The sequence below is a fragment of the Streptomyces hiroshimensis genome, from assembly GCF_014650335.1.
GTDB lineage: Bacteria > Actinomycetota > Actinomycetes > Streptomycetales > Streptomycetaceae > Streptomyces > Streptomyces hiroshimensis.
In genome coordinates this window covers 1-57,671 of record NZ_BMUT01000005.1, presented here as the reverse complement: position 1 = coordinate 57,671, position 57,671 = coordinate 1, and the positions used below count along the sequence as shown (strand labels likewise).

Annotated in this window: 42 protein-coding genes and 1 rRNA gene; 33 read left to right on the top strand and 10 right to left on the bottom strand. The window is 72.2% G+C overall.

The annotated features are described in order from the left end of the window. The first annotated feature begins 298 nt into the window (after positions 1 to 298). The 9 genes from IE241_RS13215 to IE241_RS13175 all read left to right on the top strand — a co-directional run bounded on the left by IE241_RS13215 (position 299) and on the right by IE241_RS13175 (position 12,254). On the top strand, positions 299 to 1,558 hold the full coding sequence (locus IE241_RS13215) for a sensor histidine kinase (RefSeq protein ID WP_190021913.1): 1,260 nt from the start codon (positions 299 to 301) through the stop codon (positions 1,556 to 1,558). Further along, positions 1,524 to 2,249, top strand: coding sequence for a response regulator (locus tag IE241_RS13210; protein ID WP_190021912.1), 726 nt, complete (start codon positions 1,524 to 1,526; stop codon positions 2,247 to 2,249). Before IE241_RS13215 ends, IE241_RS13210 begins: the two co-directional genes overlap by 35 nt. A 300-nt stretch (positions 2,250 to 2,549) precedes the next feature. Beyond that, positions 2,550 to 4,484, top strand: a complete 1,935-nt coding sequence (locus IE241_RS13205; RefSeq protein WP_190021911.1) for an acyl-CoA dehydrogenase family protein — start codon at positions 2,550 to 2,552, stop codon at positions 4,482 to 4,484. Between the two features lie 400 nt (positions 4,485 to 4,884). Continuing rightward, entirely contained in the window at positions 4,885 to 6,165 is a 1,281-nt protein-coding gene (gene dxr / locus IE241_RS13200; protein ID WP_190021910.1) for a 1-deoxy-D-xylulose-5-phosphate reductoisomerase, read from the top strand. Next, the gene (locus tag IE241_RS13195) at positions 6,162 to 7,463 is read left to right on the top strand and encodes a M50 family metallopeptidase (protein ID WP_190021909.1); all 1,302 of its coding nucleotides are present in this window, start codon (positions 6,162 to 6,164) and stop codon (positions 7,461 to 7,463) included. The genes dxr and IE241_RS13195 overlap by 4 nt, the downstream gene beginning before the upstream one ends. A 174-nt stretch (positions 7,464 to 7,637) precedes the next feature. Further along, positions 7,638 to 8,795, top strand: a complete 1,158-nt coding sequence (ispG, locus tag IE241_RS13190) for a flavodoxin-dependent (E)-4-hydroxy-3-methylbut-2-enyl-diphosphate synthase (RefSeq protein ID WP_058046521.1) — start codon at positions 7,638 to 7,640, stop codon at positions 8,793 to 8,795. Positions 8,796 to 8,981: 186 nt separating this feature from the next. Next, positions 8,982 to 9,827, top strand: a complete 846-nt coding sequence (locus IE241_RS13185; RefSeq protein WP_190021908.1) for a GNAT family N-acetyltransferase — start codon at positions 8,982 to 8,984, stop codon at positions 9,825 to 9,827. A gap of 63 nt (positions 9,828 to 9,890) precedes the next feature. Next, the gene (locus IE241_RS13180) at positions 9,891 to 10,424 is read left to right on the top strand and encodes a GNAT family N-acetyltransferase (RefSeq protein ID WP_190021907.1); all 534 of its coding nucleotides are present in this window, start codon (positions 9,891 to 9,893) and stop codon (positions 10,422 to 10,424) included. 132 nt (positions 10,425 to 10,556) lie between these two features. Continuing rightward, positions 10,557 to 12,254, top strand: coding sequence for a proline--tRNA ligase (locus tag IE241_RS13175; protein ID WP_190021906.1), 1,698 nt, complete (start codon positions 10,557 to 10,559; stop codon positions 12,252 to 12,254). Between the two features lie 194 nt (positions 12,255 to 12,448). Here IE241_RS13175 and IE241_RS13170 read toward each other — a convergent pair whose 3' ends face one another. The 3 genes from IE241_RS13170 to IE241_RS13160 are packed head-to-tail and all read right to left on the bottom strand — an operon-like array spanning position 12,449 to position 14,605. After that, entirely contained in the window at positions 12,449 to 13,384 is a 936-nt protein-coding gene (locus IE241_RS13170) for an aminoglycoside phosphotransferase family protein (RefSeq protein ID WP_190021905.1), read from the bottom strand. Positions 13,385 to 13,415: 31 nt separating this feature from the next. Then, complete coding sequence (locus IE241_RS13165) at positions 13,416 to 13,916, bottom strand: ferritin-like domain-containing protein (RefSeq protein WP_190021904.1); 501 nt, start codon at positions 13,914 to 13,916, stop codon at positions 13,416 to 13,418. Then, complete coding sequence (locus IE241_RS13160; RefSeq protein WP_190021903.1) at positions 13,913 to 14,605, bottom strand: hypothetical protein; 693 nt, start codon at positions 14,603 to 14,605, stop codon at positions 13,913 to 13,915. Before IE241_RS13160 ends, IE241_RS13165 begins: the two co-directional genes overlap by 4 nt. A gap of 169 nt (positions 14,606 to 14,774) precedes the next feature. On the opposite strand from IE241_RS13160, the gene rimP reads away from it, so the two are divergent. The 9 genes from rimP (at position 14,775) to IE241_RS13115 (ending at position 27,552) form a co-directional block, all read left to right on the top strand. Then, complete coding sequence (rimP, locus tag IE241_RS13155; RefSeq protein ID WP_190021902.1) at positions 14,775 to 15,320, top strand: ribosome maturation factor RimP; 546 nt, start codon at positions 14,775 to 14,777, stop codon at positions 15,318 to 15,320. Between the two features lie 2 nt (positions 15,321 to 15,322). Beyond that, positions 15,323 to 16,324 (top strand): transcription termination factor NusA, encoded by a 1,002-nt coding sequence (nusA, locus tag IE241_RS13150; RefSeq protein ID WP_190021901.1) that lies wholly within the window; start codon positions 15,323 to 15,325, stop codon positions 16,322 to 16,324. A 115-nt stretch (positions 16,325 to 16,439) separates the two neighbouring features. Then, positions 16,440 to 16,721, top strand: a complete 282-nt coding sequence (locus IE241_RS13145; RefSeq protein WP_190021900.1) for a YlxR family protein — start codon at positions 16,440 to 16,442, stop codon at positions 16,719 to 16,721. A 183-nt stretch (positions 16,722 to 16,904) separates the two neighbouring features. Continuing rightward, on the top strand, positions 16,905 to 19,973 hold the full coding sequence (gene infB, locus IE241_RS13140) for a translation initiation factor IF-2 (protein ID WP_190021899.1): 3,069 nt from the start codon (positions 16,905 to 16,907) through the stop codon (positions 19,971 to 19,973). Positions 19,974 to 20,159: 186 nt separating this feature from the next. Then, positions 20,160 to 20,456, top strand: a complete 297-nt coding sequence (locus IE241_RS13135) for a DUF503 domain-containing protein (RefSeq protein ID WP_058046532.1) — start codon at positions 20,160 to 20,162, stop codon at positions 20,454 to 20,456. Between the two features lie 51 nt (positions 20,457 to 20,507). Next, a complete protein-coding gene (gene rbfA, locus IE241_RS13130; RefSeq protein WP_190021898.1) occupies positions 20,508 to 20,963 on the top strand; it encodes a 30S ribosome-binding factor RbfA in 456 nt (151 codons plus the stop codon). Then, entirely contained in the window at positions 20,960 to 21,862 is a 903-nt protein-coding gene (gene truB / locus IE241_RS13125) for a tRNA pseudouridine(55) synthase TruB (protein ID WP_190021897.1), read from the top strand. Before rbfA ends, truB begins: the two co-directional genes overlap by 4 nt. A gap of 473 nt (positions 21,863 to 22,335) precedes the next feature. Beyond that, complete coding sequence (locus IE241_RS13120; RefSeq protein ID WP_190021896.1) at positions 22,336 to 26,541, top strand: S1 family serine peptidase; 4,206 nt, start codon at positions 22,336 to 22,338, stop codon at positions 26,539 to 26,541. 51 nt (positions 26,542 to 26,592) lie between these two features. Further along, positions 26,593 to 27,552, top strand: coding sequence for a bifunctional riboflavin kinase/FAD synthetase (locus IE241_RS13115; RefSeq protein WP_190021895.1), 960 nt, complete (start codon positions 26,593 to 26,595; stop codon positions 27,550 to 27,552). A 109-nt stretch (positions 27,553 to 27,661) separates the two neighbouring features. Here the strand turns inward: IE241_RS13115 and IE241_RS13110 are convergent, their stop codons facing one another. Then, positions 27,662 to 30,904 (bottom strand): SCO5717 family growth-regulating ATPase, encoded by a 3,243-nt coding sequence (locus tag IE241_RS13110; RefSeq protein ID WP_229899203.1) that lies wholly within the window; start codon positions 30,902 to 30,904, stop codon positions 27,662 to 27,664. A 575-nt stretch (positions 30,905 to 31,479) separates the two neighbouring features. On the opposite strand from IE241_RS13110, the gene IE241_RS13105 reads away from it, so the two are divergent. Beyond that, positions 31,480 to 33,111 (top strand): outer membrane protein assembly factor BamB family protein, encoded by a 1,632-nt coding sequence (locus IE241_RS13105; RefSeq protein WP_190021894.1) that lies wholly within the window; start codon positions 31,480 to 31,482, stop codon positions 33,109 to 33,111. 133 nt (positions 33,112 to 33,244) lie between these two features. Here the strand turns inward: IE241_RS13105 and IE241_RS13100 are convergent, their stop codons facing one another. Together IE241_RS13100 and eccE are read right to left on the bottom strand one after the other, a co-directional pair. Continuing rightward, positions 33,245 to 33,991: a hypothetical protein gene (locus tag IE241_RS13100; protein WP_190021893.1), complete on the bottom strand. Its 747-nt coding sequence runs from the start codon at positions 33,989 to 33,991 to the stop codon at positions 33,245 to 33,247. Between the two features lie 47 nt (positions 33,992 to 34,038). Further along, the gene (eccE, locus tag IE241_RS13095) at positions 34,039 to 35,319 is read right to left on the bottom strand and encodes a type VII secretion protein EccE (protein WP_190021892.1); all 1,281 of its coding nucleotides are present in this window, start codon (positions 35,317 to 35,319) and stop codon (positions 34,039 to 34,041) included. A gap of 182 nt (positions 35,320 to 35,501) precedes the next feature. Between eccE and eccB the strand changes: the two genes are divergently transcribed. The 4 genes from eccB (at position 35,502) to IE241_RS13075 (ending at position 39,834) form a co-directional block, all read left to right on the top strand. Further along, a complete protein-coding gene (eccB, locus tag IE241_RS13090) occupies positions 35,502 to 37,112 on the top strand; it encodes a type VII secretion protein EccB (protein WP_190021891.1) in 1,611 nt (536 codons plus the stop codon). Between the two features lie 8 nt (positions 37,113 to 37,120). After that, the gene (mycP, locus tag IE241_RS13085; RefSeq protein ID WP_308433675.1) at positions 37,121 to 38,857 is read left to right on the top strand and encodes a type VII secretion-associated serine protease mycosin; all 1,737 of its coding nucleotides are present in this window, start codon (positions 37,121 to 37,123) and stop codon (positions 38,855 to 38,857) included. A gap of 118 nt (positions 38,858 to 38,975) precedes the next feature. Then, the gene (locus tag IE241_RS13080; RefSeq protein WP_190021890.1) at positions 38,976 to 39,368 is read left to right on the top strand and encodes a WXG100 family type VII secretion target; all 393 of its coding nucleotides are present in this window, start codon (positions 38,976 to 38,978) and stop codon (positions 39,366 to 39,368) included. Positions 39,369 to 39,525: 157 nt separating this feature from the next. Then, the gene (locus IE241_RS13075) at positions 39,526 to 39,834 is read left to right on the top strand and encodes a WXG100 family type VII secretion target (protein ID WP_190021889.1); all 309 of its coding nucleotides are present in this window, start codon (positions 39,526 to 39,528) and stop codon (positions 39,832 to 39,834) included. Positions 39,835 to 39,933: 99 nt separating this feature from the next. Here the strand turns inward: IE241_RS13075 and IE241_RS13070 are convergent, their stop codons facing one another. Both IE241_RS13070 and eccCa read right to left on the bottom strand, forming a co-directional pair. Then, positions 39,934 to 40,164 (bottom strand): DUF397 domain-containing protein, encoded by a 231-nt coding sequence (locus tag IE241_RS13070; RefSeq protein ID WP_190021888.1) that lies wholly within the window; start codon positions 40,162 to 40,164, stop codon positions 39,934 to 39,936. 260 nt (positions 40,165 to 40,424) lie between these two features. Next, a complete protein-coding gene (eccCa, locus tag IE241_RS13065) occupies positions 40,425 to 44,393 on the bottom strand; it encodes a type VII secretion protein EccCa (protein ID WP_190021887.1) in 3,969 nt (1,322 codons plus the stop codon). 223 nt (positions 44,394 to 44,616) lie between these two features. Between eccCa and eccD the strand changes: the two genes are divergently transcribed. From eccD to IE241_RS13035, 6 genes are all read left to right on the top strand, one after another. Further along, a complete protein-coding gene (eccD, locus tag IE241_RS13060; RefSeq protein ID WP_190021886.1) occupies positions 44,617 to 46,068 on the top strand; it encodes a type VII secretion integral membrane protein EccD in 1,452 nt (483 codons plus the stop codon). A gap of 313 nt (positions 46,069 to 46,381) precedes the next feature. Then, the gene (gene rpsO / locus IE241_RS13055; RefSeq protein ID WP_168094146.1) at positions 46,382 to 46,669 is read left to right on the top strand and encodes a 30S ribosomal protein S15; all 288 of its coding nucleotides are present in this window, start codon (positions 46,382 to 46,384) and stop codon (positions 46,667 to 46,669) included. Between the two features lie 264 nt (positions 46,670 to 46,933). Then, positions 46,934 to 49,159, top strand: coding sequence for a polyribonucleotide nucleotidyltransferase (locus IE241_RS13050; RefSeq protein WP_190021885.1), 2,226 nt, complete (start codon positions 46,934 to 46,936; stop codon positions 49,157 to 49,159). Then, positions 49,156 to 50,535: a M16 family metallopeptidase gene (locus IE241_RS13045; protein ID WP_190021884.1), complete on the top strand. Its 1,380-nt coding sequence runs from the start codon at positions 49,156 to 49,158 to the stop codon at positions 50,533 to 50,535. The genes IE241_RS13050 and IE241_RS13045 overlap by 4 nt, the downstream gene beginning before the upstream one ends. Before the next feature lie 57 nt (positions 50,536 to 50,592). Then, positions 50,593 to 51,345, top strand: a complete 753-nt coding sequence (gene dapB / locus IE241_RS13040; RefSeq protein WP_190021883.1) for a 4-hydroxy-tetrahydrodipicolinate reductase — start codon at positions 50,593 to 50,595, stop codon at positions 51,343 to 51,345. A gap of 5 nt (positions 51,346 to 51,350) precedes the next feature. Beyond that, a complete protein-coding gene (locus IE241_RS13035) occupies positions 51,351 to 51,812 on the top strand; it encodes a hypothetical protein (RefSeq protein WP_190021882.1) in 462 nt (153 codons plus the stop codon). A 146-nt stretch (positions 51,813 to 51,958) separates the two neighbouring features. On the opposite strand, the gene IE241_RS13030 is transcribed toward IE241_RS13035, so the two are convergent. Continuing rightward, positions 51,959 to 52,522, bottom strand: coding sequence for an SCO5741 family PH domain-containing membrane protein (locus IE241_RS13030; protein WP_190021881.1), 564 nt, complete (start codon positions 52,520 to 52,522; stop codon positions 51,959 to 51,961). A gap of 125 nt (positions 52,523 to 52,647) precedes the next feature. Then, on the bottom strand, positions 52,648 to 52,890 hold the full coding sequence (locus IE241_RS13025; protein ID WP_190021880.1) for a hypothetical protein: 243 nt from the start codon (positions 52,888 to 52,890) through the stop codon (positions 52,648 to 52,650). A 211-nt stretch (positions 52,891 to 53,101) separates the two neighbouring features. Between IE241_RS13025 and thyX the strand changes: the two genes are divergently transcribed. The 4 genes from thyX to IE241_RS13005 all read left to right on the top strand — a co-directional run. Further along, positions 53,102 to 53,851 (top strand): FAD-dependent thymidylate synthase, encoded by a 750-nt coding sequence (gene thyX / locus IE241_RS13020; RefSeq protein ID WP_190021879.1) that lies wholly within the window; start codon positions 53,102 to 53,104, stop codon positions 53,849 to 53,851. A 216-nt stretch (positions 53,852 to 54,067) separates the two neighbouring features. Then, on the top strand, positions 54,068 to 54,970 hold the full coding sequence (dapA, locus tag IE241_RS13015) for a 4-hydroxy-tetrahydrodipicolinate synthase (protein WP_190021878.1): 903 nt from the start codon (positions 54,068 to 54,070) through the stop codon (positions 54,968 to 54,970). Positions 54,971 to 55,159: 189 nt separating this feature from the next. After that, the gene (locus IE241_RS13010) at positions 55,160 to 56,845 is read left to right on the top strand and encodes a ribonuclease J (protein ID WP_190021877.1); all 1,686 of its coding nucleotides are present in this window, start codon (positions 55,160 to 55,162) and stop codon (positions 56,843 to 56,845) included. Positions 56,846 to 57,433: 588 nt separating this feature from the next. Further along, a 16S ribosomal RNA gene (locus IE241_RS13005) occupies positions 57,434 to 57,671 on the top strand; the annotation flags it as partial.

Sequence of the window (57,671 nt, the reverse complement as noted above, 5' to 3'; positions counted from 1 at the left end):
CCCACGCCACGTGTGCGGCTGCCGCAAGCCCGGCCTCATGCCCGCACAGTGCGCCCCGTGCCCAGCCCAGAGCGCGGAGCGCACTGCGTTCCCCCGTACCGTCGGCCTGTCCCCCGTACCAACCCGGGCCGACCTCACCGACGGTACGGAGCGGCTGCGCGCCGGTCGTCCCGTAACGGGTGGAATTCCTCCCTCAACCCACGCAGTAGCCGGAAGGTCTTCTCCAACCGGCGCGGTAGGCGGCACAGCCTCCGCCTGACCGATGCCCAACCGCTGCCACGGCGGCTACCCTGCGGCGATGCGGACGGTTCGGGCGCTGGAACGGCATGTCGCGGGCTGGCCGAGGGCGGCCCTGGACGTGCCGTTGGCGGTGGGCTTCACCGTCGTGGCACTGCTGCTCGCCAGTGAACGCCCGCCCGAAGGCTGGTACTGGGACCGGCCGGATGCCCTGGGCTACGGGCTGATCTGCGTCATCAACCTCTCCCTCGCAGCCCGCCGCCGCGCGCCCGTCACGGTCTTCGCCGGCGCCACCGCCTTGTGGCTGTGGTACATCGCGGCCGGGTTCTGGCCGGTCGTCAACAGTGCAGCCCTGATGCTGGCGCTGTACACGGTCGCCTCCGTACGCCGCACGGCCCACGCCGCGGTCTGCGGCGCCGTGCTCGCCGCGGTCTGGGTGACTGGCGGGCTGCTCTCCCGGAACAACGACATCACGACGGCTTTAGCCCAGTCCCTGGTCGTGCCCTGCATCCTGTGGAAGTTCGGCGACAACGCGCGCAAGTTGGCCGCCCGCAACCGCACCCTGTCCGAGCTGACCGAGCAGCTCCGCCGCGAGCGCGAGGAGAACGCCCGCCGCGCCGTCGCCGAGGAGCGCGTCCGCATCGCCCGCGAGCTGCACGACGTGGTCGCCCACCACATGTCGGTGATATCCGTCCAGGCGGGCCTCGCCCACTACGTCTTCACAGCCGACCCCGGCACCGCGCGCAACGCACTCGGCACCATCTCGGCCACCAGCGGCGAGGCTCTGGAGGAACTGCGCCGGCTCCTGGCCGTCCTGCGCGTCGGCCCGGAGGGCGTTGGCGAGAACGCTGGCGAGGGCCCGTACCAGCCGACGCCCGGCTTGGACCGGCTCGAGGAGACGGCCGACCGGGTGCGGGCGGCAGGCGTTGAAGTGGAACTGCGGATCGAGGGGGAGTGGCGGCCCCTCGCGCCGGGCCCCGACCTGTGCGCGTACCGCGTCGTCCAGGAGGCGCTGACGAACGTCATCAAGCACGCCCGCCCCGCGCGGGCCACCGTCCACGTCGCGTTCAGCTCGCACCGGCTGTCCGTACGGGTCACCGACACCGGGCAGGGAAACGTTCCGGCCATCCCGGACCCGACAGGCGGGCACGGGTTGATCGGCATGCGCGAGCGCGCCAGGATCTACGGGGGAACCCTGGCCGCCGGCCCGCGCGACGAGGGCGGGTTCGAGGTCCGGCTCACCCTCCCGTTGCAGCCGGCGTCGCACGGGAGAGGGACGGCGGGGGATGACTGGGAAGGCCGGAGAGACCAAGGCCCCTGATACGGGCCCCACGGGGGACATCCGTGTCCTCGTCGTCGACGACCAGGTACTCATCCGCGCCGGCGTCGCCGCCCTGCTGCGCGCCGCGCCCGGCATGGAGGTCGTCGCCGAGGCGTCCGGCGGCCAGGAGGCCATAGCGCTCGCCGCGAAGCACCGGCCCGACGTGATCCTCATGGACATCCGGATGCCCGACCTCAGCGGCATCACGGCCACCGAGCGCATCCTGCGGGACGCGCCGCCCCCTCCGCCCCGTGTCCTGGTGCTGACCACCTTCGACCTCGACGAGTACGTGTATGCGGCCTTGCGCGCCGGCGCGGCCGGTTTCCTCCTCAAGGACGCGGGCCCGCAGCGGCTCCTGGCGGCCGTCACGGCCGTGGCAGGGGGCGACACACTCTTCGCGCCCAGCGTCACCCGCCGCCTCGTCGAGGCGTTCACCCAGCGCGCCGGCGTCGGCGCCGCTGCGCCGCCCGGCGCCGCCCTTGAGGCGCTGACCGGCCGGGAGCTGGAGGTACTGCGCGCCACCGCACGGGGCCTGTCCAACGCCGAGATCGCCGCCGAGCTCGTCATCAGCGAGGCCACCGTCAAGACCCACCTCAACCGTGCGATGGCCAAGCTCGGCCTCTGCAGCCGTGCACAGGCGGTCGTCGTCGCCTACGAGAGCGGTCTGGTCACCCCGGGCATGGGGCGCTGACCGGCCGCCCCATGCCCCATGCCTCGTCCCATGGCCCCATGCCCTGCATGAGGCGGCAACTGCTCCCCGCCCCATGCCCCGCACGGGGCGCCAACTACTCCCCGCCCTGAGCCCCGCATGGGGCATCGTCCCGCGCCCCGCACGAGGCGCCGTCCCCGCTCCGCGCGGCCCTCTCGCTGCTCCCCGGGCCGGAACGTTGCGCGAGGTCTGGTAGATGCCGGGAGGATCGGGTACATACGGTCCAGTAGTACCGGTCGGTAGCCGACCGGGACGGCCCCGACTGAAGCGGCGAGGTGCCTCATGACCGCACCATCCGTACGACCGGTCTCCGAGCGCGAAGCACGCCAGGTCGCCGAAGCGGCCCGGGAGCAGGACTGGAAGAAGCCGAGCTTCGCCAAGGAGCTCTTCCTCGGCCGGTTCCGCCTCGACCTGATCCACCCGCACCCGACCCCCGCGCTGGAGGATGTACGGCGCGGCGAGGAGTTCCTCGCGAAGCTGCGCGACTTCTGCGAGAACCGTATCGACCCCGCCCGGATCGAGCGCGAGGCGAGGATCCCGGACGAGACGGTGAACGGGCTCAAGGAGCTCGGCGCCCTCGGTATGAAGATCGACACCAAGTACGGGGGCCTCGGGCTCACGTCGGTCTACTACAACAAGGCCCTCGCCGTCGTGGGCTCCGTCAGCCCGGCCGTCGGCGCGCTGCTCTCCGCCCACCAGTCGATCGGGGTGCCCCAGCCGCTCAAACTTTTCGGTACTCAGCAGCAGAAGGAAACCTTCCTCCCGCGGTGCGCACACACCGACATTTCGGCGTTCCTGCTCACCGAGCCGGACGTCGGTTCCGACCCCGCGCGCCTCGCCACTTCCGCGGTCCCCGACGGCGACGACTACATCCTCGACGGGGTCAAGCTCTGGACGACCAACGGCGTCGTCGCGGACCTGCTGGTCGTCATGGCACGGGTCCCCAGGAGCGAGGGCCATAAGGGAGGTATCACGGCCTTCGTCGTCGAGGCCGCGGCGGACGGCGTCACCGTCGAGCGCCGCAACGCCTTCATGGGCCTGCGCGGCCTCGAGAACGGCGTCACCCGCTTCCACCAGGTGCGCGTCCCCGCCGCCAACCGCATCGGCCCCGAGGGCTCCGGACTCAAGATCGCCCTGACGACGCTCAACACCGGCCGGCTCTCCATCCCCGCCATGTGCGTCGCCGGCGGCAAGTGGGCGCTGAAGATCGCCCGCGAGTGGTCCACGGCGCGTGAGCAGTGGGGCAAGCCCATCGCCAAGCACGAGGCGGTGGGATCGAAGATCTCCTTCATCGCCGCGACCACCTTCGCCCTGGAGGCAGTCCTCGACCTCTCGGGCCAGATGGCCGACGAGAACCGTAACGACATCCGTATCGAGGCCGCCCTCGCCAAGCTGTACGCCAGCGAGATGGCCTGGCTGATGACCGACGAACTCGTGCAGATCCGCGGCGGACGGGGCTACGAGAGCGCCGCCTCGCTCGCCGCACGGGGCGAGCGCGCCGTCCCCGCCGAGCAGATGCTGCGCGACGCGCGCATCAACCGCATCTTCGAGGGCTCCACGGAGATCATGCACCTGCTGATCGCTCGCGAGGCCGTGGACGCCCACCTCTCCGTCGCAGGCGACCTGATCGACCCGGACAAGTCCTTGGGCGACAAGGCCCGCGCAGGAGCCCGCGCAGGGGGCTTCTACGCCCGCTGGCTGCCCAAACTGGTCACCGGCCCCGGGCAGCTCCCGCGCACCTACGCGGAATTCCGTCCCGCGGGCCACCGCGACCTCGCCACCCACCTCCGCTACGTCGAGCGTTCCTCGCGCAAACTCGCCCGCTCCACCTTCTACGCCATGTCGCGCTGGCAGGGCCGCATGGAGACCAAGCAGGGCTTCCTCGGGCGCATCGTCGACATCGGCGCGGAGCTCTTCGCGATGAGCGCGGCCTGCGTCCGTGCGGAGCGGCTGCGTGCCGAGGGTGAGCACGGCGTGGAAGCGTACGAGCTCGCCGACGCCTTCTGCCGGCAGGCCAGGATCCGCACGGAGGAGCTCTTCGGGCGGCTATGGACGAACACCGACGACCTCGACCGCAAGGTCGTCTCCGGAGTGATGTCCGGGGCGTACGAGTGGCTCGAGGCCGGCATCCTCGACCCCAGCGGTGACGGCCCCTGGATCGCGGACGCCACACCCGGCCCGGCCAAGACGGACAACGTCCACCGCCCCATCCGCTGAGCCCGCAGTCCCGCGCGAGGTGGCCTCCGCCTCATGCGGGGGTGCGGGTGCCCCCGCATGAGGCGGAGACCTTGCGCCCCGTGCGCAGCGTTCCCCGCCCCATGCACAGGGTCTCCCCGCCCCACGCAGCCCCGCCCCGCCCCACGCGGGGCGGTCTGCCGCGCCCCATGCGGCGGGGTGGTCTGCCTCGCCCCATGCGGGCGTGGCCTCGGCCCGTGCGCAGCCGGCATTCCGCCCCATGCGTGCCTGCCCTCGCCCCATGCGGGCGCCCCCGCCCCGCGCTCACCCCCGGCTCCTCGCTACCGGTAAGCCCGCCCCCGCCCCACGCCGACACCGCTCCCCAGAGGCCGTACGGGGGCTCCCTGTCCGCTCTCCGGGCGGAAGACGCAACAATGAGTCCATGACGGACTCCCTCGCTGACCCGCATCTGCGCTACTCCGCCCCCACCGCCGCGGGCGGACCCCGCGAGATCGTGATCCTCGGTTCGACCGGCTCGGTCGGGACCCAGGCCATCGATCTCGTGCTCCGCAACCCCGACCGGTTCCGGGTGACCGGCCTGTCGGCCGCCGGCGGCCGCGTGGGGCTCCTCGCCGAGCAGGCGCGGCAGCTGCGGGTGCGCACCGTCGCCGTCGCCCGTGCCGAGACCGTGCCCGCGCTGCGCGAGGCGCTGGCGGTGCAGTACGGGGCGGGGGAGCCGCTCCCCGAGATCCTGGCGGGGCCCGAGGCGGCCACCGAGCTGGCGCGCAGCGAGTGCCACACCGTCCTCAACGGGATCACCGGCTCGATCGGCCTGGCGCCGACCCTGGCCGCCCTGGAGGCCGGCCGGACGCTCGCGCTGGCCAACAAGGAGTCGCTGATCGTCGGCGGCCCGCTGGTCAAGGCGCTCGCCAAGCCCGGCCAGATCATCCCCGTGGACTCCGAGCACGCCGCGCTCTTCCAGGCGCTGCTGGGCGGCACGCGCGCCGAGGTCCGCAAGCTGGTCGTCACGGCCTCGGGCGGGCCCTTCCGGGGCCGTACGAAGGCCGAGCTGGCCTCCGTCACCCGTGAGGACGCCCTCGCGCACCCGACCTGGTCCATGGGGCCGGTGATCACGATCAACTCCGCGACCCTGGTCAACAAGGGACTGGAGGTCATCGAGGCGCACCTGCTGTACGACATCCCGTTCGACCGCATCGAGGTCGTCGTCCACCCGCAGTCCTACGTCCACTCGATGGTGGAGTTCGTGGACGGCTCCACGCTGGCCCAGGCCACCCCGCCGGACATGCGCGGCCCCATCGCCATCGGCCTGGGCTGGCCGGAGCGGATCCCGGACGCGGCCCCCGCCTTCGACTGGTCCACGGCCTCCACCTGGGAGTTCTTCCCGCTCGACGAGGAGGCCTTCCCGTCGGTCGCCCTGGCCCGGCACGTGGGCGAGCTCGGGGGCACGGCGCCCGCCGTCTTCAACGCGGCCAACGAGGAGTGCGTCGACGCCTTCCTCGCGGGCGGGCTGCCGTTCAACGGGATTGTCGATACGGTCGCGGAGGTGGTGGCGGAACACGGCACGCCCACCACGGGAACCCGCCTCACCGTCGCGGACGTCTTGGAAGCGGAGGCCTGGGCACGCGCCCGGGCCCGTGAACTGGCAGCGCGGACGGCTCCGGCATCCCGTACCGCGAAGGCGACCTCGGAGGCCCGCGCATGACGACACTGATGACGGTCCTCGGGATAGTCGTCTTCGTGGTGGGCCTGCTCTTCTCGATCGCCTGGCACGAGCTCGGCCACCTGTCGACCGCGAAGCTCTTCGGCATCCGCGTGCCGCAGTACATGGTCGGCTTCGGGCCGACGATCTTCTCGCGCAAGAAGGGCGAGACCGAGTACGGGGTCAAGGCCATCCCGCTCGGCGGCTACATCCGCATGATCGGGATGTTCCCGCCCGGCGCGGACGGCCGGATCGCCGCCCGCTCCACCTCGCCGTGGCGCGGCATGATCGAGGACGCCCGCTCGGCCGCCTTCGAGGAGCTGCAGCCCGGTGACGAGTCCCGGCTGTTCTACACGCGCAAGCCGTGGAAGCGCGTGATCGTGATGTTCGCCGGGCCGTTCATGAACCTCGTCCTGGCCGTCGTGATCTTCCTCGGCGTGATGATGTCCTTCGGGATCAACACGCAGACGACGACCGTCTCCACCGTCTCCGACTGCGTCGTCGCAGCGAGCGCCCAGACCGACAAGTGCGGCAAGGGGAACCCGGACTCCCCGGCCAAGGCCGCCGGCCTCAAGCCGCGCGACAAGATCGTGGCGTTCAACGGGCACCGTACGGACGACTGGGCCACGCTCCAGAAGGAGATCCGCAAGACCACCGGCCCCGCCACCGTCACCGTCGAGCGGGACGGCGTCCGTAAGACCCTGAGCGCGAACCTCATCTCCAACCAGGTCCAGAAGTACGACAGCAAGGGCGCGCCCATCAAGGGGCAGTACGTGACGGCCGGCTTCCTCGGCTTCGCGCCCGCCACGGGCGTCGTGCCGCAGAGCTTCGGCCAGTCCGTCGACCGTATGGGCGACATGGTGCAGTCCGGCGTCGAGTCACTGATCGCCCTTCCCAGCAAGATCCCCGACCTGTGGAACGCTGCCTTCGACGGCGGCGAGCGCAAGGCGGACTCCCCGATGGGCGTCGTCGGCGCGGCACGGGTCGGCGGTGAGGTCTTCAACCTCGACATCCCGCCGTCGCAGCAGATCGCCACCATGCTGTTCCTGGTCGCGGGCTTCAACCTCTCGCTGTTCCTGTTCAACATGCTGCCCCTGCTGCCGCTGGACGGCGGGCACATCGCCGGGGCCCTGTGGGAGTCCGTGCGGCGCGCCTTCGCGAAGGTGTTCCGCCGCCCCGACCCGGGGCCGTTCGACGTCGCGAAGCTGATGCCGGTCGCCTATGTGGTGGCGGGAATCTTCATCTGCTTCACTCTTCTCGTCCTCATCGCGGACGTGGTGAATCCTGTGCGGCTCACCTAGCGCGAAGCGGGGACAAACGCCCGTTTGTGGCGACCGGCTGCAGTCTGTGGCCGGTCGTCTACGTTTGGGGGGCCTCCGCGGTGGGATGTGCTTCGAACGGACCGGGTGCCGTAATCTCGAAGCGGAGCCCGCCGATCTCGGGACCTTGATTCACACCTTGGGGTTGCTCGCCACATGACTGCGATTTCGCTTGGAATGCCTTCCGTTCCGATCAAGCTCGCCGACCGCAGGGTCAGCCGCAAGATCCAGGTCGGCTCCGTGGCCGTCGGAGGCGACGCACCCGTCTCGGTGCAGTCGATGACGACGACCAGGACGTCGGACATCGGTGCCACGCTTCAGCAGATCGCGGAGCTGACGGCGTCGGGCTGCCAGATCGTGCGGGTGGCCTGTCCCACGCAGGATGACGCGGACGCGCTTCCGGTGATCGCGAAGAAGTCGCAGATTCCGGTGATCGCGGACATCCACTTCCAGCCGAAGTACGTTTTCGCGGCGATCGATGCGGGGTGCGCGGCGGTCCGTGTGAACCCGGGCAACATCAAGCAGTTCGACGACAAGGTCAAGGAGATCGCGAAGGCGGCCTCGGATGCGGGTACGCCGATCCGTATCGGTGTGAACGCGGGGTCGCTGGACCGGCGGCTGCTGCAGAAGTACGGCAAGGCGACGCCTGAGGCGCTGGTGGAGTCGGCGCTGTGGGAGGCGTCGCTCTTCGAGGAGCACGGCTTCCGCGACATCAAGATCTCGGTCAAGCACAACGACCCGGTCGTCATGGTCAACGCGTACCGTCAGCTGGCGGCGCAGTGTGATTACCCGCTGCACCTGGGTGTGACGGAGGCGGGGCCGGCGTTCCAGGGCACGATCAAGTCCGCGGTGGCGTTCGGTGCGCTGCTGTCGGAGGGCATCGGTGACACGATCCGTGTCTCGCTGTCGGCGCCGCCGGCGGAGGAGATCAAGGTCGGCATGCAGATCCTGGAGTCCCTGGGCCTGCGCCAGCGCCGTTTGGAGATCGTCTCCTGCCCGTCCTGCGGTCGTGCGCAGGTGGATGTGTACAAGCTCGCGGATCAGGTCAGTGCCGGTCTGGAGGGCATGGAGGTGCCGCTGCGCGTCGCGGTGATGGGCTGCGTCGTGAACGGTCCGGGTGAGGCCCGTGAGGCCGATCTGGGTGTCGCTTCGGGTAACGGCAAGGGGCAGATCTTCGTCAAGGGCGAGGTCATCAAGACCGTGCCGGAGTCGAAGATCGTGGAGACCCTCATCGAGGAAGCCCTGAAGATCGCCGAGCAGATGGAGAAGGACGGCGTCGCCTCCGGCGAGCCCAAGATCAGCGTCGCCGGCTGACCCCTCACGGGCGCCTCGTGCGCCCACGCACACCGCTGTGCCCCGCCTCCCGTCCAGCACGGGGCGGGGCACCGGCGGTTCCCGCCCCATGCGGCCACAAGGGGGGTGCGCCAGGAGGCTGAGAGGTACAGTTCCAAGACCTGTTCCCATGGCCTCGGGCCCCGCGACGGTGAGGCAAATCCACACGTGCTGACGACGACCACCACCAAGGTCCTGGAGCCCGGCGACATCGAGGCCGCCCTCGACGTCCTCGACCGCGACCCCGTCGCCAACGCCTTCGTCGCCGCCCGCGTCCAGGTCGCGGGCCTCGATCCCTGGCGGCTCGGCGGCGAGATGTGGGGCTGGTACTCCGGCGGCCGCCTCGAGTCCCTCTGCTACGCAGGCGCCAACCTCGTCCCCATCTGCGCGGGGCCCGAGGCCGTACGGGCCTTCGCCGACCGTGCACGCCGCGCGGGGCGCCGCTGCTCCTCCATCGTGGGCCCCGCGGAGGCCACGTCCGCGCTCTGGTCGCTCCTCGAGCCCCACTGGGGCCCCGCGCGCGAGGTCCGCGCCCACCAGCCCCTCATGGTCACCCGCTCCATGCCCGCCGACATCGAGGCCGATCCCCTCGTCCGCCGCATCCGCAAGGACGAGATGGAAGTGATCATGCCGGCCTGCGTGGCCATGTTCACCGAGGAGGTCGGCGTCTCCCCGCTCGCCGGGGACGGCGGGCTCCTCTACCAGGCCCGCGTCGCCGAGCTCGTGGGCTCCGGCCGCTCCTTCGCCCGCATCGAGGACGGCCGTGTCGTCTTCAAGGCCGAGATCGGCGCCGCGACGCCCCGCGCCTGCCAGATCCAGGGCGTCTGGGTCGCCCCCGAGCACCGCGGCCGCGGCCTGTCCGTGACCGGCATGGCGGCCGTCCTGCGCTACGCCCTCGCCGAGGTCTCGCCCGTCGTCAGCCTCTACGTCAACGACTACAACACCGCGGCACGGGCCGCCTACCGGCGCGTGGGCTTCGAGGAGACCGGCGCGTTCATGAGCGTGCTGTTCTGAGCCGGCGTGCTGTTCCGACCCGCCGGGCCCCGCGCGCAGGGAACCTGCGGGTAGCCTCCCCGCATGGATGACATCGTGGTCGGGCCGCTCGACCTCGCCGCGCGGGTCGACGACGCGCTGGCCGTGCAGGCACAGGCCTTCGGGCTCACCGCGGAAGAGGTCGCCGTACGGCGGCACATCGTGCTGCGCCACCTCGCCTCCCGCGGTGCCCGCGCCCTCGGGGCAACCGCCCGGGGCGGGCGGCTCGTCGGCTTCGTCTACGGGATGCCCAACGACCGCACCCACTGGTGGTCGGGCGTCGTCGAGCCCTACCTGCGCGCCACGGGCACCGAAGGGTGGCTCGACGATTCCTTCGTCATCACGGAGCTGCACGTCCACCCCGACTTCCAGAAACGGGGCATCGGCCGGGCCCTCATCACCATGATCACCGACAGCGCCGCCGAGCCGCGCTCGATCCTCTCCGCCGTCGACACCGAGTCCCCGGCCCGTGCCCTCTACCGCAGGCTCGGCTACCGCGACCTGGCGCGCCCCGTGCACTTCCCCAGCGCCCAGAGCCCGTACGTGGTGATGGGGGCCCCGCTGCCGCTGCTGGGGTGAGGCACGGGGCCGGAGGGTGGGGCCGCGTGGGCCGCCGGACGTGATCCCGCCCGGCGTGAGAACTCGTTTCAGCGGAGCCCCGGCTGCCGCTAGTCTCCTGACCATTCCCTACGCCTTGCCAGGAGACCCACGATGGCCCATGTCCAGCGCATGTCCACCACGCTGCTGAAGACACTGCGCGACGACCCGGCCGACGCGGAGACCGCCAGCCACAAGCTGCTGGTCCGCGCCGGCTACGTCCGACGCTCGTCCGCCGGTGTCTGGACCTGGCTGCCGCTCGGCAAGAAGGTGCTGGACAACGTCTCCCGGGTGGTGCGGGAGGAGATGGACGCCATCGGGGGCCAGGAGGTCCTGCTGCCCGCCCTGCTGCCCAAGGAGCCCTACGAGGCCAGCGGGCGCTGGGAGGAGTACGGCGACCTCCTCTTCCGCCTCAAGGACCGCAAGGGCGCCGACTACCTGCTCGGCCCCACGCACGAGGAGATCTTCACCCTCACGGTCAAGGACCAGTGCACGTCCTACAAGGACCTGCCCGTGATCCTCTACCAGATCCAGACCAAGTACCGTGACGAGGCCCGGCCCCGCTCCGGCGTGCTGCGCGGGCGCGAGTTCCAGATGAAGGACTCCTACTCCTTCGACACCACGGACGAAGGGCTCGCCGAGTCCTACCGTCTGCACCGCGAGGCGTACACCCGCATCTTCGAGCGCCTCGGCCTCGACTACCGCGTCGTCTCCGCCGTCTCGGGCGCCATGGGCGGCTCCGCGTCCGAGGAGTTCCTCGCCCCGGCCGCAGCCGGCGAGGACACCTTCGTGGACTGCCCGCAGTGCGACTACGCCGCCAACACCGAAGCCGTCACCGTGGCCGTGAGCCCCTCCGACCCCGCCGGCCACGGGGCCGTCGAGGAGCTGGACACGCCCGACACGCCCACCATCGAGACCCTCGCGGCCCACCTCGGCGTGCCGGCCTCCGCGACGCTGAAGAACCTCCTCGTCAAGGTCGACGGCGAGATCACCGCCGTCGGCGTGCCGGGCGACCGCGAGGTCGACCTCGGCAAGCTGGGGGAGCACCTGGCACCCGCCGTCGTCGAGCTGGTCACCGCCGAGGACTTCGCGGACCGGCCCGACCTCGTACGGGGCTACGTCGGCCCGCAGGGCCTCAAGCTGCGCTACATCGCCGACCCGCGCGTGGCGCCCGGCACCGCCTGGATCACCGGTGCCAACAAGCCCGGTACGCACGCCCGTAACGTGGTGTGCGGACGGGACTTCGAGGTCGACCAGTACCTCGATGTCGTCGTGGTCGAGCCGGGCGACCCCTGCCCCCGCTGCGGGGCGGGACTGGAGATCGGCCGGGCGATCGAGATCGGCCACATCTTCCAGCTGGGCCGCAAGTACGCCGACGCCTTCGGGCTCGACGTCCTCGGGCAGAACGGCAAGCCGGTCCGCGTCACCATGGGTTCGTACGGCATCGGCGTCTCCCGCGCCGTGGCGGCTCTCGCCGAGCAGACGCACGACGAGTCCGGCCTGTGCTGGCCCCGCGAGGTCGCCCCGGCGGACGTGCACATCGTCGCGGCGGGCAAGGCCGTACAGACCGAACTCGCCCTGGAGCTCGCCGACAAGCTGGGTTCGGCAGGCGTCCGGGTCCTCGTCGACGACCGCACCGGCGTCTCCCCGGGCGTGAAGTTCACCGACGCCGAGCTGATCGGCATCCCGGAGATCCTGGTGGTCGGCCGCGGGGCGCCCCAGGGGCTCGTCGAGCTGAAGGACCGGCGCACGGGTGCCCGTGAGGAGCTCCCGGTCGCCGAGGCGATCGAGCGCCTCAGCGCGCGCCGCTGACGGTTCGTCGAAGACGGCCGGGGCCCCGTGCCCCGGCCGCATGGGGCGGAGCCTGAACTCGCATGGGGCGGGATTCCGGCATGGCATGGGGCGGAGACGGGGTCCGCATGGGGCGCGGGTGCTCGCGCCGCATGGGGCGGAGAAGGGCCCGCATGGGGCGGAGGCTCCCGCACCGCATGGGGCGGGACACCCCGTCAGAGCATCCCCGCGAACTCCAGCAGGAGTTCGCCCCGTGCGCGCGCCCCTGAGGCGAGTTCGCGCATGCCCGCCTCCGCCGTACGGAAGAGGGTCCAGCCGCGCAGCCGGTCGCGGTCGACGTCCAGGGCGTCGGCGAGCTTGGCCACACGCCGCCGGGCGATGGCTGCGGCCCCGGGCGAGGCCATCAGGGTGTCGACCCGGTCACGGGCGAGCCACGCCAGGTCGTAGGCCCGCTCACCCACCAGCGGCCTGGGGCCGACGGCCAGCCAAGGGGCCCGCTCGCCCGCCAGCACCTTGCCCTGCTCGTAGTCACCGTGCAGCAGCGACGCCGGCTCTGCGGCGTCGGCGTCGGCCGTCAGCGCGTCCCGTAGCTCCAGGGCCTCGTCGACGACGGCTCGGGCGTCGGCCGCCCACGGCTGCTCGCGCTGCTTCCGCAGGTCGCCTGCGAGGCGCGTCGTGTGGTCGGCCACCGAAAGGAACGGGTGGTCATCTGCCGGACGCACCCACAGGCGTTGCAGCGTCGCCGTCGCTTCCAGGACCGCCTTCGCCTCGGCCAGGGACCGCAGGCTCACACCGGCACGCAGCCGCTCCAGGAGGAGTGCGCCCGCCTCGGGCTCCGCCTGGAGCACCCGGACCGCCCCCAGGCCGTTCCAGTACGCCAGCGCCGCATGCTCCAAGGCGGCAGCCTCGCCCGGCACTTCCAGCTTCAGCACGGCGCCCGTGCCGTCGGCGCGGCGCGCGAGGACGACGACGCTGCTCCGCCCGCCCGGCTCGTGCACCCGCTCCGGGGTCAGCTCCCAGCGCTCCGCGAACTCGCGCACCCGCTCCGGCAGCGAAGCGAGCCACTGGCGCCCCGCCCCGTCCGCCGGCTCGGAGCCCAGGGTCCGCACCAGCCGCTCCGGAGGTGCGAAGCGGTCGTCGGCGTTGCTCATATCCCTGTGCTGTCCTTTTCGTCCTTGCCGGTCAGGGGCGGTCGGGTGAACCGCTTGGCGCGCCCGGAGCAGTCCGCTCCGTGAGCCCAGGGAAGGCTACGCCGCCGCCACCGCGCCAGCGCACGGCGCGCACTGCCGCCTCACGCAGCCCGCCGGCCGCCTCGATCCGCAGGTCACCACGGGCGGCTGCCACAAGATCGGCGTATACGGCCGCGACGCGCGCCTCAAGCTCCGCCGCCAGCCGCACGGCGGCGTCCGCATCCGGGACGGGGAACGGCAGCGCGTACCCGGCCGCCGCAGCCTCGGGCACGCCGCCCAGGTCCCGTACGGCCCGGCTCATCGCGTCGCGCCGCGCACGGTGCGCGTCGTAGGCCTCGCGCGCCTCCGCCGACCGTTCCTGCGCCACGCGCGCGCCGACGACTCCGTAGCCGTACACGGCGGCGTGCTCGGCCCCGAGCGCGGCCTGGGCCGCCCGCAGCGCCTCCCGCACGGCGGGGTCCTTGGGCGCCCTGGGGCTCGCCGTCTCCGTCATGCGTCACTCCCCAGCAGGTAGGCGTGGGCCGCGCCCGCGGCGGCCACCGAGGCGAGCAGCCGGGCCAGTTCGGGCGGGGCGGAGCCGAGAGCCTTGGCGCGGTTGTCCGCCGTGCGCCGCTCGGCGTCGGCCAGCGCGGCCAGGGCCGCTTTCTCATCGCCCGGTACGTCGTCTGTACGCGCGGAAGCGGAAGCGCCTGGGGCGAGGGAGCCCGTAGAAGGCGACGACGACTCAGAAGGGCCCGGGGAGCCGGACGGCGCCGGGGTCGTCGCCCCGTGCGATTCCTCCGCACCCTCGTCCGCTGCCTCATGCGGGGCCCCATGCGAGCCCCCCTCCGCCGCCCCATGCACCGCCTCATGCGAACCCCGCGGCACGCCCGACGCCCCCCGCCGCGCGCCGAAAGCCTCCGCATGGCGCGCCACTTCCTCCCGCAGCGGCCGCAGCCGCTCCGCGAGCCCCCCGTGCGCCGCGATCGTGGCGTCGTAGCGCGCCAGCAGCTGCGTGGAGTCGTGCCCCGCCGCGGTGCGCAGCCGCTCCGCGGCGGAAGGGCCTGCGGGTGCCCCTGAGGCGCCCGAACAGCCGGTGAGCAGCCCCCCGGCGCCGGCGCTCAGCAGAACCGCGGCGCCCCCTGCCAGTACCCTGCGTCGGTGCGGGCCGGCCGGGCCCCGCGTCGTCGTCGTGAACGCCACGATCCTCTTTCCGCCGGTCCGGTCATGATCACCGCACGTGAGCGTACCGGCGCGCCGGCCGATGGCCGTGGACGAGGCACCGAATCGTCAGTCGGCTGCCGGAACAGATAGGCTTTGACCTGACACGCGACTTTCCCACAACAGCACACGCGGCCGAGGAGTCACCCGGATGAGCACCACCCAGAGCGAGCGGCTGCGCGAGCTGCTGGCCCCTCTCGTGAGCGCGCGGGAGCTGGATCTGGAAGAGATCGAGGTGACCACGGCGGGCAAGCGGCGTGTGCTGCGCATCGTGGTGGACTCCGATGCGGGCGTCGAGCTGGACGAGTGTGCGGAAGTCAGCCGCGCCGTCTCCGAGAAGCTCGACGAGACGGATGCCATGGGCGGCGCCCCGTACGTCCTGGAAGTCAGCTCCCCCGGCGCCGACCGCCCTTTGACCGAGCACCGGCACTACGTGCGTGCCACCGGCCGTCTGATCAAGGTGCAGCTCGCCGAGGGCGGCGAGCTCGTGGCGCGCATCGTCGCGGTGGACGACGAGGGGCTGGACATGGAGGTCCCGGGAGTCAAGGGCCGCAAGCCCACCTCCCGGCGCCTGGCCTTCGGCGAGATCGCGAAGGCCCGCGTGGAGATCGAGTTCAACCGCAAGGCCGCGGAGAAGACCGCAGACACGGCGGCAGAGGCCGCCGATGAAACCGACGAGAGCCAAGAGGAGGCGTAGCCGTGGACATCGACATGAGTGCCCTGCGGGGTCTGGTGCGAGAGAAGGAGATCTCCTTCGACCTGCTGGTCGAGGCGATCGAGTCGGCCCTCCTCATCGCCTACCACCGCACCGAGGGGAGCCGTCGCCGCGCCCGCGTGGAGCTGGACCGCTCCACCGGTCACGTGACGGTGTGGGCCAAGGAGGACCCGCAGGACCTGGAGGAGGGCGAGGAGCCCCGCGAGTTCGACGACACGCCGTCCGGCTTCGGCCGGATCGCCGCGACCACCGCCAAGCAGGTCATCCTCCAGCGTCTGCGCGACGCCGAGGACGAGATCACTTTCGGTGAGTTCGCGGGCCGTGAGGGCGACGTCGTCGCGGGCATCGTCCAGCAGGGCAAGGACCCGAAGAACGTCCTCGTGGACATCGGCAAGCTGGAGGCCATCCTGCCGGTGCAGGAGCAGGTCCCCGGCGAGGAGTACAAGCACGGCACGCGCCTGCGCACGTACGTCGTACGGGTGGCGAAGGGCGTGCGCGGTCCGTCCGTCACGCTCTCGCGCACCCACCCGAATCTGGTCAAGAAGCTCTTCGCTCTCGAGGTGCCGGAGATCGCGGACGGCTCGGTGGAGATCGCCGCCATCGCCCGTGAGGCCGGTCACCGCACCAAGATCGCGGTCCGCTCCACGCGCTCCGGCCTCAACGCCAAGGGCGCCTGCATCGGCCCCATGGGCGGCCGGGTGCGCAACGTGATGGCCGAGCTGCACGGCGAGAAGATCGACATCGTCGACTGGTCGGACGACCCCGCCGAGCTGGTGGCGCACGCGCTGTCCCCCGCGCGGGTGAGCAAGGTCGAGGTCGTGGACCTCGCCGCGCGCTCCGCCCGGGTGACCGTGCCCGACTACCAGCTCTCGCTGGCCATCGGCAAGGAGGGGCAGAACGCCCGCCTGGCCGCGCGCCTCACCGGGTGGCGCATCGACATCCGCCCGGACACCGAGCAGCCCGACCGGGAATCCGGCCGAGCCTGATCACGTTCATGACACCGGGGTCCGCGAGTGCGGGCCCCGGCATCGTGGCCGAAACGCATACGTGCCCGATCATGCCCCCCAGGGGCGGGGTGGGCGCGGGGAGGTAGACTGAACAGTGTCTGGCCGGACGCATGCCCGCGCATGCCCTGAGCGAACCTGTGTGGGATGCCGGGAGCGAGCGGCCAAGGGCGATCTGCTGCGGATCGTGATGATCGAGGGCGCCTGCGTCCCCGATCCTCGCGGTACGCTGCCCGGCCGGGGTGCCTCCGTGCACCCCACACTGGTCTGTCTCGACCTGGCGGTCCGCCGCCGGGCGTTTCCCAGGGCCTTCAAAAGCCCGGGGCCGCTCGATACGGCGGAGCTCCGCCGGTGCATCGAACAGATCGAACAGCAGTAGATCGGCCCCGCATGCGCGGGGTATGGCCCCACTGTAAGAAGCACGGCACGGGTAACCGTGCGGTCAGGTACCTCGCGAGTTGGAAGTAGGTCGAGATTGCGATGAGCACTCGATGAGTACGCGATGAGTACGCCCATGAAGTAGCGACGGTCCGGTGGACACCCCGGACCTAGAAGGAGCGAAGTGGCTAAGGTCCGGGTATACGAACTCGCCAAGGAGTTCGGAGTGGAGAGCAAGGTCGTCATGGCCAAGCTCCAAGAACTTGGTGAATTCGTCCGTTCGGCGTCCTCGACGATCGAGGCGCCGGTTGTCCGCAAGTTGACAGACGCACTGCAGGGTCCCGGCGGCGCCGGCAAGCCCGGTGCGAAGCCCGCGGCGCCGCGTAAGGCCGCGGCCCCCAAGCCGGGTGCCCCCACTCCGGGTGCGCCCCGTCCCGCCGCCCCCAAGCCGGCGGCGGAGGCAGCTGCCCCCAAGCCGTCCCCGGCCGCGCCGGCTCCCGGCCCGCGTCCGGGTCCCAAGCCTGCCCCGGCGGCTCCGGCCAAGCCGGCCCCGGTCACCCCGGTGCCCGTCGCGGAGTTCTCCGCGCCGGCCACGGAGCGTCCGGCTGCCGAGCGTCCGGCCGCGGAGCGTCCCGCCGCGCCGCGCCCCGGTGCGACGCCCGGTCCGCGTCCCGGTGGCGCCCGCCCCGGTCCCGCCGGCCAGCGTGACGGCGGCCGCCCCGAGCGCGCCCCGCGTCCCGGTGGTGCGGGCGAGCGTGCCCCGCGTCCCGGTGGCGCCCGTCCGGCCGGTCCCCGTCCGGGCAACAACCCCTTCACCTCCGGTGGCTCCACGGGCATGGCCCGTCCGCAGGCCCCCCGTCCCGGTGGCGCGCCGCGCCCCGGCGGCCAGGGTGCTCCGGGCGCTCCGCGTCCGCAGGGCGGTCCCGGCGGTGCTCCCCGTCCGCAGGGTCCGGGCGGCGCCCGTCCGACCCCGGGCGGCATGCCCCGTCCGCAGGGTGCCCCCGGTGGCGCCCCGCGTCCCGGTGGCGCTCCCTCCGGTAACCGCCCGAACCCGGGCATGATGCCGCAGCGTCCGGCTGCCGGCCCGCGTCCGGGCCCCGGTGGCGGCGGTCGCGGTCCCGGCGGCGGTGCCGGTCGTCCCGGCGGCGGTGCCGGTCGTCCCGGCTTCGCCGGTCGTCCGGCCGGTCCCGGCGGCGGCGGTCGTCCCGGTGGCGGCGGCGGCTTCGCCGGTCGTCCCGGTGGCGGTGCCCCCGGTGGCGGCGGAGGCTTCGGCGGCGGTCGTCCGGGCTTCGGCGGTCGTCCCGGCGGCCCGGGTGCCCGTGGCGGCACGCAGGGTGCCTTCGGCCGTCCCGGCGGTCCGGCCCGTCGTGGCCGCAAGTCCAAGCGCCAGAGGCGCCAGGAGTACGAGGCCATGCAGGCCCCGTCCGTCGGCGGCGTGATGCTGCCCCGCGGCGGCGGCGAGACCATTCGCCTGTCGCGCGGTGCCTCCCTCACCGACTTCGCGGAGAAGATCGGCGCCAACCCGGCGTCGCTCGTCGCCGTGATGATGAACCTCGGCGAGATGGTCACGGCCACGCAGTCCGTCTCGGACGAGACGCTGCAGCTCCTCGGCGGCGAGATGAACTACACGGTTCAGATCGTCAGCCCCGAGGAGGAGGACCGCGAGCTGCTCGAGTCGTTCGACATCGAGTTCGGTGAGAACGAGGGCGGCGAGGAGATGCTCGTCGCGCGTCCGCCGGTCGTGACCGTCATGGGTCACGTCGACCACGGTAAGACGCGACTCCTCGACGCGATCCGCAAGACCAACGTGGTCGCGGGCGAGGCCGGTGGCATCACCCAGCACATCGGTGCCTACCAGGTCTCCACCGACGTCAACGACGAAGAGCGCAAGATCACCTTCATCGACACCCCGGGTCACGAGGCGTTCACCGCCATGCGTGCCCGTGGTGCCAAGTCGACCGACATCGCGATCCTCGTGGTGGCGGCCAACGACGGTGTCATGCCGCAGACGATCGAGGCCCTGAACCACGCCAAGGCGGCCGACGTGCCGATCGTGGTCGCGGTCAACAAGATCGACGTCGAGGGCGCCGACCCGACCAAGGTGCGCGGTCAGCTCACCGAGTTCGGTCTGGTGGCCGAGGAGTACGGCGGCGACACGATGTTCGTCGACATCTCCGCCAAGCAGGGTCTGAACATCGACAAGCTGCTCGAGGCCGTCGTCCTCACCGCCGACGCCGCGCTCGACCTGCGCGCCAACGCGGAGCAGGACGCGCAGGGTATTGCGATCGAGGCCCACCTCGACCGCGGTCGCGGTGCCGTGGCCACCGTGCTCGTCCAGCGCGGTACCCTCCGCGTCGGTGACACGATGGTCGCCGGTGACGCCTACGGCCGTGTCCGCGCCATGCTCGACGACAAGGGCCAGAACGTCGAGGAAGCGGGTCCGTCGACCCCCGTCCTCGTCCTTGGTCTCACCAACGTTCCGGGTGCGGGCGACAACTTCCTCGTCGTCGACGAGGACCGTACGGCCCGCCAGATCGCCGAGAAGCGCGCTGCGCGTGAGCGCAACGCCGCCTTCGCCAAGCGCACCCGCCGGGTGTCCCTCGAGGACCTCGACAAGGTGCTCAAGGCCGGTCTGGTCCAGGACCTCAACATCATCATCAAGGGCGACGCGTCCGGTTCGGTGGAGGCTCTCGAGTCCTCGCTGCTCCAGCTCGACGTCGGCGAAGAGGTCGAGATCCGGATCCTGCACCGCGGTGTGGGTGCGGTCACCGAGTCCGACATCAACCTGGCGACCGGCTCCGACGCCATCGTCATCGGCTTCAACGTCCGCGCCGAGGGCCGTGCCACGCAGATGGCCGAGCGCGAGGGCGTCGACGTCCGGTACTACTCGGTCATCTACCAGGCGATCGAGGAGATCGAGGCGGCCCTCAAGGGCATGCTGAAGCCGGAGTACGAAGAGGTCGAGCTCGGTACGGCGGAGATCCGCGAGATCTTCCGCTCGTCCAAGCTGGGCAACATCGCGGGTGTTCTCATCCGCTCCGGCGAGGTCAAGCGCAACACCAAGGCGCGCCTCATCCGCGACGGCAAGGTCATCGCGGAGGAGCTCAACATCGTCGGTCTGCGTCGTTTCAAGGACGACGTCACGGAGATCCGCGAAGGCTTCGAGGGCGGTATCAACCTCGGAAACTTCAACGACATCAAGATCGACGACGTCATCGCGACGTACGAGATGCGCGAGAAGCCGCGCGGCTGATCGTGTAGCTGCCCGCGCGAAGCGCGGTCCACCAGGGGTGGTGGTCGGGCGACGGGCGGGATCGACCCCGGGGCCGGTCGGCGGAGCATATTCCGTCGATCGGCCCCGGCCGTTGCGTGTACGGTTCGAAGAGCCGTACACCACAGGTAAACCTCACGCCTCCCGGGTGGGCTTCACCCGTCACGTATGTATGCAGGGACTCTGTCCTTCGACCTTCTCCTCGGCGACGTCCGATCGCTGAAGGAGAAGCGCTCCGTCGTCCGCCCGATCGTCGCCGAGCTGCACCGCAAGTACGCGGTGAGTGTGGCGGAGGTCGGCGACCAGGACCTCTACCGCCGGGCGACGATCGGCCTGGCGGCGGTCTCCGGGGACGCGGGGCACCTCACCGACCTACTGGACCGCTGCGAGCGCTGGGTCGCCGCACGTCCCGAAGTGGAGCTGCTCTCGGTCAGGCGGCGGTTCCACGGCGACCACGACGACTGAGCGCGTCAGCGGCGCCACAAGCACAATGGACAAGAAGAAGGAGACGGACCAGTGGCCGACAACGCGCGTGCGAAAAGGCTGGCGGACCTCATCCGCGAGGTGATCGCCCAGAAGCTGCAGCGCGGAATCAAGGACCCGCGGCTCGGCTCGCATGTGACCATCACGGACACCCGGGTCACCGGCGACCTGCGGGAGGCTACGGTCTTCTACACGGTCTACGGCGACGACGAGGAGCGCGCGAGCGCGGCCGCGGGGCTGGAGAGCGCCAAGGGCATCCTGCGCTCGGAGGTCGGCCGCGCGGCCGGCATCAAGTTCACGCCGACCCTGACGTTCGTGGCGGACGCCCTGCCGGAGAACGCCCGCACCATCGAGGACCTCCTCGACCAGGCCCGGGCCTCCGACGCCAAGGTGCGCCAGGCGTCCTCGGGCGCGGCGTACGCGGGCGAGGCCGACCCGTACCGCAAGCCGGGCGAGGACGAGGACGACAAGGACGCTGCCGGCGAATGAAGCACAAGGAGACCCCGCCGGACGGCCTTGTCATCGTCGACAAGCCGGCCGGCTTCACCTCGCACGACGTCGTCGCGAAGATGCGCGGCATCGCGCGGACGCGCCGCGTGGGGCACGCGGGGACGCTCGACCCCATGGCGACGGGCGTCCTCGTCCTTGGCATCGAGCGGGCGACGAAGCTTCTCGGCCACCTCGCGCTGACCGAGAAGGAGTACGTCGCGACGATCCGCCTGGGGCAGAACACCGTCACGGACGACGCCGAGGGCGACATCACCTCCTCGGCGGACGCCTCCGCGGTCACCCGTGAGGCGATCGACGCGGGTGTCGCCAAGCTCACCGGCGCGATCATGCAGGTCCCGTCGAAGGTCAGCGCGATCAAGATCGACGGCAAGCGGTCGTACAAGCGGGCGCGCGAGGGCGAGGACTTCGAGATCCCGGCCCGGCCGGTCACCGTCTCGTCGTTCGCCGTCCACGCCGTGACCCCTGCGGAGGCCGCGGACGGCACCCCCGTGCAGGACCTGCTGGTCTCCGTCGTCTGCTCCTCCGGGACGTACGTGCGCGCCCTCGCGCGCGACCTGGGCGCCGACACGGGCGTGGGGGGCCACCTCACCGCCCTGCGGCGGACGCGCGTCGGCCCGTACGGGCTGGGCGAGGCCCGCACGCTGGACCAGCTCCAGGAGGAGCTGACGATCATGCCCGTCGCCGAGGCGGCCGCTGCGGCCTTCCAGCGCTGGGACGTCACGGAGGAGCAGGCGCGCCTGCTCGCCAACGGCGTGCGCGTACGCGTCCCGCTCTTCGACACCACGGGGCCGATCGCGGCCTTCGGTCCGGACGGGCGCTTCCTGGTGCTCCTGGAGAACCAGGGCGGCCGGGCGAAGAGCCTGGCGGCCTTCGGCTAGAGCCGGCCGGCGGAGGGCACGGCCGGCGCCTGGCGCGGCGCCGTGCCCTTCTGCCTGGCCGCGGCCGGTGGCGGCCGCTCAGGGCTGTTGCCGGCTCCTGGACGGCCTTGTGCCGGACGGGGCGCCCTTGCTCCGGATGGGGCGCTGCACGCGCCGTACGGGCCTCTGGGCGCCCGCAGCGCGCCGTCCTGGTCCTGGAGGAGACGGGGCCCGTCCTCGTATGCCGCTGCACAGGCAAGCCGGGCGCATATGCCCCACCACCGTGGGGCGGGGAGCCGTCATCCGTCGCTCCACGCCCCACGATCCCCCTCCTCCCAGTCGTCTATCCACACCGCTCCCACAATTCACCCCATTGGGCAGGCGCTCGGAGTGAATAGCGGGTGTGGAAGGGGGCGCGTTCCTGAGACGACCTGGTCCTGCCGATCATCCGCTGCCTACCGTCGGGGTAAGTGCACGGCGGGGAGGTTCGGCGGATGAGCGGTCGGCGGACCGATGCGGACGAGTTCCTGGTGCGCATCAGAGACCTCGCCGGGAGGCCGCGCGGTACGGGCTTCATCGCCGACGACCGCGGCACGATGATCACCAGCCATGAGGCCGTCGACGGCCTGGCGCGCCTGGTGCTGCTGGCCCCGGGCGACCGTACGTGCCTGGTGGGTGCCGAGGCGGTGACGCCCCTGCCGGGCTGCGACCTGGCACTGGTGCGCACCGAGGGCCTCGGCGTGGCCCCCCTGCCCGTCGCCGCCGCGGAGCGCATCGAGGACGGGGCGAGCGTCCGGCTGCGGGCGGGCCACTGGCAGCGCGCCCAGGTCATCGGCGAGGCCCTGGTCACCTACACGGCCACGGACCGCTTCCACCTGCTCGACGCCGCGGTGGAGCTCTCCCTGGGCGAGCGCGACGGCCTGCGGCTCGGCGAGGAGGCCACCGGCGGCCCGGTCATCGACGCCCGTACGGGGACAGTCGTGGCCGTCCTCGGTACCGCGCTCCATGCCGAGCGCCGCTCCGGAGGTTTCGCCATCCCGCTCCGTGCGGCGGCCGCGGCCTCCCCGGACGGCCCCCTGGCGGCCCTCCTGGAGCGCAACGCGGCCACGGTGCCCGCCTTCGGCCCCGATCTCAACCTTGCGGGCGCCCTCCAGCTGACGGCGACGTCCCTCGGCCCGATCATCACGGCACGCGACTGGCGCGACCCCGTGGAGCGGCCGGAGATCGCCCGGGAGTTCACGCGCTTCCTGGAGCCGGACGAGGATCACGCCGGCCTCGCGGGCGCGGATGCGGATGCTCCCGGGGACACCGGCGACCGGATGCCGGAGGACGCCGACCGTCCGCCCGCCCCCGAACCGCCGCCCGATGAACCCGTCCCGGAACCCTTCCCCGCCCAGGGCGGCACGGGGGCCCCGGGCGTGCTGGTGGTGACCGTCCCGCCGCGCGCCTGGCGCGGTACCCCCGGCGGCGGCCCCGGTGGGCGCTGGATCGGCGACCTGCCCGGCGCGCGCCATCCCGCCGACGGGCCGGAACCCGGAGCGTCCACGGATCCGGACACACTGGGCGTCGCGGAGGACGAGGGGGACGCGGACGGTCCCGCCGCCGTCCTCGGCCTCGTGGGCGGCCCCGGGACGGGGCGTACGACGGAGCTCCTCTCGCTCGCTTCCCGGCGCGCACGGGGCGCTGAACCGGCCCCCACGCTCTGGCTGCGCGGTGCGGACCTGGAGGACGGCGACACCAGCCTGCGGGACGCGATCGCGCGGGCCCTCGCAGCTGCCGCCCGGATCGTCACCGCCTCCGCCGGTGCGGCCGGCACGGTGGGCGACCCCGCCGAGGCCACCCCCGAGGCCGTGGCTGCGCTGGGGGACCGCGTGGGGCGGCCCCTCCTCGTCGTCCTCGACGGCCCCGAGGAGGTCCCGCCGGTCCTCGCACACGCCCTGCCGGCCTGGACCGCGGCGACCGCCCAGTGGCTGGAGGAGACGTCCGCCCGGCTCGTCGTCGCCTGCCGCCCGGAGCACTGGGAGACCGCCGGCGACCTCTTCCCGCGCACGGTGCTTCATGCGTCGACGGCGTCGGCCACGCCGCGCAGCCTGCCGCCCTGCGTCAGCCTGACCGACCTCGGCCCCCTGCAGGCCGAGCGAGCCCGCGCTCTCTACGGCATCCCGCCGGACGCCATTCATCAGGGGGACGCCGCCCACCCGCTCGCCCTCCGCCTGCTCTCCGAGGTGCGCGCCGCGCTCCCGGGCGGCACCGCACCGGGCGGCCGGGCGGGCGAGGACGGGGCGGCCAGGCCCCCTGACCGCTGGGACATCTTCTCCGCCTACCTGGACCTGGTCTGCCTGCGCATCGCCGTACGGCTGGCGGCCGGGCGCCGCCCCGCGCTGCGCGGTACGGCCGTGCGCAGGCTCGCCGCGCGCGTCGCCGGGCAGGTGCACGAGGCGGCCCGGCGGTGCCTGGGCCCCGGGCAGGGAGAGCTGGAGCGCGAGGCCTTCGAAGAGCTCTTCCCGTGGCGCAACGGCTGGGCCTCCGCCGTCCTCACCGAGGGCCTGCTCGTCCCGGCCGGCACCGGCTACCGCTTTGCGCACGAGGAGTTCGCCGACTGGCTGCAAGGCGCCCACCTCGACCTCGACGCCGCCCTGCACACTCTCGTCCACCGCTGGTACGAGCCCGAGGGCGGCTCCGGTGAGCACGACGCCCGCCTGCCGTCGCGGCCGGGCGGGGGGCCCGCGATCGAGGGACACGTGCCGCCGCCCCCCGGATCGAGCCGTGCACCGCGCTCGACGGCCGCGCGCCGCCGCAGCCGCCGTGCGGCCCGGCAGCGGGCCCGCAGGCCGCTGCCCGTGCCGCGCCACCGCATCGGCCCCGTCCTGCAGGCCCTGCTCCTCCTGGCGCGGCGCTCCGGCCCCGACGCCCTCGCGCGCCGGCTGGGCGCCCTGGTCGACGCGGTCGCCGCGCTCCCCCCGTCCGGGCAGACGGCCGGTACGGACGACGAGCGCCGCCCCGCGCTCCCTGACCCCGCCTGGTGGGCGGCGCACCTCCTGGGCGAGACCCTCCTGCGCGTGCCGGACGCCACCCCCTACCTGGGAGCCCTCCGGCTCCTCGCGGAGCGCCTCACGGCCCGTTCCGTGGCCCTGGGCGGCTTCGACAGCGGGGCGACGGACTCCCTGAGCGGCCTGGCCGAATTCGGGCCATGGTTCTGGCTCCGGCTGCCCCTCGGGCTCGCCGAGCGGCTCGACCTCCTGCGCCTGCTGCTCCCCGCAGACGCCCCGCCCCCCGGCCAGACCCAGTACCAGGCCCAGGCTCTGGAGAGCTCTGCCCCGGGCCCGGAACAGCCCCGGCAGACGCCCCAGCCGCCGCACACCGACCGCTTCCTGCCCGCGGTCATGACCGTCCTCGCCGAGGAGCCCTGCGCCGCTCAGGCCCTGCTGTGCCGCTGGTTCTCCGACGAGCGTCCCCTGCAGGCCGCCCCGTACGGCGACCACCTGAGGCTCACGGTCTCCACGGCCGCCCAGGTCCTGCTCCACACGCACCGGCACCGTGCCGTCGACGACCTCGCCGAAGCCCTGGTGGACGCCGCGCACCCGCGTGCCGACGAGCTCCTCGCCGCCCTCGCCGAGGACGAGCCGTCCGCCGTCTGCCGGGCCGTGGACCGGTGGGCCCACGACGACCGCATCGAGCGGCATGTGGCGGCCGCCGCGTACGCCCTCAAGGCCGCACAGCACGTCACCACCGCCGCCGACCGCGAGCTGCTGCGCTACTCCGCGCTCGCGCTGCTGGCGCGCCCCGCGGAGGGCGCCCTGCACGGCACCGCGCTCGCCCTCCTCGTCCGCGACCAGGAGACGCGCGCCAAGCACCTCCAGCGGGCCCTGGCCCTCTTCGCCGCGTGCGACCCTCACCTGCCCGCCGGTGCCCTGGCGCCCGCCCTGACCACCCACCCCGAACCGGTCCTCGCGGCGTACCGCGCGCGGCTGTACGTACGGGGTGACGGGCCCGGGGACGTCCTGCGCACCCTCGCCGAGGTCACCACGCCCGCCCTCGCCCGGCGGGCCGCGGCCCTCGTCCAGGAGTACGTGGAGCACCACCCCGAGGGCGCGGAGCTCGCCGCCGCCTTCGTCGACCGCCGGCTCGAAGAAGGCCCCGCGGCCCGCTCCGTCCTCTTCCCGCTCGTCGTCCACCTGCTCAGCAGCCGCCCGCCCCAGGTGCGCCGTGCCCTGGCCCCCGTCCTGGCCTTCCCCGGCACGCCGCTGTCGCGACCGCTGCGCCAGGAGCTGCTGGAGGTGCTGCTGGAGCGTGAGCAGTACGGGCCCTTCGAGCGCGATGTCACCGTCCTGGACGCTCTGCTGCGCGCCGTGGCGGCCGGCGCGGGGGAGCGCACCGAGGCCCGCACCCGGGACCTCGTGCACCGCACCGGTCTGCTCATGGCCCGCAGCCCCGAGGGGGCGGCCTGCTTCGACCGCCGCATGGTGCAGCTGTCCCGCGAGATCCCCGTCTTCGGGGAGCAGGTGCTCCGCTGGCTGCGCTCCGCGCCCGCGCAGTGGGCCGTCGTGGTCGGCCCGCGAGCGCGCATCAAGCTCACCGCCTGGGCGGGGCAGGACGGCCCCGGTGACGCCCCGGACCCGTCCGGCGCGGCCGTGTCTCCTGACCTGACAGTCACTGGACCGGCCGATGCGGGGCGCCGAGAACCGGCATGGCACTCTTAGTCCTGCGTAATCGACAGACAAAAGTTCGGGTTCGGGCGAGGAGCGGGCACAGTGCAGCGCTGGCGTGGCTTGGAGGACATCCCCCAGGACTGGGGGCGCAGCGTCGTCACCATCGGCTCGTACGACGGTGTGCACCGCGGGCACCAGCTGATCATCGGGCGGACCGTGGAGCGGGCGCGCGAGCTCGGGGTGCCGTCGGTCGTGGTGACCTTCGACCCGCACCCGAGCGAGGTCGTGCGGCCGGGCAGTCACCCGCCGCTGCTGGCGCCGCACCACCGGCGCGCGGAGCTCATGGCCGAGCTGGGCGTCGACGCCGTGCTGATCCTGCCCTTCACGGCGGAGTTCTCGAAGCTCTCGCCCGCCGACTTCGTGGTGAAGGTACTCGTCGACAAGCTGCACGCCAAGCTCGTCGTGGAGGGCCCCAACTTCCGCTTCGGGCACCGTGCCGCGGGCACCGTCGACTTCCTGACGGAGCTCGGTGCTACGTATGACTACGAGGTCGAGGTCATCGACCTGTTCGTCAGCGGCGAGGCGGGCGGCGGGCAGCCCTTCTCCTCCACGCTGACGCGGCGCCTGGTCGCCGAGGGCGACGTCGCGGGCGCGATGGAGATCCTCGGCCGCCCGCACCGCGTCGAGGGCGTCGTGGTGCGTGGCGCGCAGCGCGGCCGCGAACTGGGTTACCCGACGGCCAACGTGGAGACGCTGCCGCACACCGCGATCCCCGCCGACGGCGTCTACGCCGGCTGGCTGACCGTGGGCGGCGAGTCCATGCCCGCGGCCATCTCCGTCGGCACGAACGTGCAGTTCGACGCGACGGAGCGCACCGTCGAGGCGTACGCCATCGACCGGACCGACCTCGACCTCTACGGGCTCCATGCGGCCGTGGACTTCCTCGCCTACCTGCGCGGCATGGAGAAGTTCGAGTCCATCGAGGCGCTGCTGCTGTGCATGGCGGGCGACGTGAAGCGGGCGCGGGACCTGGTGGCCGCACACGAGAAGACGGCGGCCTGACGGCTGCCGCGGCATCGGACATGTGAGGAGGGGCCCCGGGCGGCGATCGCCGCCCGGGGCCCCTCCTCGTGCGTTTCCCGGTGCTGGTGCGCTGCGCGCTCCGTGCGCGCTACTGCTGCGGGTAGCCGTAGCCGCCCGGCTGTCCCGGGTGGCCCTGCTGCCCGGGCTGCCCCGGCTGTGCGTACGGGCCCGGCTGCGCGCCGCCGTACGGGCCCTGCGGGGCGGCGTACGGGTGGTACGGAGCGGGGGCCGGGGCCGGCTGGCCCGGCTGCTGCTGGGGCTGCTGCTCCGGGGCGTACTGGGCGGGCACCGGCGCGGCCGGAGCCGCCTGCTGCTGCGGCTGCTGCTGAGGTGCAGGATCGCCGCCCCAGACGCCGCGCTGCTGCTGGGCCCGGGTGAAGTCCTCCGCCACCATGGCCGAGAGGTTGAAGTAGGCCTCGCGGGTCTTCGGCCGCATCATCTCCAGGTCGACCTCGGCGCCGGTCGCCAGGTGCTCGTCGAACGGGACGACGACCACACCGCGGCAGCGCTGCTCGAAGTGGGACACGATGTCCTCGACCTTGATCATCTTTCCGGTCTCGCGGACCCCGGAGATGACGGTGACGCTGCGGGAGACGAGCTCGGCGTAGCCGTGCGCATGGAGCCAGTCGAGCGTGGTGCTGGCGCTGCTCGCGCCGTCGACGGAGGGCGTCGAGACGATGATCAGCTGGTCGGCGAGGTCGAGGACGCCGCGCATGGCGCTGTAGAGCAGACCGGTACCCGAGTCCGTGAGGATGATCGGGTACTGGCGGCCGAGCAGGTCTATCGCCCGCCGGTAGTCCTCGTCGTTGAAGGTCGTGGAGACCGCCGGGTCCACGTCGTTGGCGATGATCTCCAGGCCGGAGGGCGCCTGTGAGGTGTACCGGCGGATGTCCATGTAGCTGTGCAGGCTCGGGATCGCCGACACGAGGTCACGGATCGTCGCGCCCGTCTCGCGCCGCACGCGGCGGCCCAGCGTGCCCGCGTCGGGGTTGGCGTCGATCGCGAGGATCTTGTCCTGGCGCTCGCTGGCGAGCGTCGCACCGAGGGCGGTGGTCGTGGTCGTCTTGCCGACGCCACCCTTGAGGCTGATCACGGCGATCCGGTAGCACGAGAGGACGGGCGTACGAATCAGCTCCAGCCTGCGCTGGCGCTCCGCCTCCTCCTTCTTGCCCCCGAACTTGAACCGGGGGCCGGCGATCTGCTTCTTCGGCTTCGGCTTGCTGCGCAGCAGCCGCTCCGAGGACAGCTCCATGGAAGCGGTGAACCCGAGCGGGGCCCCGTGCACGGACCGCTGCCGCTGCTCCGGCGTCACCGTGGGCCAGCCGCCGGCGCGCGGGTCGGCGGGCACCCCGCCCTGGCCGCCGTCCCCGGCCGGCGGCAGGGAGGCGTCGGGGTACGGGGTCTGGGCGTACGGGTACGGGGCGGGGGCGGGCGCCGCAGCCGCCTCGTGCGCGCCCGCGGGGCCCGGCTGTGCCTGCACCGCCGGCGGCAGCGCGGGGGAGCCGTCGAAGGAGGGCTGTGCGTAGGGGAGTTGCTGCGGGTCGGCGTGGGGCGTGGGCGTCGGGGCCTGCGGGGCGTGGGCGTCCGGCTGCGGGAGGCCGTCCAGCGCCGGGGGCACCGGGGCCCCGTGCGCCTCGGGGCGCGGGGCGCCGTCGAGCGCAGGAGGTACCGGCGCGTGGGGCACGGGGGCCTCCGGGCGCGGGTATCCGTAACCGCCCTGCGGCGCGAGAGTGTTCGGCGCAGGCGGCATGGGGGCCTCATGCGGCCCGGTGAGGCCCTGCGGCGTCGGAGCGGCGGCGTCCTGCGCGGGGGGAAGCGCGGGAGCGGCCTGGTGCGGCAGCGCGGGCGGCGCCGGGAAGGCATGGGGCGCCGGCGCCGGCGCCGGTACAGGGGCGGCCGCCCCGTGCGCCTCGGGGCGCGGGTACCCGTAACCGTCCTGCGGGGCGGGAGCAGCCGTGTACGGGGCGGGGGCCGCGTTGTCGGCCGCGCCGTGGATGCCGGGCTGCGGGGAGCCGTCGAGGGGCGGCGGCACGGGCGCTCCATGCGCGTCGGCCCGCGGGTATCCGTAGCCGTCCTGCGGCGCAGGGGAGTTGAGCGCGGGCGGCACGGGGGCGCCCTGGGCGCCGGGCTGCGGGAAGGACGGCGCAGGCGGGTAGGGAGTCGGCGTCAGGCCGTTCGGCGGGACAGGGACACCGCCGGCCCCATGCGCGGCCGACTGAGGCTCTGCGGGCGCCTGCTGCGCTTCAGGAGCGGCGGGCACGGCGGAACCGCCCTGCTGGGCCGCGGCGTACGGGCCCGGGGCGGGCGGGAAGCCCTGCGGTGGCATGGGGGGAGGCGCGGGCATGTCGGCAGGCTGCTGTACGGCCGGTGCCGGTGCCGCAGGGGCGAAGTTCGGCGGGAGGGGCGGCAGCGCGGCCTGGGGGACCGGCGGCGGGGCCCAGGCGGCCGCCTGCGCATCCTGTGCTGCTTCCGCCGGCTCTTCGCTCGTACGCTCGGCGACGCGGTCGCGCAGCGCGGCGGCGGAGAACCGCATGGTGCCCTCGGGGCGTGGAGCGGCGTGCCCGGCCTCGGAGTCGGAGGGGGTCTCCGTGGCCTCGTGAGCCGAAGCGGCCCCCGAGCTGTCCTCGGGAGCCGGGTGCGCGCTCTCTGCGGGGCCCCGGCCGGCCTTCTGGTCGTCAGCAGTGGCACCGGCGAGGGGAGAAGCACTCTCGTCCTCCGTCCGGCCCGCAACGGTTTCGGAGCGGCTCCCGGCATCGGGGCCCGCGGCCTCGTGCCCGGGCCCCGTGCCCGACTCGGCGTCGGCCTCATGCCGCGCCGCAGCGCCCGCCTCATGCCGGGCCACGGCGTCCGTGTCACCCGGGGCGCCAGCGGCGCCCGGCCCCGGGACGCTGTCGGCCTTTGCCGCAGCCACTGCGTCACCGGCGTTCGTGCCCGGCCCGGATGCGGCCTCGCCGCCCCGTGCCGCGATCTCGTCCTGCAGTGCTGCTGCGGAGAACCGCATCGTGGCAGGGCTCTTCAGCCCGCCTGCCGCAGCGGTCTCCCCGGAAGCGGGCTCCGCCCGGTCGCTCCGCGCCTCGGCTGCCGCAGACGGCATCCCCAGCGGTTCACCCGAAGGCGGGGGAGGGGGGAGCTGCTGCCCCTCACCTCCGGTACTGCCCGGGCCCGCCGTGGGAGCCACTGCGGAAGAGGCGTTCTGCGTGTACCAGGCAGGTGGCGTGTAGTCGATGGTGAACTCGCCCATGGTGTCGGGCTCGTGATCGTGACCGGCGTCGGACCGGTCCCCGCCGGCTGCGGACCCGCCTGCGCGGATCTCGTCCCGATCGCTGCTCACATTGCCTCCTGGTGTGGTCTAGCGCCCATGAAGTGCCTGTCGGGCCCGACCGTTCCCGTCGTCCGACCGCCCGGGTCTCCCCCGTTTGCGACGGGAGAGGCCGATGAGGTCCCCCGTCCGTACACCTGCCCAGCCTAATCGTCATACGCACCGCCGGGGCAGGCCCGCCCCCACCCCACCGGCCGCCCCGCACGCCGCCCGGGCCTCCGGGCGTCGGCAACCGGACCGGTGGGGCGCAGGAGGCGGGTGATACAAAGATTCCCCGCTCGAGTGTCACAACAGCGCGGGATCCGCGCCCGATTCGCTCCTTTCCGGCGGAATGGCTCGTGCATTCCATCCGGATTGCGGGGGGAGGCAGATCGCGTGACGGGCCCGCACCCAAGAGGTATGCGCTGATGGTCCAGCCGCCCCCACCCCCACCGATGCCGCCGAACCAGCCTCCGACTCCGGAGGACGGCACCGGCGCACCGCAGGACCCGGCAGCGAAAGCCCCGCAGCAGCCACAGCAGCCGCCCGCTCCGCCGCCGGCCCAGGCGACCACCCAGCCGTCCTTCCAGCCGCCGGCAGTTCCCCCCGTGCCGCCTTCGCCGCCCAGTGCCCCGCCCGCGCAGCCCGCATGGGGCGGCCCCGCGGCGCCCGGCAGCCCCTCCCCGGCCGCCCCGTACCCGTACCCGTCGGCGAACCCGAACCCGAACCCGTACGCGCAGCAGCAGCCCGGCCCCTACGGTGCCTACCCGCCCCCGGGGCAGCCTTTCGGCGCCCCGCCGCCCGCCGGGCCCCCTGCCGGGGGAGCGGACAAGAAGCGGACGGCCGTCATCATCGGCGCGGCCGTCGCCGTACTGCTCGCGGCAGGAGGCGGCGTATGGGCCCTGACCGGCAGCGGCGGCGACGACCCGCACCCGCCGAAGGCCTCCGGCAGTGCCTCACCCGGTAAGAACGGGAGCACCGGCGGCGACAGCGGTGGTACGGCCGGCCCGCGCGACGGCGAGGATGACGACGATCCCAACAGCGGTCGCCAGGACGGCGAGGCCAAGGTCCTCATCAACCAGAACGGCCCCCAGGTCGAGCAGGCGGGCTCCGCGGTGCCCGGCGTGTGGGCGTTCGGCGACTACGTCGTCAAGACCGTCCAGGAGAAGGTCATCGCCTACTCCACCTCCGACGGCAAGGAGAAGTGGTCCATCGCCCTGCCCAAGAGGGTCTGCGCGGCGCCCGCGGACGTCACGGACGACGGCAAGGTCGTGGTGGCCTACGACGGCGACACGAAGGACTCTTGCGCCAACTACGCCATGCTCGACCTCAAGGAGGGCAAGAAGGGCTGGGACAAGCCGATCCCCAAGTCCGGCGGCTTCGCAGAGAGCTTCATCGGACTGGACATGGCCCTCAGCGGCAACGCGGTCGGGGCGGCCTGGTTCGGCGGCTCCGGCATGCTCCGGGTGAGCGACGGGGAGCCCATCTCCACCCCCGGACTGGAGGCCGGCTGCTCCGTGGACGGCTTCGCGGGCGGCAAGGCGATGCTGCGCTCGTGGCAGTGCGTCGACGACGAGACCTCGCACATCGAGAAACTCGACACCTCCACCGGCAAGCCCGTGTGGACGTACGACGGCCGCAAGGGCCTGGGGACCAGGAAGATCTACTCCAGCGAGCCGGCCGTCGTCTTCCTCCTGTCCCGGGACAAGAAGAGCGGCGCGGTCGTCGCCCTCAAGGACGGCAAGGAACGCTCGGTCATCGACCAGGGCAAGGAGACGTACACGCCGACCTGCGGTCTGTCGATCATGGGTCACGACCTGGGCGGCTGCCAGGGCGTCGCCGCGACCGACAGCACCCTCTACCTGCCGACCGGCGGTGAGGACAGCTACTCGGCCGGCAACGAGATCCACGCCTTCGACCTCGACACCGGAAAGCGCAAGTGGGCCTCGAAGAGGACCAAGCCTCAGCTCATGCCGCTCCGGGCGGAGGGCGACAAGGTCTTCGCGTACCAGGAGCCGTCGTACGACAAGGCGGGCGCCGTCGTGAGCATCGGCCCCGACGGCGAGCCGAAGGTCGTGCTGCAGGCCCCGAAGGCCACCATGAAGGCCGAGGACATGTTCTTCAGCGCGAGGTACCTGTACGAGGGGGACCGCCTCATCATCGCCAACACGCGACTGTCGGGCAGCAGTTCCGAAGGCCCCGACGCCAACAAGCTGCTCCTCGCCTTCGGCAAGGGCTGACGGTAACGGCCTGCCGGTTCCGGCTTCCCTGCGGGAACGGGGCGCGCACCACTGGGTGCGCGCCCCGTCTGTTTATGCCGCTGTTCATGCCGCGTCCTTTGGCGTTCCGTCTGCTCGCATTCCGTGCAGCCGGTCAGTCCACGCGGCGCGGGGCGCCCAGCAGCCTCGTCTCCGCATCCGTCGCCCGCACGTCGACGTACGTCCACGACCGCCCGGCGCACCACAGCGTCACCGTCTCCGGGAGCGTGGGCAGCGCCTCGACGTCGGCCTGCGGCAGCCCGAGGAGCAGGCCGAGCTGCCGCGCCTCCTCCGGCGACACCCGCTGGACGCCGACGAGGTCCGCGCTGCCCAGCAGGCGCGGTGCGTCCGGCCCCAGGTAGGGAAGCAGCGTCAGTACGGACTGCCAGGGCGCGGTCATGACCCGGCCGAGGGGCGGCCGCGCGCCGCAGTCGCGCACGACCAGGACCGGGCTGTGCACCGATGGGCCCTGCGGAGGCACCCGCCCGACGTCGTGCAAGGTCACACACTGGTGGCCGCCGTTGGCGGCCTGCGCGAGCGTGGTCCACACCTGGCGGCGGCCGGTCTCCACGGCGACCCTGGCGCCCGTACCGACCGTGCGCAGGGCGATGACCTGCGCCGTCCAGGCGCCGCCGATCAGGACGGCGCCGAACGGCACGGGGCGGGCCACCCCGAGGACCGCCGGTTCGTCCTGCGGACCGGTGCCGATGACCACACCGTCGTCACCGACGGGCAGCGCCAGTGCTTCGAATTCCTCGGGAGCGAGCTCGTGTCGGCCGCGCCGGGGCCCCGGCAGGCCGAGACCGAAGCGCGGCCGCCCGGCGCCGGAACCGGGCGCGTTCCCCGGCCCCGGCGAAGGCATCTGCCCCGGAGAAGGCGTCGGGGCCGAAGGCACCGGGGCAGTAGCCGTCACCGCGTACCTCCCAGCGGCAGAGTGGCGAGCATGCCGGGGACCTGCTCGTGGTCGAGCCGTACGAGCCCGGCCCTCACGGAGCGAGCCGCCCGCTCCAGATCCCGCCGCGTCGCCGCCAGTTCGTCGGAGCTGCGGCCGGTCACCCGGACGTATGTCGTCAGCGTCGGCGCATGGCGCCCGTTGCGTATGCGCCCGCGCCCCAGCGTCAGGCTCAGCGTCGTCGACAGCGCGGGCAGCGAGGTGAGCAGTGCGGCGAGCTGCGGCAGGGGAGTGGCCCCCGGGCCCAGCTGCGGCAGGCGCGCGACCCAGTACGTGGTGTGCCAGCGGTCGTCGCACCGCAGGGTCCGGGCGCTCTCCAGCGTCCGCCGCACGGGCGTGGCCGTGCGCGCGGCCTGTGCGGAGGCGACCGGATTGACGTTCGCGGCCGTGGATATCGCAGCCGTCAGCTCGTCCTCGGACAGCAGCGCCGCCCGGAACCCCGCCCCCTGCAGCCGGCTCGCCAACTGGTCCGCCACTCGCAGCACGCAGCGGTGCGCCCCCTTCTCGCCGCCTCCCCGCGCCTCGACCGCCTCCGGGCACAGCTCGGGATCGAGCTTCAGCGCCACCCACGTGGTGCGGACCGCAGGAGCACCCGAAAGGGCCTGCAGCGGTGCGTAGTTCCGCGCCGAGAGCGCATCGGCCGGCAGGTGCGGAGCGGGCGCCGGCAGGGTGCTCTGCACCACCTGTACGGACTCCAGCCGGATGCCGTCGACGTCCAAGGCGTCCCGCAGCAGGGCCAGCGGCAGCGCCTTCTCGGCCCGCAGCGGGCGCAGCGGGGCGTCCACGGCGTCGACGCGCAGCACCGCGGACACGAACGTCCCGTCACCGACCAGACCGATCCCGCGCTGCTCGCGGTCCGTGAACGTGCCGGTCCGCAGGGCCGGCTCGCACTCCACGACCGGCGCCATCGCCGGGTCCGTGCCCGCATCCGCCGGAGCCGCCCGGCGCGCGCGGTCGCGGAGCGCCACCGAGGCCGCCAGCGACTCCGCCATCGGCCGCTGCCCCGGCCGGACCACCGCGAGCAGCGCCAGCACCACGGCCACCACGACGGCCGGCACCAGCAGCACCGGGCCGGCCGGCCAGGCGAGCAGCACCAGAGCCACAGCGACCTCGACCAGCACCAGTTGCTGCAGTCGCACCGGCCCGACGCTTCCGCCCCGCACCGCGGCGCGGGGGACGGCCACGCCTGCCCCGGGAGCGGCATTCCCCGGAGCCCGTACGCGCGTTGTGGCACCCATGCCCGTCACAGCTCCCTCAGCCGTCGCCGGCCGTATCCACGGGCCGGACCGAAAACCCGGATCAGCGCAGGTCCCTGACGGACGTGTTGATCCCTACCGGCATAGTAGGGGGCCGGTAGGACAACCGGACCCAGCGCAGTGCCTGTCGACCGGCGCCGAGACCAGGGGAGAAGCGGCTACACATGGCATCACGGCGGGATGAGCTCAATGCCTACATCTTCGCGAGGAAGCGAACGGTCGCAGCCTTCCTGCAGCCCTCGCCCAACGGCACCGAGGAGGGGGCGCCACGCCCCCTGCGCGCCGTCCTGCCGGGCATCGTCGCCGGTGCCGTGCTGATCGCAGGCTTCGGCGCCTGGGGCATGTTCCGGCCGACCGCGCCGAAGGGCTGGGACGACGAGGCCGCGCACGTCATCGTCGGCAGCCAGTCAACGACCCGCTACGTCGTCCTGACGACGGACAAGAAGAAGCAACTGCACCCCGTCCTCAACTTCGCCTCCGCGAAACTGCTCCTCACCCCCGAGAAGTCCTCCGTCATCAAGGTGAAGGAAGAGGAGCTCGACAACGGCCACATCCCGCGCGGCCCGACGCTCGGCATCCCCTACGCGCCCGACCGCATGCCGGGATCCGACGAGGCGGGCAAGCAGAAGCACTGGGCCGTCTGCGAACAGCCCGGTGCCGGCGGGCGGACCACCCAGAAGGCCGTCTTCCTGATCGCCGGACGCGACCCCAAGCTCAAGAGGCTCACCGGCGAGGAGCGCCTGCGCGGCAACCAGGCCCTCTACGTGCAGGGCCCGGACGGCGCCCGCTACCTCGTCGACCCCCAGGGCACCAAATACCTGCTCGGCGGGGCCGGCTGGCAGTCCGCCGACCCCTCCGACCACAACCTGCTGCTCCGCTCCGTCTTCAACGACGGCGCCAAGCCGCAGCCGGTCACCAAGGACTGGCTGGACACCTTCCACGACGGCGCGCCCATCGTCTTCCCGGAGACCGGTGGCGACATCGGCGCGGGCGCGGGTACCGGCACCCTGCCCGGCAAGGCCGACCGCGTCGGCATGGTCCTCGAAGCGCCCACCGGCAACGGCACGCAGAACTACGTCGTGCTGCGCGGACAGGTCCAGCGCGTCTCGCCGTTCGTCGCGAAGCTCCTCCTCAACAGCCGGAAGCTGGCACCGCTCGGCCAGGCCGGCGTACCCGAGCGGGTGAGCGCGGCGGCCTTCACGCCGGCGGACGACGAGTTCTACGGGCAGTACCACTGGCCCTCCCAGGTGCCACGGCAGGCCAACTTCCTTGGGCGCTCCAACGACTCCCACCACACCGTCTGCAGCATCTTCAGCGGCATGTCCGCCGGAGGCACCCCCGAACTCGCCGCCTGGGCCGGTGACGGCTACCCGGCGACCATCCCCGACGGCGCCACCAGTGCCTACGTCACCCCGGGCTCCGGTCTCCTCTACCGCCAGGTCACGGGGCGTCAGACCAACAGCGGGTCGGTCTTCCTCGTCACCGACACCGGGCTGCGCTACGCCGTCCAGTCCAACAACGACAGCGGTGCGGGCAAGTCGAGGATCGGCGAGAACGCGACGCCCTCCGCGGAGCCGGACGGTTCGTCCGATCCCGCCCGTGCGGCCGACGGCACGGGGCCGGGAGCCGCCGGACCGGCCGAGTCCGACCAGGCCCGCACCAGGCTCGGCTACGGAAAGGTGAACCCGCTGCCGGTGCCCGCGAACTGGTCGCAGTTCCTGCCGACCGGGCCGCGCCTGGACACCAACAGCGCCAGGCAGCCGCAGGGGTCGTGAGAGAGCCGATGCCACGGATGACGAGACGGCCGATGCCCCTCCGTACGACGACAGCGCTCAACGCCGCCTTGGCGGCGGCACTCGTAGCAGCTGCGGCGGCCGCATCCGCGCCTGCGCCCGCTCCCGCGCCTGCGCCCGCGTCCGCCGCGGGTGCTTCACCCGCCCGCGCTGCTTCACCTGCCCCAGCGACGTCACCCGCCTCAGTGATCTTGTCTGCCTCGGTGATGTCACCTGCCCCTGTGGCGTCATCCGCTCCCGTGTATCTGGACGGCAGCGGTGAGTGCACCTACCCCGCCAAGACGATCAAGGGCACCCCCTGGTCGCTCCAGCGGATCCTCCTCGACCGGCTCTGGCAGGACACCAAGGGCCGCGACAGCGCGGGCCGGCCGGTCCGCGTCGCCGTCATCGACTCGGGCGTCGACGTCCGGAACCCGCAGCTCAGGGGGGCCGTCGACGTCGAGAGCGGGGCCGACCTGCTGACGGGCATGGCGGAGGCGGCGGCCAAGGAGGGGGCGAAGGACGCGGCAAGGGGCGGGGTGACGGACGGGGCGACGGAGGGGACGAGCGTCAGGGCGAACGCACAGGACGCGCCCCGCGAGCCCAGGCCCGGTCCGTCTCCCGGCCCCTCGGGCGGAGGGCGGGACCGGAAGAAGGACGGGGACAAGGTCGGGGACAAGGACGGGGAGAAGAGCACGCCGAAACCCGGCTCGTCTTCCGGTTCCCCGGCCGCCGACAAGAAGGACGAGTCGAAGAACCCGGAGAAGTCCGCGGAGCCGAGCCCGTCGAAGAGCCCCGACAAGCCGCCGGAGAAAGAGAAGGAGAAGGAGCCGGAGAAGCCGAAGCCCGATCCCACCCTCGACCTGGTGGGGCACGGCACCAAGGTCGCCGGCATCATCGCGGCCCGCCCGTCCCCCGGTAGCGGATTCGTCGGCATCGCACCCGAGTCGGTCATCATCCCGATCCGCCAGAACGACGAGAAGGGCACGGGCACGTCCCGGACCCTGGCCCAGGGCATCGGCCTGGCCGTCGCCGCGGGAGCGCGCGTCATCAACATCTCCCAGGACACGACGAAGGCCCTGAAGCCCGACTCCGACCTCGAACGGGCCGTGAAGGACGCGCTGGAGAAGGACGTCGTCGTCGTTGCCTCGGCGGGCAACGACGGCCTCGGCGGCGACGTCAAGGAGACCTACCCCGCCGCGTACAAGGGCGTCCTTGCGGTCGGCGCCTCCGACCGCAACAACGAGCGCGCCGTCTTCTCGCAGCCCGGCGAGTTCGTCGGCGTCGCCGCACCCGGAGTCGAGATGGTCTCCACCGTCCCCCTGGGCGGCCAGTGCGTCGACAACGGCACCAGCTTCTCCGCCCCGTACGTGGCCGGGGTCGCCGCCCTCATCCGCGCCAAGCACCCCGACTGGAAGCAGCACCAGGTCGTCGCCCAGATCGAACAGACCGCGGAACGCGCCACCAGCGGCCACGACCCCTACATCGGCTGGGGCGTCGTCGATCCGGTCCGTGCCCTCACCGACGATGCGCACCCCCTCGACCGCGTCGCCCCGGCCAAGCCGGAGGCCCGCGGCGTCCGGGCCCCCGCGGTGGCCCCCCTCGCCGTGGGCGAGTCACCGCAGCAGCGGAAGGAGCGCCTCGCCACGTACGCACTCGGCGGCGCGGCCGTGCTCGTCGCGTCGATCGCCGGGCTGGCCGTGGTGGGGAGGGAACACCGCCGCCGCCGGGCGTTGCGCGGCGGATGAGCCCGTCAAAGTGCCGCCTTGTGTGTGCAGTTGGGGCATGCACCGTGAGTGGCTAGAGTGACATTTGGCGCCTTTCACGGGCGTGGCAGACAACGCCCCTCGGGGGGAAAGGCGGAACATGTCGGAGAACGGCAGGCAGAAGGTCAGTGACGAGGCCTTCAAGACCTTCACGGACGCCATCGACAAGACCAGCTCACATTTCTCGGCGAACCTTCGTCAGCTGGCGAACGTCATCGCGACCCTGGACGGCGGCAGCTCGTGGAAGGGCGAGGCGCACCGGGCCTTCCGCAAGGCGCAGAGCGACCTGAACGACGACCACGACCGGGTGCGCCGCATGATCGACCGCGTGCGTGAGGCCGTCGTCCTGACGCACCGTGCCTCCGGGGCGACCGACGGGGAAATCGCCGCCCGGATGAAGGGCATCGACATCGGCGGCGGTGGCGCCGCACCCGCTTCTGCCGCCGCTGCCGGAGGTTCCGGCGCGCCGTCCAGCGGGATCGACAACTACTGATCCGGAAGTACGGGTCCGGAAGTACGGATCCGGACTTGCGGGTCCGGAAGCACTGGTCCGGCGGTACGGATCCGGCCGGGCACTTCTGCCCGTCACATCATTTCGACTCGGCCATTTCGACTCGACCGTTGAGCAGCACCACAGAGGGTGGGGACACATGTCAGATCAGGGCGGAGAGCTTGTAGTCAATTACAGCTCCCTTCAGACCACGGCCAGCGACATCAAGAAGGCCGCGGGCGTGATCGAGCGCGAGCTGGAATCCATGCGCAACGCCGTGAACAAGGTCGCGGCCGGCTGGGAGGGCGAGGCCCACCAGATGATGCTGCAGGTGGATGCGGAGTTCCGGCGGCGGAGCGCGCACATCCAGCAGACGCTGAAGCAGGTCGCGGACCTGGTTCAGCAGGGCGGCGAGCACTTTCACGCGACGGACAAGAAGGCGTCACAGCTGTTCGACATCAGCTACTGATCAGCTACTGATCCGTGTCCGCCGATCCGTGTCTGCCGATCCGCGACACGGCAACGGGGGCGGCCTGCCGGCAATCCGGCGGTCCGCCCCCAGGCGCGTTCACTTCAGGTCGAACTCGCCGTCACGCGCACCCAGCACGAACGCCCGCCATTCGGCCGGGGTATAGCGCAGCACGGTGCCGGGGTCGGTCGAGGACCGCATCGCCACTGCACCGTCGGAGAAGTAGGCGATCTCGACGCGCTCCTCGTCCTCCGCGGCCTCGGGCGCACTCAGCCATTCGAGACCGGAGATGTCGCGGGCGTACAGCTCGTCCTTCTCGCGTTCGTCCATGGGGCAGGGGCCGCCTTTCGGGTGCGCAATTTCCGCCGGATCGCCGCGGCGCCGGGCCAGTTGGGGCCGGTCGGCGCCTGCAGGGGCAACATTCGTGAGCAGCGTACTCCCGATGGAACCGCGGCAGAGGCGATTCGCAAAGCGCTCGCACGGAAAGCCGGCCACGGGGACAATGCCCTCTCCCGCCATACGTCCTCCCGCCATACGTCCTGCCGCCATACGTCCTCCCGCATGCGTCCTCCCGTGACACGTCCCTCCCGTCACACCTCCTCCGGCAGCCACCCCACCTGCACCAGCGGAACCCCCCGCTTCCGCGACACGAAGTACCCGCGCCCCGGCGGCATTCCCTGCGGCCGCACGCCGCCGAGCAGGTCGCCCTCCCCGGGGTCGCCGGACAGCAGGACGCCCTGGGCGCCCAGCTCCTTCACACGCTGCATGAAGGGCTCGTACATCGACCGGGACGCGCCGGCGGAGCTGCGCGCGATGATGAAGCGCACCCCCACGTCGCGGGCGAAGGGGAGGTTCTCGGTCAGGACGGCCAGCGGGTTCCCGCTGCCGGTGGAGACGAGCTCGTAGTCGTCGACGATGACGAAGAAACGCGGGCCCGACCACCAGCTGCGCTCGCGCAGCTGCTGCGGTGTGATGTCGGGCTGCGGGGCGCGCCGTTCCATGAGGCGGTTGAGGGCGTCGGCGTGCACCGTCAGGGCCGAGGCGATCGGCGCGTACTCGAGCAGGTGCGTGTCGGGGACGACGTCGAGGAGCGTGCGCCGGTAGTCGCCGACCACGATCTTCGCCTCGTCCGGGCCGTAGCGCTCCGTGATCTGCTTGGCCAGAAGGCGCAGCAGGGCGGTCTTGCCGGACTCGCTCTCGCCGAAGACGAGGAAGAACGGGTCCGTGTCGAAGTCGACGAAGACCGGCTCCAGATCGGTCTCGTCGATGCCGAAGGCCACTCCGTGCTGCGGGTGCTCGAAGCCCTTGGGCAGGTCGTCGGCGCGCAGCCGGCGCGGCAGGAGCCGCACGCCGGGTGCGCCGGGGCCGCCCCACGCCTCGCTGACGGCGCGCACCATGGCGGCGGTGCCGTCCGTGAGGGTCTCGGGGTCGCTGCCGGAGTCGATACGGGGCAGCGAGGCCATGAAGTGGAGCTTCTCGGGGAGCTGGCCGCGGCCGGGGACCCCGGCGGGGACGTTCGCGGCGACCTTGCGGTCGAAATCCGAGTCCATGGTGTCGCCGAGCCGGAGCTCCAGGCGGTTGAGGAGCTGGTCCTTGAGGGAGGCGCGCACCTCCATACTGCGGGAGGCGGTCACGACGACATGGATGCCGTAGCCGAGGCCGCGCGCCGCGAGGTCGGCGACGACCCCCTCCAGCATCTCGTACTCCTGCCGGAAGCCGGCCCACCCGTCGACGATCAGGAAGACGTCGCCCCACGGCTGGTCCGTGATCTCGCCCGTCGCCCGCAGCCGCCGGTAGGTGCCGATGGAGTCGATCGCGTGCGCCCGGAAGTACTCCTCGCGGCGGGCCAGGATGCCCGCCACCTCGGCGACCGTACGGCGTACGCGCTCGGGGTCGAGCCGGGACGCCACGCCGCCCACGTGCGGCAGGCCGGCGACCGCGGACATCCCGCCGCCGCCGAAGTCCAGCCCGTAGAACTGCACCTCGGCCGGTGTGTGCGTCAGCGCGAAGGCCGACACCAGCGTCCGCATCAGCGTCGACTTGCCGGACTGGGGGCCGCCGACGACCAGCATGTTGCCCGCCGCACCCGAGAAGTCGCGGTGGAGGACGTCGCGCCGCTGCTCGAAGGGCTTGTCGACCAGGCCGAGCGGGACGCTGAGCCGGCCGGGGCGCGGGTGCTCCGGTGCGGTCAGGCCGCGGCCCGGCACCACCGAGAGTGCCGGCAGGAGCTCGTCGAGGGCCGCGGACCGCTCCAGCGGCGCCAGCCACACCTGGTGGGCCGGCGGGCCCTGGCCTTCGAGCCGGCGCACGATCACGTCGAGGACGGTGTCGGCCAGCGCGTCGTCGCCGGGCCCGGGCGCGGCCGGTGCCGCGGGCGCCGCGGCGGTGTAGGTGACCGGGACGGGCTCGGCGGTGAACAGGACCGGCCGGCGCTCGATCGGCAGCGGCCCCGCGCCGGGCCCCATGCCGGGCCCCGTGCCCGCGGCCGACCGGTACGTGCCCGAGACATACGCCGCCTTGAAACGCGTCATCTCATCCGTACCGAACTTCAGATAGCCGGACCCCGGCACCGACGGCAGGTGGTACGCGTCCGGCACCCCGAGCGCCGTACGGGACTCCGCCGCCGAGAACGTCCGCAGGCCGATCCGGTACGACAGGTACGTCTCCAGGCCGCGCAGCCGGCCCTCCTCCAGGCGCTGCGAGGCCAGCAGCAGGTGCACGCCCAGGGACCGGCCGATGCGGCCGATCTGGATGAACATGTCGATGAAGTCGGGCTTCGCCGTCAACAGCTCGCTGAATTCGTCGATCACCAGGACGAGTGAGGCCAGCGGCTCCAGCGCGGCACCGGCCGCCCGCGCCCGCTCGTAGTCGTGGATGTTGGCGTAGTTGCCCGCCGCGCGCAGGAGCTCCTGCCGGCGCTGCAGCTCGCCGGTGATCGAGTCGCGCATGCGGTCGACCAGCGTCAGGTCGTCGGCGAGGTTGGTGATGACCGCCGCGACGTGCGGCATCCGCGACATGCCCGCGAAGGTCGCGCCGCCCTTGAAGTCGGCGAGGACGAAGTTCAGCGTCTCGGAGCTGTGCGTGACCGCGAGGCCCAGGACGAGGGTGCGCAGCAGCTCGGACTTGCCCGAGCCCGTCGCGCCGACGCACAGCCCGTGCGGCCCCATGCCGTCCTGCGCCGCCTCCTTGAGGTCCAGCATCACCGGAGCGCCGTCCTCGCTGACGCCGATCGGCACGCGCAGCCGCTCCGCCGCCGACCGCGGCCGCCACGCGCGCGTGACGTCCACCGAGCCCGCGTCACCCAGCCCCAGCAGGTCGGTGAAGTCCAGGTTCGCCAGCAGCGGCTCCTCGCCGTCGCCGCCCGTGCCCATGCGCAGCGGCGCCAGCTGCCGCGCGAGCGCCTCGGCGGCCTCCATGGCGAGGGAGTCCGGCACCCCCTCGTAGACCGCGACCTGCGACTCCAGCCGCAGCGAACCGGGCTGTACCACGGCCGACAGCCCGCCGCGCGGCTCGCCCAGATCCCCCGTCACCACCTCGAGGACGGTCACGCCCTGCAGCCCCTCGGGCGCCGCGAACACCGAGTCCGCCGGCACCGCGGCACCGTCCAGCACGACCACGACGTGCGGCTGGTCCAGCAGCGGCTGACCGTCCCGGCTGAACCGTGTACGCCCTTCCAGGCGCGGCCGCAGCAGCTCCTCCAGCTCCGTCAGGTCGTCACCGATCAGCCGCCGTGCGCCGGCCCCGTCCACCGCCCCGGGCACCTGCACATGAGGCAGCCACTTCGTCCACTCCCAGTACGACGCCGCGCCCCGTGCCGCGACCACGGCCACGACGAGGTCGTCCGGCGAGTGCAGCGTCGCCAACTGGGCCACCAGCGCCCGCGCCGTGCCGTGCACCGCCTCCGGCTCGCCCGACAGCGTCACGTGGTAGAAGGCGCGCAACGACAGCGCCACCGGCATGCCGTCCAGCGAGCCGTGCGCCGCCAGGAACTGCTGCATCGCGCCCGTCGTCAGTGGCTCCAGCTCGTCTATCGGAGCCGTCTCCGGCGCCACCAGCGGCGTCGCGAGCTGCTGCGTGCCCAGCCCGATGCGGACCTGTGCGAAGTCCTCGTCGCTCGCGCGCCGTTCCCACAGACGCGTGCCCTCGGCCACCACCGACCACAGCTGCTCGGGGGAGGGGTGCAGATAGAACTGCGCGTCACGCTGCGCCTTGGCGGTGCGCTGCACGGTGCGCCGCGTCTGCGCGAGGTACTTGAGGTAGTCGCGGCGCATGTCGGCGGTCCGGCCCTGGGTGCCCTGACGGTGTCGGACGATCATCGCCACGGTCATGCCGAGCGTCGAACACATCATCAGGACGCCCATGATCTTCATCATCGGAGCGGCGCCCGGCATGAAGAAGTAGACCATCGACGAGGCCATCCCGAGCGTCGGCAGCAGCTGCATCAGCAGCCCCTCCTGACGGTCCCTCGGCAGCTCCGGCGGCGCCTCCAGCCGGATCGCCTCGCCGGGCACCTCCGGCGGCAGGGCCCTCGGCGGACGACTGACCACGATCTGGCTCACCGGATGCCTCAACCCCTCCGCACGGCAAGTAAGTTCCGCGTGGCAGCGGCACGGCGCGCACACCCGCCTGCCGCCTGTCGCCCCGAAGGCGACGGCCCCATGCGCGGAACGGTGATCCTATCGGCGTACGGGCATACGGCCCCGATAGGGTGGCCGCACATCCGTGCACAGTGAAGCCGCACTGCCGTGTTCGCGAAGCCAAGTGAATCAAGGGGCCTGATAGGTGAGTACGTCCGCTGCGACCGGCTTCTGCAGAGTGACCGTCGTCGCGCCCGACAGCCGGATCGACGTCGCCCTGCCGGACGACATCGCCGTCGCCGACGTGTACCCGGAGATCCTGCGCCTGACCGGCCAGACCCAGCCGGCCGGCACCCCCACCGGCTACCACCTCGTACGCCGCGACGGCACCGTCCTCGACAGCGCCCGCTCGCTCGCCGCCCAGCGCGTCCTGGACGGCGACCTGCTCGCGCTGCGCCCCTTCGCCGAGTCGCTGCCGCCCGCCGTGCACGACGACGTCAGCGACGCCGTCGCCTCCGCCGTCACCCGCGACCACACGCTGTGGAGCGACGGCCTCCTGCGCGCCTGCGGCCTGGCGGGCGGAGCGCTGCTCCTCGCCCTCATGGGCCTCGCCCTCTGGTTCGCCGACCCCGCCCGGCATGACATGCACGGCCTGCCCGGCGCCGTCGCGGCCGCCGCCGGCGTGCTGCTGACGGCCCTCGCGGGCGTACGGGCCCGGGTCTACGCCGACCGCGCCTCCGCCGTCGCCCTCGGCCTCGCCGCCCTCCCGCACGTGATGATCGCGGGCTCCGGGATCATCGGCCCGGGGGCGGGCGAGGGCGCCGGGCGGCTGCAGTTCCTGCTGGGCTGCGCGGCCGTCGTCGTCGCCTCCGCCGTGCTCGTCGCCGTCATGCCCGCCGGGGACGCCCCCTTCGTCGCCGCCTTCACCGCCGCGGCCACCGGCACCGTGGCGGCCTTCTGCGCGATCCTCACCGAGGCCCGCCCGTCCGGGGCCGCCGCGGTCTGCGCCGTCGTCGCCATAGGGGCCGTCGCCTTCCTGCCCGGCCTGTCCGCCCGCGTCGCCCGCCTCCCCATCGGCTACGCGGCCCCCCGCTCCGCCGTCACCGGGGACAGGGGGGCCTCCCACGGCGGGCGGCGGCCCGACCCCGTCGACGCCGAGCGCATCGCCGCACAGGTCCGCCGCGGCCACGAGCTGCTGCTCGGCCTCGTCGGCGGCTGCGCGACGCTCGTCACGGCCTCCTCGGCCGTTCTGGCCTTCGCCGCCGGCAGCAGCCCCTGGCCTCGTCTCCTCGCCCTGACCGCCGGCCTCGCGATGCTGCTGCGCGCCCGCCTCTTCCGCTACACCGCCCAGGTCGCCGCCGTCCTCGGCGCGGGTCTCGCCGCCCTCGTCCTGCTCGTCCTCGGCCTCTCCCTCCGGCCGGCCGCTGCCGCGGGGGGCGGCTCCGGCGACGTCCGTACGCTCTGGCTCGCCGCGGCCGTCACCCTCGGTGGCGCCTTGCTCACCGCCGTCGCGCTGATCGTCCCCGCCAGGGGTCTGTCACCCTTTTGGGGGCGTGTCTCCGATCTCGCCGAGAGCGCCCTCCTCCTCGCGCTCGTGCCGCTGTGCCTCGCGGTCCTCGACCTGTACTCGGCGGCGCGCAGCCTGTCGGCCGGATAGGACGGTATAGACGCGGAGCACGGGGCCGGGCGGGTGCATGGGGCGGGACGGCCCGCCGCCCCAGGCGCCCGCCCCAGGCCCTCCAAGCTCTCCTGCGGCCCGCCCCGGGCCCCGTATCCGCCCCTCCCGGCGAGGTGGACTGGTCCGGGCTGGTACTCTGTGCAACGGCCGTTTGTGTACGCGCCTCCGGAGCGCCCTTCGTGGGTCTCTGGGGACAGCGCCCAGCGGACCCCGCCTCCCGAGTAACGGAAGCTCCCCTGAGTAAGAGACCAGGGGCACTCGGTGGCCAAAAGACACTCAGAAGGAGTATCGCGTGTCGCTCGACGCCGCTACGAAGAAGCAGATCATGGCCGAGTTCGCCACCAAGGAGGGCGACACCGGCTCCCCCGAGGTCCAGGTCGCGATGCTCACCCGCCGCATCTCGGACCTGACCGAGCACCTGAAGATGCACAAGCACGACCACCACTCGCGTCGTGGCCTGCTGCTCCTGGTCGGTCAGCGCCGTCGCCTGCTGCAGTACCTGGCCAAGAAGGACATCACGCGCTTCCGCGCCCTGGTCGAGCGCCTCGGCATCCGCCGCGGTGCCGCCGGCGCCAAGTAAGACACCGTGAAGGGAGCGGTTCCCACCGACTGGGGGCCGCTCCCTTTGCGTATCTCGTGGAAAGCAGAAGCTTTGTAGTCTGGTTTCCACAACGGCATCTACGCCGAACCGTATGAGGGGGAGCGCTCAGCTCGCCGCCGGTCCTCGGTAGTGGCCCCCGGATCAGGGAATCCGGGTGCTTCGATCGAAGACCGGCCAGCACAGACGCTCCTCCGCCACCGTCCCCGCCACACGGGCCGGGACGTAGACGAGGAGATATCCCTGGTGGAGAACGAGACCCACTACGCCGAGGCCGTCATCGACAACGGCGCCTTCGGCACCCGCACCATCCGCTTCGAGACGGGCCGCCTGGCCAAGCAGGCCGCCGGTTCCGCCGTGGCGTACCTGGACGACGACACCATGGTGCTGTCGGCCACCTCGGCTTCCAAGAAGCCCAAGGACCAGCTCGACTTCTTCCCCCTGACGGTGGACGTCGAGGAGCGCATGTACGCGGCCGGCAAGATCCCCGGCTCCTTCTTCCGTCGTGAGGGCCGCCCCTCCGAGGACGCGGTCCTCACCTGCCGTCTGATCGACCGGCCGCTGCGCCCCTCCTTCAAGAAGGGCCTGCGCAACGAGATCCAGATCGTCGAGACGATCATGGCGCTCAACCCCGACCACCTCTACGACGTGGTCGCGATCAACGCCGCCTCCTGCTCCACGCAGCTCGCGGGCCTGCCCTTCTCCGGTCCGATCGGCGCCACCCGCGTCGCTCTGATCAAGGGCCAGTGGGTGGCGTTCCCGACCCACACCGAGCTCGAGGACGCCGTCTTCGACATGGTCGTGGCCGGCCGCGTCCTGGAGGACGGCGACGTCGCGATCATGATGGTCGAGGCCGAGGCCACCGAGAAGACCATCCAGCTGGTCAAGGACGGCGCCGACGCCCCCACCGAGGAGGTCGTCGCCGCCGGTCTCGAGGCCGCGAAGCCCTTCATCAAGGTCCTGTGCCGCGCCCAGTCCGAGCTCGCCTCCAAGGCCGCCAAGCCCGAGGGTGAGTTCCCGGTCTTCCTGGACTACCAGGACGACGTCCTGGCCGCCCTGACCAAGGCCGTCCGCGACGAGCTCGCCCAGGCGCTCACCATCGCCGGCAAGCAGGAGCGCGAGACCGAGATCGACCGCGTCAAGGAGATCGCCGCCGAGAAGCTCCTGCCGGAGTTCGAGGGCCGCGAGAAGGAGATCTCCGCCGCGTACCGCTCGCTGACCAAGTCCCTGGTCCGTGAGCGTGTCATCAAGGAGAAGAAGCGCATCGACGGCCGCGGCGTGACGGACATCCGTACGCTCGCCGCCGAGGTCGAGGCCATCCCGCGCGTTCACGGCTCCGCCCTGTTCGAGCGTGGCGAGACCCAGATCCTGGGCGTCACCACCCTCAACATGCTCCGCATGGAGCAGCAGCTGGACACCCTCTCCCCGGTGACCCGCAAGCGCTACATGCACAACTACAACTTCCCGCCGTACTCCGTCGGCGAGACCGGCCGCGTCGGTTCGCCGAAGCGCCGCGAGATCGGCCACGGCGCCCTGGCCGAGCGGGCCATCGTGCCCGTGCTGCCGACGCGCGAGGAGTTCCCCTACGCCATCCGCCAGGTCTCCGAGGCGCTGGGCTCCAACGGCTCGACGTCCATGGGCTCGGTCTGCGCCTCCACCATGTCGCTGCTGAACGCCGGTGTGCCCCTGAAGGCCCCCGTCGCCGGCATCGCCATGGGCCTGATCTCCCAGGAGATCGACGGCAAGACGCACTACGTCGCCCTCACCGACATCCTCGGTGCGGAGGACGCCTTCGGCGACATGGACTTCAAGGTCGCCGGCACCAAGGAGTTCGTGACCGCCCTCCAGCTCGACACCAAGCTGGACGGCATCCCGGCCTCCGTCCTGGCCGCGGCCCTCAAGCAGGCCCGTGACGCCCGCCTCCACATCCTCGACGTGATGATGGAAGCGATCGACACGCCGGACGAGATGTCCCCCAACGCCCCGCGGATCATCACCGTCAAGATCCCCGTGGACAAGATCGGTGAGGTCATCGGCCCCAAGGGCAAGATGATCAACCAGATCCAGGAGGACACCGGCGCCGAGATCACGATCGAGGACGACGGCACCATCTACATCGGTGCCGCCGACGGCCCGGCCGCCGAGGCCGCCCGCGCCACGATCAACGGCATCGCCAACCCGACCATGCCGGAGGTCGGCGAGCGCTACCTGGGTACGGTCGTCAAGACCACCACCTTCGGTGCCTTCGTCTCCCTCATGCCGGGCAAGGACGGCCTGCTGCACATCTCGCAGATCCGCAAGCTCGCCGGCGGCAAGCGCGTGGAGAACGTCGAGGACGTGCTCGGCGTGGGCCAGAAGGTCCAGGTCGAGATCGCCGAGATCGACCAGCGCGGCAAGCTCTCCCTCGTCCCCGTGATCGAGGGCGAGGACGGCGACAAGGCCGACGAGACCAAGGACGAGTCCGCCAAGTGACGTCCCGTAGTACACGGAAGACGGCCCGCACCTCCTCGGAGGGGCGGGCCGTCGCCCGTACCCAAACGCTCCTCAAGGGCGAGAACGGCATCGGCACGGTCCGCCGCACCACCCTCCCGGGCGGTCTGCGCATCGTCACCGAGACCCTGCCGTCCGTGCGCTCCGCGACCTTCGGCATCTGGGCCAACGTCGGCTCCCGCGACGAGACCCCGGCCCTCAACGGCGCCACCCACTACCTGGAGCACCTGCTCTTCAAGGGCACGGCCAAGCGCAGCGCGCTCGACATCTCCTCGGCCATCGACGCCGTCGGCGGAGAGATGAACGCGTTCACGGCCAAGGAGTACACGTGCTACTACGCGCGCGTGCTCGACACCGACCTTCCGCTGGCCATCGACGTCGTCTGCGACATGCTCACCGGATCGCTGATCGACGCGGCCGACGTCGACGCCGAGCGCGGCGTGATCCTCGAAGAGATCGCGATGACGGAGGACGACCCCGGCGACTGTGTGCACGACCTGTTCGCGCACACCATGCTGGGCGACACGCCCCTGGGCCGCCCCGTCCTCGGCACGGTCGACACCATCAACGCCCTCACGCGCGACCAGATCGCCCGCTTCTACAAGAAGCACTACGACCCGACGCGTCTCGTCGTGGCCGCCGCGGGCAACGTCGACCACGCCAAGGTCGTCCGCCAGGTGCGCGCCGCCTTCGACCGGGCCGGCGCCCTGCACCGTACGGACGCCACGCCCGTCGACCCGCGCTCCGGCTCCCGTGCGATCCGCACCGCCGGCCGCGTGGAGGTGCTCGGCCGCAAGACCGAGCAGGCGCACGTCGTCCTCGGCATGCCCGGCCTGTCGCGCACCGACGACCGCCGCTGGGCGCTCGGCGTGCTCAACACCGCCCTCGGCGGCGGCATGAGCTCCCGGCTCTTCCAGGAGGTCCGGGAGAAGCGCGGTCTGGCCTACTCGGTCTACTCCTACACCTCGGGCTACGCCGACTGCGGCCTCTTCGGCGTCTACGCCGGCTGCCGCCCGAGCCAGGTCCACGACGTCCTGAAGATCTGCCGCGACGAGCTCGACAAGGTCGCGTCGGAGGGACTGCCGGACGAGGAGATCAGCCGCGCCGTGGGGCAGCTCGCGGGCTCCACCGTCCTCGGCCTGGAGGACACCGGTGCGCTCATGAACCGCATCGGCAAGAGCGAGCTGTGCTGGGGCGACCAGATGTCCGTCGACGACATGCTGGCGCGCATCTCGGCCGTCACCCCGGACGAGGTCCGCGAAGTGGCCCGCGATGTACTGGGGCAGCGTCCTTCGCTGTCCGTCATCGGCCCGCTGAAGGACAAGCAGGCCGCGCGCCTGCACGAGGCCGTTTCTTAAGCCACCGCAGTCATCACCGCGGGATGTAGTTCACCGCTGTAGAGGGAAGCAGGGACGATGAGCAAGCTGCGCGTCGCGGTCATCGGCGCCAAGGGCCGCATCGGCTCCGAGGCCGTACGGGCCGTCGAAGCCGCCGAGGACATGGAGCTGGTGGCCGCGCTGGGCCGGGGCGACGGGCTGGAGGCCCTGACCGAGGCGGGAGCCCAGGTCGCGGTCGAGCTGACGCACCCCGACTCGGTCATGGACAACCTCGAGTTCTGCGTGCGCAACGGCATCCACGGCGTCGTCGGCACCACCGGCTGGACCGAGGAGCGCCTCGCGCAGCTGAACTCCTGGCTCGACGCCTCGCCGTCGACCGGTGTGCTCATCGCCCCGAACTTCTCCATCGGCGCGGTCCTCACCATGGCCTTCGCCCAGCAGGCGGCCCGCTTCTTCGAGTCCGTCGAGGTCGTCGAGCTGCACCACCCCAACAAGGCCGACGCCCCCTCCGGCACGGCCACCCGCACCGCGCAGCTCATCGCCGCCGCCCGGCGCGAGGCGGGCTGCCCCCCGCAGCCCGACGCCACGACGACCGCCCTGGAGGGTGCGCGCGGCGCGGACGTCGACGGGGTGCCCGTGCACGCCGTACGGCTCCGGGGCCTCCTGGCCCACCAGGAGGTGCTCTTCGGCGACACCGGCGAGACGCTCACCATCCGGCACGACTCGCTGCACCACAGCTGCTTCATGCCGGGCATCCTGCTCGGCGCGCGGCGTGTCGCGCAGACCCCCGGCCTGACGTTCGGCCTGGAACACTTCCTGGATCTGGGCTGATCGCCGTGCGCGCCAAAATCGTCTACTTCGCCCTGGCCGCCGTCCTGGTCGTCTACTTCGTCCTGGTCGGCAGCCGCGGAGTGATGCTCATCCAGCAGGGCACCGCCGCCACCGTCGCCTTCGGCGCGGCGGTGCTGGTCCTGCCGTTCATCGGCGCCTGGTTCCTCTACCAGACCACCAAGTTCGCGCGCGACGCCAACCGGCTGGCGCGGGAGCTGGAGGCCGAGGGCGGGCTGCCGGTGGACGAACTGGTGCGCACCCCCGGCGGGCGCATCGACCGGGACTCCGCGGACGCGGTCTTCGCCAAGCGCAAGGCCGAGACGGAGGACGCCCCGTCCGACTGGCGCAGCTGGTTCCGGCTGGCCGTCGCCTACCACGACGCCCGGGACACCCCCCGCGCCCGCAAGGCCATGCAGCGGGCGATCGCCCTGCACGACAGGAAGCCGGTCCGGGCGGACGCTGTTTAGGGCACCGCAGGGGGCACCGCATGGGGCGGTGCATGGGGCCCGCATGGGGCGGCGCTTGATGCGCTGCATGGGGCGCCGCACGGGGCGGTGCAGGAGACCCGCACGGGGCGGTGTGCGCCCGGCTCATCCGCCGGGCGGCACCGCCGTCAGCGGCGGAAGTCCGCCGCCCAGCCCTCGACCGCGTCGCACGCGATCGCGAACGCCTGCGGACGCCCGAGGAAGTCCGCCCCCTGGTCGGTGACCAGCGTGGGGAGGGAAGCGCCGCCCGCGCGCTCCACGACGACCGCCTGCCCCTGCACGGTGCGGGGGAGACCCAGCCACCGCACGGGCTGCTGCGCGGTGCGCACGGCCGTCACATCGGCCCAGGGCACCGTCTTCGCGGACAGCAGCCGTACGTGCCGCAGCCCGCGCTCGCTCACCCACACCCCGGCCCGCACCAGGCGCACTGCGAGGGCGATCACCAGGACGGCGACGGCGACGCAGATGCCCGCCCCGGGCAGGGAACCGGCCACGGCGATGATCATCGCGGCGAAGAGCACATACGAAGCGAGCAGCAGCAACAGCGCGGTGACGCCGACGCGCCACGGCCCCGGACGGTAGGGACGGCGCCAGCGGGCGAGGTCCTCGTCCCAGGCGGGCGGGGCGGCGGCCCCGGCGGCGGGCGCGAGCTCCCCGGCGTCGCGGTCGGCGGTCAGAAAGGGCAGGGGCACGAATTTCCTCACTCGTCAGCAAGCACGCTCGAACGGCTGTGCCCGGTGAGGCTATAGAAAAGGGCGGGACCCGGGCACACCAGGGTCGGTGCGCCGGGTCCCACCCGTCATGATCATTTCGCAGGTCAGCGGCCGTCCGAGGCCTCGGAACGCTGCGACTGGTGCGTGTCCTGCGTGCTCGGCTGCAGCGACGGCATTCCGAACAGCAGCGCTCCGACCAGCCCCGTCGTCACCGTGAGGCCCACGAGCACGCGGCCGGCTATCTGCGAGCGGCTGGCGCGTTCTCGGGGCGGCGGCGTGACGTTGCTGCGGTAGCGCTCTGCCTCGGCGACGAAGGCGAACGGCACGGGCTCTCGCCGGCGGAACATGATGGGGGCTCTCCTAGGAACCTCGAAAACTGCTGTCGTACGTAAGGACGATCGAAGCGCGCCGGCGGTGCCCGTTTTCGGCGACTTCTGTGAAAAATCTCAACCAGTGGGCAGCTTGCGCCGCCGCGGCGGGGTCGTCGGCCGCCGAGTGTCAGTGGCGGCCCGTAGGCTGGGCGCCGCCCCGAGCCGTACAACTGGAAGGACCCCGCCGGTGACCGACAGCCCCACCGAGACCGCCAAGGAAGCCGAGCCGACGTTTCGCGGCGATGTGAGCGTCGAGCTGGTCAAGCACAGCGCGGCCGACTCCGACGTGCTGTGGGCGGCTCGCGTCTCCACCGCCGGCGAGCAGTCCCTGGAAGAGATCACCAAGGACCCCGAGCGGTCCAAGGGGCTGATCAACTACCTGATGCGCGACCGCCACGGCAGCCCCTTCGAGCACAACTCGATGACCTTCTTCATCAGCGCGCCGATCTTCGTCTTCCGCGAGTTCATGCGCCACCGCGTGGGCTGGTCCTACAACGAGGAGTCCGGGCGCTACCGCGAGCTGCAGCCCGTCTTCTACGTCCCGGACGCCGAGCGCAAGCTCGTCCAGGAGGGCCGTCCCGGCAAGTACGTCTTCGTCGAGGGCACCGATGCGCAGCACGAGCTGACCACGCGCGTCATGGAGAGCACCTACCGCGAGGCCTACGAGGCCTACCAGGAGATGCTGGCCGCCGGCGTGGCCCGCGAGGTCGCGCGCTCGGTCCTCCCGGTCGGCCTGTTCTCCTCCATGTACGCCACGTGCAACGCCCGCTCGCTGATGCACTTCCTCGGCCTGCGCACGCAGCACGAGCAGGCGGCCGTGCCGTCCTTCCCGCAGCGGGAGATCGAGATGGTCGGCGAGAAGATGGAGGCGGAGTGGGCGAAGCTCATGCCGCTCACGTACGCCGCGTTCAACAAGAACGGCCGCATCGCCCCCTGACCGGTGCCGTCCCGGGCACCTGGCGCCCGGGCCCCGGTTTCCGGGAGGCCGTACGGACCGGTAACGACGGTGTCCGTATTGCGGCTTTTAGTGGCCTTAATCTAGTCTGAAAAGACGGACCCGGCACTGCTTGAACCCCCGAGCAGGCAGTGCCGGGATCCCTTTGGCACTCCCCGAGGGGGCACCTCACGGTGAGCAACGAGTAGCGTGACCCTCATGGCTCCGACCTCCACACCGCAGACGCCCTTCGGGCGGGTCCTGACCGCCATGGTCACGCCCTTCACCGCTGACGGTGCCCTCGACCTCGACGGCGCTCAGCGGCTCGCCACCCACCTCGTGGACGCCGGCAATGACGGCCTCATCGTCAACGGCACCACCGGCGAGTCCCCGACCACCAGCGATGCGGAGAAAGCCCAGCTCGTACGGGCCGTGGTCGAGGCGGTCGGAGACCGCGCCCACGTCGTCGCCGGAGCCGGCACCAACCACACCCACCACAGCGTCGAGCTGGCCCGCGCCGCCGAGAAGGCGGGCGCCCACGGCCTCCTCGTCGTCACGCCGTACTACAACAAGCCCCCGCAGGAGGGCCTGGTCCGGCACTTCACCGCCGTCGCCGACGCCACCGGCCTCCCGGTGATGGTCTACGACATCCCCGGCCGCAGCGGCGTCGCCATCGACACCGAGACCCTCGTCCGGCTGGCGGACCACCCCCGCATCGTCGCCAACAAGGACGCCAAGGGCGACCTGGGCGCCACGAGCTGGGCCATCGCCCGCTCCGGCCTCGCCTGGTACTCCGGTGACGACATGCTGAACCTGCCGCAGCTCGCCGTCGGCGCCGCGGGCTTCGTCTCCGTCGCCGGCCACTTCGTCGCCGCCGATCTGCGCGCCATGACCGACGCCTACCTGGCCGGTGACGTCCGCAAGGCCACCGAGATCCACCAGAAGCTGCTGCCCGTCTTCACGGGTCTCTTCCGCACCCAGGGCGTCATGACCACCAAGGCCGGCCTGGCCCTGCAGGGGCTTCCCGCAGGCCCCGTGCGGCTGCCGCTCGTCGAGCTCACCGAGCAGGAGACCGAGCAGCTCCGGCGCGATCTCACCGCCGGCGGCGTACAGCTCGGCTGACCCGCCGCCCGGACCGGGCACCGCCCGGTCCGCCCACGACTTCACAACTGAATACGCCGGTGAATACGCCGGAACCGCACAACTGAAGATCCCCAACAACTGAAGATCCCAAAAACAACTGCAAGTGCACGAAGGTCACGCGCGCCATATGTCCAGCGGGCATGTGGCGTGCGTGGTGAGGAGAGTCTTTTGAGCCACCCGCATCCTGAACTCGGTCCCCCGCCGAAGCTCCCCGAGGGCGGCCTGCGCGTCACCCCGCTCGGCGGCCTGGGGGAGATCGGCCGCAACATGACGGTCTTCGAATACGGCGGCCGCCTGCTGATCGTCGACTGCGGAGTGCTCTTCCCCGAGGAGGAGCAGCCCGGAATCGACCTGATCCTGCCCGACTTCTCGTCCATCCGTGACCGGCTGGACGACATCGACGGCATCGTGCTCACGCACGGTCACGAGGACCACATCGGCGGTGTCCCCTACCTGCTCCGCGAGAAGCCGGACATCCCGCTGATCGGCTCCAAGCTGACCCTGGCCCTCATCGAGGCCAAGCTGCAGGAGCACCGCATCCGGCCCTACACCCTCGAGGTCGCCGAAGGCGACCGAGAGCGCCTGGGCCCCTTCGACTGCGAGTTCATCGCCGTCAACCACTCCATCCCGGACGCGCTGGCCGTCGCCATCCGCACCCCCGCCGGCATGGCCGTGCACACCGGTGACTTCAAGATGGACCAGCTCCCGCTGGACCGCCGCCTCACCGACCTGCCGACCTTCGCCAAGCTGGGCGAGGAGGGCATCGACCTGCTGCTCGTGGACTCCACGAACGCCGAGGTCCCCGGTTTCGTCCCGCCCGAGCGCGACATCTCCAACGTCCTGCGCCAGGTGTTCGCCGGTGCCCAGAAGCGCATCATCGTGGCCAGCTTCGCCAGCCACGTGCACCGCATCCAGCAGATCCTCGACGCCGCCCACGAGTACGGGCGCCGCGTCGCCTTCGTCGGCCGCTCGATGGTCCGCAACATGGGCATCGCCCGCGACCTGGGCTACCTGCGGATCCCCGCCGGCCTCGTCGTGGACGTGAAGACGCTCGACGACCTGCCGGACGACGAGGTCGTGCTGGTGTGCACCGGCTCCCAGGGCGAGCCGATGGCGGCCCTGTCCCGGATGGCCAACCGCGACCACCAGATCCGGATCGTCCAGGGCGACACCGTCATCCTGGCCTCGTCCCTCATCCCGGGCAACGAGAACGCGGTCTACCGCGTGATCAACGGCCTGACCCGCTGGGGCGCGAACGTCGTCCACAAGGGCAACGCCAAGGTCCACGTCTCGGGCCACGCCTCCGCGGGCGAGCTGCTGTACTTCTACAACATCTGCAAGCCCAGGAACCTCATGCCGGTGCACGGCGAGTGGCGTCACCTGCGGGCCAACGCGGAGCTCGGCGCGCTGACGGGCGTTCCCAAGAACCACATCGTGATCGCCGAGGACGGCGTCGTGGTGGACCTGGTGAACGGCTCGGCGAAGATCGTCGGCAAGGTCCAGGCGGGTTACGTGTACGTGGACGGCCTCTCGGTCGGCGACGTCACCGAGACCTCGCTCAAGGACCGCCGCATCCTCGGCGACGAGGGCATCATCTCCGTCTTCGTCGTGGTCGACAGCACGACGGGCAAGGTGGTGAGCGGCCCGCAGATCCAGGCACGCGGTTCGGGTATCGAGGACGCCGCCTTCTCGGCGGTCGTTCCCAAGATCGAGGAAGTGATCGCCAAGTCCGCCTCCGACGGCGTCGTGGAGCCCCACCAGCTCCAGCAGCTCGTCCGCCGGACGATGGGCAAGTGGGTCTCCGACACCTACCGCCGCCGCCCGATGATCCTGCCCGTGGTCGTCGAGGTCTGACCCGGAACGAGGCGTCTCTGACGCCTCGTCAACCGAACGGACGGCCGCCCCGGTGCCGATTTGCATCCGGGCGCGGCCGTCCAGTAGGTTTACGGCTCCACCGCGAGGGGAACCCCGACACGTTCGTGAACGTGAAGGATCGTTCCGATGGCGGTGGGGAATCCCGACCGGATCGATCTGATAAAGTCGGGATCACCGCCGGAAAGCGAAAGCTGAAAGGCGAAACCCCGCTCCAACAGGGGGCCGGAAACGGAATTCGGAACCGACTGCTTCTTCTAGAAGCGGGAGAGACCGGAAAACGGATCTGGTAAGGTTGGAAACAACGAAGGGAAGCGCCCGGAGGAAAGCCCGAGAGGGTGAGTACAAAGGAAGCGTCCGTTCCTTGAGAACTCAACAGCGTGCCAAAAGTCAACGCCAGACTATAAAATACCCCGTCCTCAGCCTTCTGGCTGGGACGCGGTTCCTTTGAAAGTCCTGCCGGTCCTTCGGGGCTGTCAGGCAACACACAGCGAGGACGCTGTGAACGACCGGGATTATTCCTCCTGGTCGTTCCGCTCAACGCGAGTGTCACCCGATTACGGGTAAACATTCACGGAGAGTTTGATCCTGGCTCAGGACGAACGCTGGCGGCGTGCTTAACACATGCAAGTCGAACGATGAAGCCCTTCGGGGTGGATTAGTGGCGAACGGGTGAGTAACACGTGGGCAATCTGCCCTGCACTCTGGGACAAGCCCTGGAAACGGGGTCTAATACCGGATATGACCGCTGACCGCATGGTTGGTGGTGGAAAGCTCCGGCGGTGCAGGATGAGCCCGCGGCCTATCA

Excerpts from the sequence above, each read along its gene's own strand:
- IE241_RS13215 (WP_190021913.1), top strand. The coding sequence starts at position 299 with ATGCGGACGGTTCGGGCGCTGGAACGGCATGTCGCGGGCTGGCCGAGG.
- IE241_RS13210 (WP_190021912.1), top strand. The coding sequence starts at position 1,524 with ATGACTGGGAAGGCCGGAGAGACCAAGGCCCCTGATACGGGCCCCACG.
- IE241_RS13205 (WP_190021911.1), top strand. The coding sequence starts at position 2,550 with ATGACCGCACCATCCGTACGACCGGTCTCCGAGCGCGAAGCACGCCAG.
- dxr (WP_190021910.1), top strand. The coding sequence starts at position 4,885 with ATGACGGACTCCCTCGCTGACCCGCATCTGCGCTACTCCGCCCCCACC.
- IE241_RS13195 (WP_190021909.1), top strand. The coding sequence starts at position 6,162 with ATGACGACACTGATGACGGTCCTCGGGATAGTCGTCTTCGTGGTGGGC.
- ispG (WP_058046521.1), top strand. The coding sequence starts at position 7,638 with ATGACTGCGATTTCGCTTGGAATGCCTTCCGTTCCGATCAAGCTCGCC.
- IE241_RS13180 (WP_190021907.1), top strand. The coding sequence starts at position 9,891 with ATGGATGACATCGTGGTCGGGCCGCTCGACCTCGCCGCGCGGGTCGAC.
- IE241_RS13175 (WP_190021906.1), top strand. The coding sequence starts at position 10,557 with ATGGCCCATGTCCAGCGCATGTCCACCACGCTGCTGAAGACACTGCGC.
- IE241_RS13170 (WP_190021905.1), bottom strand. The coding sequence starts at position 13,384 with ATGAGCAACGCCGACGACCGCTTCGCACCTCCGGAGCGGCTGGTGCGG.
- IE241_RS13165 (WP_190021904.1), bottom strand. The coding sequence starts at position 13,916 with ATGACGGAGACGGCGAGCCCCAGGGCGCCCAAGGACCCCGCCGTGCGG.
- rimP (WP_190021902.1), top strand. The coding sequence starts at position 14,775 with ATGAGCACCACCCAGAGCGAGCGGCTGCGCGAGCTGCTGGCCCCTCTC.
- IE241_RS13135 (WP_058046532.1), top strand. The coding sequence starts at position 20,160 with ATGTATGCAGGGACTCTGTCCTTCGACCTTCTCCTCGGCGACGTCCGA.
- truB (WP_190021897.1), top strand. The coding sequence starts at position 20,960 with ATGAAGCACAAGGAGACCCCGCCGGACGGCCTTGTCATCGTCGACAAG.
- IE241_RS13120 (WP_190021896.1), top strand. The coding sequence starts at position 22,336 with ATGAGCGGTCGGCGGACCGATGCGGACGAGTTCCTGGTGCGCATCAGA.
- IE241_RS13100 (WP_190021893.1), bottom strand. The coding sequence starts at position 33,991 with ATGCCTTCGCCGGGGCCGGGGAACGCGCCCGGTTCCGGCGCCGGGCGG.
- eccE (WP_190021892.1), bottom strand. The coding sequence starts at position 35,319 with ATGGGTGCCACAACGCGCGTACGGGCTCCGGGGAATGCCGCTCCCGGG.
- eccB (WP_190021891.1), top strand. The coding sequence starts at position 35,502 with ATGGCATCACGGCGGGATGAGCTCAATGCCTACATCTTCGCGAGGAAG.
- mycP (WP_308433675.1), top strand. The coding sequence starts at position 37,121 with ATGCCACGGATGACGAGACGGCCGATGCCCCTCCGTACGACGACAGCG.
- IE241_RS13080 (WP_190021890.1), top strand. The coding sequence starts at position 38,976 with ATGTCGGAGAACGGCAGGCAGAAGGTCAGTGACGAGGCCTTCAAGACC.
- IE241_RS13075 (WP_190021889.1), top strand. The coding sequence starts at position 39,526 with ATGTCAGATCAGGGCGGAGAGCTTGTAGTCAATTACAGCTCCCTTCAG.
- IE241_RS13070 (WP_190021888.1), bottom strand. The coding sequence starts at position 40,164 with ATGGACGAACGCGAGAAGGACGAGCTGTACGCCCGCGACATCTCCGGT.
- dapB (WP_190021883.1), top strand. The coding sequence starts at position 50,593 with ATGAGCAAGCTGCGCGTCGCGGTCATCGGCGCCAAGGGCCGCATCGGC.
- IE241_RS13025 (WP_190021880.1), bottom strand. The coding sequence starts at position 52,890 with ATGTTCCGCCGGCGAGAGCCCGTGCCGTTCGCCTTCGTCGCCGAGGCA.
- dapA (WP_190021878.1), top strand. The coding sequence starts at position 54,068 with ATGGCTCCGACCTCCACACCGCAGACGCCCTTCGGGCGGGTCCTGACC.